Here is a 51,960-nt window from a genome sequence, read left to right on the forward strand (position 1 = left end):
AGTGGCCCAGCGCGTGAACCACGCTGGATCTAGTGATCCAGTCATCGTTGCAGTGCGCAGTAGATTGCCGCCACCTCCCAACGTCTTCACCCGAGCTTCCATCGTCTGTACGACAGATGCGTCAGCCTTTCCGCCAAGCGACGTCTGGATGCCCGATATCTGCTGCGCCTGAGACGCCTGCGCCTGCCCCTGCTCTGTCACCTGGGTCTTCAGCTGATTGAAGCCGCTGGCCGATACATCCCCCACCTGTGTTTTCAGGCTCGCCAGGTCCTGCGCAGTCGCATCCAGCGTGGTCCCCTGCTGGATCACCGTGGTCTGCAGCTGGTTGAACGCGGTTGCGTTCACGTCGCCAACCTGCGTCTTGAGGCTGGTCAAGTCCTGAGCCGTCGCCTCCAGTTTCTGGCCCTGTTGGGTGACCGTCGCGGTGAGCCCCTGGATTGCAGCGGAATTGGCATCTGCCTTGGCATTCACCCCATCAACGCCGGTCTGCAGCTGGGTGATCTGCTGCGAGGTGGTCTCTATCTTGTCCTCGGCGGTCGTGACGCGCGTCGTTAGCTGCTGCAAGGCGGTGGTGTTGACCGCAGTTCTTCCAGCCACATCGGTCACATCGCTGCGTAAAGCGGTGATCAGCCCTGCCTGCGACGTGATCGTCTCGTCATGCTGGGTAACCTTGGTGCTGAGATCCGATATCGCCTGATCGCCGCCTCGCGCGCCATCTTCTCGTTCAGCAGTGCGTCGATCCGGGCCTGGGCCTCGGCGCTGATCGCCTGCATGGCTTCGGTCACGCCCTGCTGCCGCAGCAGGGCCTCGGCGACCAAGTCCTGTGCCGCCTGCGCCAGGCCGGCGGCGCGAGCAGCCGCCTCGTCTGCGATCGCTTGGATCCGGGCACTGATCTCCGCCGCCAGCTTGGCCTGCTGTTCGGCCAGGTCCTTCGAAGTGGTGGGCGGAGCAGCGCCCACCACGGCTCCGGTGCCTGTCTTGCCGCGCACGGTCGGGGTGATCTGGAACCACCAGGTCTTGCCGCTGCCGTCGCTATAGACGTACCGCGTCTCGGTGGTGCGGTGGATCTCCGTCCACGGGCCGTCCTGGCTCTCGCTGCGCGAGATCACGTAGACCACGCCCTCCAGATCGACGGCGTCCCATTCGATCACGACGCCGTCGGCCACCGGCGTGGGGCTGACCCCGTTCGCCGGCGGCACGTCCGGTGCCTTGAAGGGCACCGGGAACCACGTGGAATAGCGCGGTGCCACCGGAGACGCGGACGGCAGAGCGCCCACGCCGATTTCCACCAGCGTGAGTTTCCTAGCTTGCATTGCTGATTACCTCGCGTTGAGTGCTTCGCGCAGCGCTGAACTGCTGGCGTTGCGTACGCCCTGGGTAGTGGTAGACACGAGCTGGCGGAGCAGCTGATTCTGCTCGGCGAGCAGAGCGTTGCTCTGCTGTACCGCGGCGGTGGTTTGCGTCTGGGCGTCGTTGTTCACGACCAGGTCGAACACGGCTCGGCTGAAGTTGTCCGGCAGCGCCTCGATGGCGTCGGCCAGCGCCCCCATGCTGGTGCCGTCCTGCTGGTTCAGGTCCCCGACCTTCATGCCATCAACCAGGCCGGTCAGCCGGGTCACCTCCTCGCGCATCAGCTGGATCACGTTGACCTCGGCTCCTTCCCTGGCTGTCTCTACGAACTGCTTGCGCCACCACAGCGCCACGCCGCCGGCGCCGACCATCAGGCCGCCAAAGGCAGTACCGATGGCCTGCCAGTCCACGTCTGCCCCGATCACGGCGCCACCGTCCCGCCGGCCCTGCGGTACACGGCCAGCAGGTCGGCAAGCTTCTGTTCGTGCTGGCCGTAGCCAGCGCCAGGCAGGCTCGCCCAGATGTTGCTGACCGCCTTGATTGCCTCCGGGATCTTGCCCGTCTGGATCAGCGGCAGCGCGCGACGCTCCCGGATCTGCTGCAGCGCGATCAAGTCCTGGCTCAGCGGCGAGAAATCCTTCAGGCCGAGCGTCTTCTTGTAGGCGTCGTAGTAGCGGCGGAGCAGCTGGTAGCGGCCGGCGGCGGTCGACTGGATCTTTAGCTTCGGAAGGTCCACCAGCACGCGCGGATGGTCGGCGTAGCCCTTGAACAACTGCCCGCCAACGATCACGTCGTAGCCACGGTCTTTGGTCGGCTGCTCGCCGTTGTCCGTACCTTCGGACCAGGCCAGCATGTCGAGGAAGGCCACGGCGTTCACGCCGCCTGCCTGTTGGGGTGCGATCTGCGCCATGGCGCCTCCGAAAAAGAAAACGCCCCGGTCAAAGTGGGGCGTGGAATTCATGGAATCTCTGCAGTTTTTTTTTGCGCTTGCGCTGCCCATGGCGCACGATGGGCACTCATTCAGAACGGACCATTGGGCATGACCGCCGACGATTTCACCGACTTCGCCGCTTACACCATCCGCCTTGCTCACATCAGTGCAATCAGCGACGTTGTTGATTGCGGACCGCAAGCTGGCAGCAGTCGCTATCAGGTCAACATCATTGTCGCCGGCGTCACGTTGTCGGAGGCCTATCCTTCTGAGAAATCCGCCCTGCAAGCTCGTTCTGAGATCTTTGACGCCCTGGAGAACTGCTAAAGCCCTCTGCAACGAAAAAGCCCCGGCTGGGCCGGGGCTTCAGGGACTGTTTTTTGACAGTTGAGAATTAGGGCAACTGCCTGTACATCCTATCAAGCACGCTGCCGATCGTGCTCGTCAAACAGGAAGGTCAATTCATCGACCAGCCGGGACAGTTGAGCCTGCTCGTCGACCGTCATCGCGCGCGCGCGGATCGTGTATAGACCTTCCTGGTTTGGATCAGAAAGCCCTTCCAAGGACATCAGGCGCTTCAGGTCGCGCAGCATGCGCACCCCCGTCTCACTGAAATCAGACGGAACCTCGAAGCGATCGAGCCCAAGATCAATTTCATGGAAAGCGTTCGCGATCGACGCTGCCTCGCCTTGAGTGTGGGGCAGCATCAAGCAGCTGCGCGCTACGGAGAACTTCTCTGCTTGGTAGGACATTCTGCCCCCTCAATTACGCGGCGATCCTGCCGCCGACAAAGTCTACCCGTATTCAACATAACTTATGCATCGCCAGATAGAGAGGTTTCAACCAGACAGAAGCTATGGGCATCCAGCAGACCAGATCGAACTTGGCCACCGCACAATGCAATTCCCAGCGTGATGCTGCTATGTCGCTTGTCCTAGCGAGAGCAACTCCACGGAGTAGGCTCCGTGCTGGAGTTTAAAGCCCAACATGACTTCATGTCGGCGCCCAAGTTTGTCACGTAGTTTAAGCACCACAGCTGAATCTGGATGCTCTTGTAATTCGATGGCTTTCACTCTGACTCGGATCGTCTGAAGAGATTTAAGATTCCCTTGCACACTCACGTCACTCACAAGACCCCGCCCAACTTGCTCGAGCAGCTCGAGATCATCACCTAAGTTCTTAATATCGGCGATCACGTCTACCATGCTTTCCCTCAGATAGCTGCTAGCGTTGCTAACGTTCACAACACTCAGCTTAGGTGCGGCCTCATCTCTTAAAGCCTGGTCACGTGCTCTCTCTTCCTGCAACCGCTCCATTTCCAGCTGTAGCTGCTGCTGGGACGCCTCAGCCATCTGCGCTTGATGTGTCACAGAATTCCTAAGCTCTTCGACCTGCAGCTTGAGCGCTTCGGTGTTTTGCCTCAGTTCGAGCCCCTGCTGGAAGTAGCCGCAAACCAACCAGAACAACGCCAAAGGGCCGAAGGCACCCGCGACGAAATCCCCTAAGGAGTTCGGCTCCATGGTCAGGAAGCACGACCACTTGGCCCATACATATGCCGCGATGAGCAGCAACCAAATCGCCGTAGCAATCGAACCCACTAAAGTTATGGCCTTTCCGTTCACCGATATCCGTCCAGTCCATTAGGCAGATGGCAAAACGGCCCACCTAGAAGGGGGCCGCTTGACGTGGAGAATGCCCCACTATGCCTAGAACTGTACCAGTTCGTTGGCAACGGTCAAGGGAAATCGCCTGGAGTTGTGCCCTGCGATCAGAAGATCGGCGGGAACTCGGCGAGCGTCTCGACCGAGAACCCCGTCGTGGGATCAACGGTGTACTGATGCTCGCCGAGGTAACGGCTGTGAGCACCCGGCCCTGCGATGATTTCTGCGCCGACCAGCGCGCGGAGGAGCACCCCGCCGCTGCCGCAGGAATTCACCCCGCTGGCGAACATCTCCGCAGCCTCTCTATCCGGCGTCCATGCGAAGCCCAGTTCGCCACGCCGCAGCCGGTCGGTATTCTCTCCCCTGTACAACTCAAGCCTCGCGCCTTCCTTGGCCTCGTAGCGCGGCAGGCTCAGCCAGAGGAACTCGGCCAGCTGGTGATCATCCCCGACCTGCTCCCGTATCCGGTGGCCGCCTTCAATCCAGTAGGTATCGAATGCTGCCTTGTCAAAATGAGGCGCCCTATCGTTCAGCGCGCGGGTGACAACGGTCCGCCATCCATTCGCGCCGGTAAGGCGCCTCATCGCTTCGAGCTGCTGATCGTCGGTCATTGGCGCCCTCCTGGGGGTGCGACGCCATTCTAAGGCCGATGCAGGTCAGGCAGCAGCAGCGGTTACCCGCAGTACCCGAAGCGCGTCCAGCCCGAGCTTCTCCCATTGGGGAGCACCACGCACCACGTCGAGGAATGCTTGGTTGAGCCCGTCCCGGAACTCAGCACCCTCGACGGAGTAGTCGAAGCGATAGCCCTCCCCGACAACGTAGCGTTCAGCCCACTGGCGGCGAAGCCGGCGCACGAGCAGCTTTGCTCGCGATTCGGCACCCACCCAAGCCCATTGGGCGGCAACCAGGCTGGGGCGGCGGCGGATGCTTCCTTCGGGGTTTCGGGTGACGCTGATTCGAACGATCCCGTCGGCGCCGCAGGCGACGCAGAGATACACCGCGTCGCGAGCGACCTGCGCCAAGGTGAGACTTCTCATGTGCGCCGCGCCTCCAAGAATGCCATGCCCTTGTCCAGCTCCTTCCGGTACTGCCACCTAGTGAACGTCCCGCCCAGTTTCTTGGCCACCACCTCCGCCCGGCTAGCTTGACTACCGCGGCCGGTGAACTCCTCCAGCACCACCAGCGCGCGCACCATGTTCTGCCGGTAGAGGTCGGACAGCGCGCGGTCGATCCATCGATACTCGTCTGGCGATCCGACCATCACCGCGGCGGTAGGCGACCGCGAGACCATCGCCCGAGTCTCAGAACAGGGGATCGGGTCTACTGCCCACTGTGCGACAGGCAGTACGAAACCATTTCGGCTCACACGGCCGGCAGCAGCCCCCATAAGCATTCGCCGGCCATGTCCATCACGAAGCAGCGGCGCCCGCTCCCGCTTCGCCCCTGGCGCGAACTGCTGCGCGCGGGCCAGAGGGTGTTCTGCCTTGCTCGGCACGTCCTCAGCATCCAAAGGGGCACAGTACCGGTGCTCTTGGTAGTGCCCCCAGTGCTTCAATTGCTCCTTCAACGATAGGGTCATTGCCGGTCTCCAACGCGCGCAGCTGCCTGCCTCTCCAACAGCTCCAACTTCGAAGCCTGCTGCCGGGCGAGCGAGGCCGACAGGCGATAAGCCCCGGCGGTGGTCGAACGCTGCCCGCGATCGCGCCACAGGAGGCGATCCAGCCTTTCCGCCTGCTGGTCGAGGGTGTCGGCGAAGTGCCTGAGTGCTTGGGATCCCGTTGGGATGAAGGTCATCGACCGATCCCCCCGTAGGACTTGCGGCCTGGGCCATAGCTTGTCCGGCGCGACAGCTGGTCGTCGTTCGCGGCCTCCGGCTTGCGCGGCAGCGGGCCGTCCCAGTTGTCGATGCGCATCTGATCGAAACGGTTCTGTAGGCTGATCCGCTCACCTGCGCGGATGTTGCGCCCCTTTGCGAAGTGCATCTCCACGACCCCCTGCAGATGGGTTTGGTGCTCGGGGGTGTCGTAGTAGTCCTCGCGGTGCAGGAGCACCACAACGTCCGCCTTCTGCTCCAGCTCCCCCGATTCTCGGAGATCGGAGAGGGTAGGACGCCGATCGGTTCGACCAGTGACACTCCGGTTCAACTGAGCCAGCGCCACCAGCGGGATCTTCCACTCCTTTGCCAGGTCCTTGCCCTTCTGCAGGATGCGACCGTACTCAAATCGGGCCATGCGAGGGTCCACGTCGAAGTCGTGGATGTGGTCGATGACCAGCAGCTGCAGGGGCGTGCGCTGATGCATGCGTCGGGCGCGGGCCTCGAACTGCCGGACGTTCAGAGAGGCGGTGTCATCGATGTACAGCGGCGCCGCCTTGAGGTCCCGAATGGTCGGTGTCAGGCGACTCTGATAGATCTCGCTGTCCTCGGCTCCGTGACCAGGACGGGTAACCCACTCGTGCGGAATCTTGCCGATGCTGGCCACATTCCGGTCGTGGCAGTCGTCCATGCTCATTTCCAGACTGAACAGGCCGACCGTGACACCCTTCAGCGCGGTGTACACCGCAACATTCAACGCAGCGATGCTCTTGCCCATGCTCGGGCGACCCGCAATCAGGTACGCAGTCGACGGCTGCAACCCGTGCGTGACCCGGTTGAACTCTGCCCAAGGGGTTTCCAAGCCGGTCAGCCCACCGCCATTGTGGTAACGGTCCTCCCAGCGCTTGTACCACCCGTACATGGTCTCTCCGGCAAGCCGAAGACCGCCGCGCTGGGCCGGCTGCAGCCCTGCAATGTCCTGCGTCAGCTCCGCCAGGAGCTCAGGAAACTCGCGGCCATCCTGCTGCCGGGCAGATTCCACTGCCTTGCGGCCAACGTCAGCCAACCGACGACGGCCCGCGTATTGCACAACGATCTCAGCGTACGCGGCCACGTTGGCAGCCGACGGCGTCGTGCTGGCCAGCTCCGTGATGTACGTGCCATCGCCGACCAGATCCAGCTTACCCCGCGATTCAAACCACTCGCCAATGGTCACGGCGTCGAACGGGCGCTGCTTCTCCGCCAGCGTCCGGATCGATTCGAAGATCAGCTGGTGATCGTGGCGGTAGAAGTCATCGGCGGAAAGTGTGTCCGACACGAGCGGCCAGGCTTCCGGAGCCAGCATCAAGCCACCCAGGACAGCCTGCTCTGCCTCAACGCTATGCGGCGGGAGATTGGGATCAAAGCGCATCAGCCCTGCTCCCCTTTGCGATTGTTGTGGTAAGTGCCTTCGATCACCTTCAGCAGGTTCTCCTCGGACTTGATCAGCCACGGCAGGGAGACCAGGAAGCTGCCGGACTTGCCCATCAGCCAATCGCTCTCCTTCATCCAAGCGAACAGGCCGCGCCACCATTCCACGGATTGCCGGCACGGCTCTTCCTTCCAGCGCGCACGTAGATGGTCCTGCCGCTTCTTACTCCACCCTCGCACCTCAGGGCAGTTCGGCAGTTCCTTGTGGTAGGCAGCGATGATTGCTTCGTGTGGGCAGCCGGTAGCCGGCCTCGCGCCGAGCAGATCCTTTTGCTCCTGCCCTCCCTCGTCGGCGTCCATGTCGCCGTCAGGCGACGTATCTGTTTCTACTTCCTGGTTAGATTCCTGTTTTGTAGTGCTGTCAGCACCCACCCTGGGTGCTGTGTGCACCCACCCGTCGGTGCTGTCAGCACCCACCACCCCCAAATGGAGGGTGTAATGGTTGGGCAAACTCACGCCCTCGCGCGTCCTACGGATGATCGTAAGAAGACCTGCGTACTCGAGACCCGAGATCGCACGCTTCACAGAATCAGCGCTCATGCCGCAATCCGTGGCGAGCTTCTTGTGGGATGGGTCGCAGCGACCCGTATCCGCATTTGTTCGGTTGGCCAGCATGATCAGGACCAGCTTCTGCTGGGCCGGCAGCTTCCACTTCACCGCCCAGGCCATCGCCTCAAAGCTCACGCCGATACCCCCGAGACTTCCGGGAAAGCAGCCAACATCAAAGTGGCGAAGGCCCCCAGGTGCTCAGTGGTGACCCAGCGCTTGCTGGACATCTGCTGGATCCACTCCAGCGCCTGCTGCGGGCCGGAGCAGTAGAAGTCATAGGTAGGCTCATCGCCCCGACGGCTGCGGTCATAGACCTCCACGGCAATGCGACCGTCAGGCAGGCGTTCCTGCAGGCGGACCAATGGCCTCGCCTGGCGCTCCCTGATCTTCTCAACGGCATCGTTCATGACCGCGCTGATGTGGCGCGGACCAGATTTCGGGTTTTCCCGAGAGGTTGCGTGTGGCATAGTGGCCTCGCTCTGAACGAAGCCTCCGCATCTGTCTGCCCGACAGCGGGGGCTTCGTTGTATCTGGACATTGGGTTGTCCCCCGAGCGCGTCACGCTCGTAGCGCCAGACACCTGCATGGCCACTTCCACATGCAGGGTGGTCGCCGTCCTTGCTCCCTCGCGCCCGATCCTTCGGGCGAGCTTTTCGTTCAGTGCCGCCGGCCGGCGGCTACTGCCTTGCCCTGCTCTTTCCAGGCTCAACTGGCTGCAACGTCACGCCGTAGGCGATCGCCCTCCCCTCGGCATCCCGGTCCCAACGCAGATCCGGTCGGAGAAGCTCGCAGCTGACACCTGTCGCGGCCTCGACCAACGGAGCCAGGTAGGGCGGGGTCAAACCACCTTGGAGGTTCAGCCAGCTCCAGACGTGTCCTTGCCGAATGGGATGCCCCAATGCGGTAATCAGATCCGCCAACGCTTTTTGGCCACCAGCCGCGGCAACCGCGGCCCTGAGATGTTCAAGGGGTTCGCTCATAGGAAGGGAGGCTACTACTTTTCCTGTGGGACCACAACTATAATTGTTTGACGATCACAACAAGGATGGTCACGCTCCCGGTATGGATACGACCCTTGCTGAGCGACTGGTCGCAGCGCGCGAGCGCTCCGGCCTGTCTCAAACCGCCCTCGCCAAGTCTGTGGGAATTTCCCAACAGGCCATTGCCCAGCTCGAATCGGGTAAAGCCAAGAAGACGGGCGCACTTGCCGAGATTGCCCGATCACTGGACGTGGACCCACTCTGGCTGGCATTAGGTGTGGGCGACATGCTGGGAACGCCTCCCCAGGGTCACCAGGCAGACGACAACGAGTACACCGACGTCACCGGCTACTCCCAGGCTGTTGGCCTGGGGGCGGCGGGTGCCGAGGCAGAGGAGTACGCCGAGACCCACAGCCTGAAGTTCAAGAAGACCAGCCTGCGGCGGCGGGGCATCTACGGGCGTAACCTGGCCATCTATTACGGCAAGGGCGACTCGATGGAACCGACCATTGAGGACGGCGACGCGATCCTGTTCGACACCTCAGACACCCGGGTCGTAGATGGCGTGCTGTACCTGATCCAGGTCCATGGCGCTGCCAACCCGGAGTACTACGTGAAGCGCGCCATGGTGCTTGATGGCACTGTATTCTTCGCAAGCGACAACCCGAAGGGTGACCACCAGTGGCAGAAGCCGCGCCGGATGGACTCCAAGCGGGAACCGATCACGGTCGTGGGGCGTGTGCATTGGATTGGCGGATGGGCTAACTAAACGGAACTTAGCGGGGGGGGGCTGTGATGGCTGTTGCGTGGGCACGTGTGGTTGAAGGCTCAGAAACAAGGGCCGATGATGGAATTTATGGAGCTTTGCGCTGCGTCATCGAAACCGACGATGGCGCCCTTCTCGCCGCCGTTCTTAAGAGGGACTCGCCTGAGCTAGTCTTCGCCGAGGCTCTATGCTCCATCCTGCTGTCCAAGTGGGGCTTGACCGTACCCCAGCCATTTCTGGTCAGAGAGTCAGGTCAGATCTCATTTGCCAGTGCGGATGTTGGATACCCAAATTTAAAAAAACGAGTCGGCCTAGGTCCGGAGTTCGAACAATCGGTCGACCAGGGAGCTGCCCTGCGACTTGCAGCCACTCTTGTTGCTTCGTTCCCAACCACCCCTTTAGCCGCCGCTATTGATGAGGCAATTGATAATCGGGATAGAAACCTCGGGAACGTCCTATGGGATGGCAACGAGGAGGCTTGGATCGATCATGCGCTTGCATTGGGCAATGGCCTTCACATGCCAGACACAAATAAGCTATGCATGCTGATGACCATCGCCGGGAAAGCAGACGAGGCTCTGCATGCGGCCATATCGCGATGGACTGCAATGAACCGTAGCGTGGTTGCCGCCGCAGCTGGTGAGATCGCTAACGTCTATGATGCGACCCACTGGCAACAGCTGATCACAGAACGCCTGGACGATTTAGGAACACGCATTACCAACCGGTTTCCCAAGCCCAATGACCTTCTGGCCGATCTCCAATGACCACGTCAACCGACAGCATCGCAGGTAGTGCTGTGCTTCACGCATGGCGGCCAATGTTCTGGGAGCCAGTGTCTGGTACTGGCGAAAGGATCTTGGTTGGTGTGCTGTATGAATTTGACGGCGTCATGGGTGTATCAAGATTCATCCGCGATGAATCGCTTGATGGGATGTTCGGCTCTCAAGCTGTAGGGGCGCGGCGGCTAATCGAACAGGCACTTGCGACCTATGCGGCACTTGCCGAGCAGCACAATGGAGATCTAGGGGCGGCCAATGGCGCTTACATGGGCATCATTCCAGGCCCTTTGCGTCAAACTTCAGCAAAGTCATTGCCGGATCTGCTCAGAACCGCCGCCCTGCTCTACTCCAGCATGGCAAGCCTTACAAAGATCGAAGATCTTGACCAGGCAGACACCCCTTTGCCTGAAGAAGTGAATCGTAGGTTCAGTACTGAGGTTCGCGATTTGGTGGTGATGCAGCGTCCAGAGTTCACCGACTTCTTCGGTCGATCAGCCCCCCTTGTTTCAGGCGGTCACAGAGTGAAATTTGGCTTTGCATCGCACCGAGCACTCATTCATTTCAGTGTGGTACACCCGCTTCGAATCAGTGCCAGCATTCGTGACGCAAGAGCCAGACTGTTTGAATTGCAGCGAGCCCGAGAGCTGACCACGATTGCCAATGCATTACTCATCGGTGCCACAAGTCGCAACGACGACGTGACCTTGGGTGATAAGCAGCGGGCCGCAGTGGCGAGTGCTCGACTGGAGATTGAGGCAGAAGCTGACGCGGCGCGGCTTCGCTTCTATCCCGTGACCTCCGCTCGTGAAGCAGCGGACAAAGTCTTAGAAGTCGCATAGCACTAGAGCCGCTTACCAACCCCGCTCCGGCGGGGTTTTTCTTTAACAGTCGCCGGCATTCCACAATTAGAATAGTGATTTCTAATCACCAACAACAATTGTTGTTGATTGAATCACAATTCTTCTTGTAGCCTAACTCCATCCTGGCAACGGCCGATCGATGGGGTGAACCAATGAAGACTCTCGCGGAAAGCTGCCGAAGCAGCTGTCCCCAGGCCCACAAGCTCCAAGCAGATGGTCGCCGCAGAACGTGCTCAACGATCGTAACTCTTGCCGCCCGTGGAAATGTCGTAGAGCGCCGGGCTGTACGGCAAGCGGAGCAAGACGGTGCTGTTGCTGGCGACCCCGCCCATCATTCCCATGCGGCAAAGCAGCGAGACGCCGCCCATTTCTCGCTCACACATGGCATCGGCGCTGTCGATGAACTCGGTCTTGTTAAGCCGAAGGATGACCAGCGTTTTGCCCTCGGGAATAGCGCCGATGGGCTGGATGACGAAGATCGTGAGCTGCGTGTAGATCACGACAGCCAGTACGACAAACACGATGAGCAGAATGCTGACGGTCTTCCTAGTCATGGCATGGGATCCCCCTATCCGTAGTCCCGGAGCGGAGCATGACATGGCTGGCGCGTGATGGGAGGCCCTCGGTGTGAACTCAGCCTTCGGCGTGCTCTCCGGCTTCCGCCTGCGCCAACTTCAGCAGCTTTTCAATCTCAATTTCGGTAGTCAGACGAAGACTTCTGATGGCCAGTTGCCTACGTCCAAGCGATGCAATTGCTTCCTGAATTTGGCCCCGCATCTTCTTCTTACTGGGTTGCGAAAGCTGAATATTCAGATCCGCGATCTGGCTATTGATCGCTTGGTTTTCTGCGTCAAGACGGGCGAGGTCATCGCGGCGCGCCGAGATGAGCTGCACCTCCAAGGACGCCGGATAGGTGCTTTCCAGCCGAAAGACCATCTCAGCGTTAACCGATCTTCCGGCCTGATCCGCCGAGTCCACCAAGCGCCTGTGGAGTTCGGCAGGTAGCCGGATCTGGGTGCGAACAAGGTCATCAGTAGCCATGCCGCAATTCTGCCACTGAACTAGTACCCAATGCTTGACACTACCGTAGTGGCATGATCTCCTATTTATGCCACTACGGTAGTGCCACAAACCGGAGTGACGATGACCAGCATCAATACCAAGAAGTCAGGCCAGGCCGACTATGTGAAGACCGCCCTGCGAATGCCGCCAGCTCTACACGAACAGCTTCATAAGGCAGCGGAACGCAACCACCGGACTTTCAACGGCGAAATCCTTGCCCGGCTCGAACGTACCTTCAACCAGGAGCCATCTCCGTGACAGAGCTCGTAACCTTGAGCGGCGACACCGCTGTGACTAGCACTCTCACCATCGCTGAGAACACCCACAACGAGCACGCCAGCGTGATTGCGCTGGTTCGGAAGTACCAGGGCGACTTACAGGACTTTGGGGAAGTCGATTTGAAATCGACTCGACCTGAGCGCGGTGGGCATCCCATCGAGTCCGCGGAGCTAAACGAGCAGCAGGCGACCCTGCTGCTGACCTACATGCGGAACAGCCCGATCGTGCGCTCTTTCAAGAAGTCCCTGGTGAGGGCCTTCTTTGAGATGGCCCAGAAGGTCAAGATGCGGTCCTCCGACCCGATGGCCGTCTTGAACGATCCCCTTGCGATGCGCGGCCTGCTTCTGACTTACACCGAGAAAGTGATCAGCTTGGAGCAGACGGTCGCGGAACAGGCGCCGCAGGTCGCTACGCTGAATCGGATAGCTGCAGCCGATGGCTCACTGTGCGTGCGAGACGCGGCCAAGGTTCTGCAGGTCCGCCCGGTAGATCTGCGGCGCTGGCTGGTGGCTCATGGTTGGGTCTACCAACGTCCGGGCCACAGCGGCTGGCTCGCCTACCAAGAACGGATCCAGCAAGGCGTCATGTGCCACAAAGTCACTACTGTTCAGCGCGAGGATGGAACCGACAAGATCGTTGAACAAGCCAGGATCACGCCAAAGGGCATCGCTCGCATTGGCGCTGAACTGGCAAAGGCAGCGGCATGAATCCTAACCACCCTTGTCAGAGCGGCGGTTACGACCCGCCACCGAGTCGATCGTCATCTAGGCTTCTTCATGTGGCCTGGATGGCTATGGGAAGTGCAGCAGCAGTATTGGTTCCGCTACGAATGATTGAGATCGCAGCCGCCCACAACCCGAATGTCGTTCTTTGCGTCGCTGCAGCGAGAGACGCAAATTCCCCGACCTTTGCATCTTCACACGCGGACCTGAACAAAGGAAACCTGAAACATGAGTAGGGAAACACCTACCCCTCGCGGTAGACCAATCGTCATGACGGTGAAGGCAGGAACGACCGTCTACATCGGTGACGGTATCCAAGTACAACTGCGAGGAGCCCATAAGAACAAGGCGGAGCTACACGTCTACGCACCGTCGACCCATTCCGTGGATCGGGCGGTTACTTTCCAGCCCGACTGGAACCTCAAAAACAGTGACGGCCCGAGCGCGGGAACGCTCGAGCCGTCTGCCAAGCCGCACCCGTAACCGTCAGATCAAGGAAGCAAACATGGCGAATAACAGTGTACCCCCGGCAGAGCCGGCCGCAGCCCCTCGCCTCGCAATCAGCGACCACTACCTGAGCTCGATGTGGAGGGACAACCCTCTTTCCGACTGCCTGACCAACCGCCTGGTGCGGGTCGACCAGAACACGAAGGCGGCGATTGCCATCCTGGACGTCATCCGCCGCGACTTCACATCCAAGCAGGATCTGCGGGATACCAGCGAGGAGGACGAGCGCGTGCTGTATGCCCCCCTCACAGAGCATGCCGTGGATTGCCTCATGCTGGGCATGGAAAGCCTCCTCTCCGAGTCGGAGGACTTGCTTACCTACCTGCGTGACAACGAGCGGGACGTCTGCCGCCAGCCGCTGAAGGAGGTCTGCCGTGTCTGACGCTCCTATCACGAAGGAAGAGCCGTTCAGCCTGATCCCTGTGCAGGACAACATCCCCCTGTTCAAGGTCTGCGCCGGGATCGACACGATCCACAGCGACCTGAAGGCCAACATCTACTTCGACTACGTCCAGCGGAAGTTGAGCAACATGGACAGCGACAGGATCACCGATGACGACTTGTTCGTCTTCGCTGATCTTCTCGAAATATGCAGGGCGCTGCGTTATGCCGGAGGTGCCCAATGAGCAACGCGGCCAATCCGGAAAAGACCAAGGAAATCTCAATCCCCGGGTCGCCACTTATGGCGGTATCCGGGCAGGACCTGGACGTCGCGCTGAGCAAGGCGAGGCTGCTCACCGACCACGTGCAGGAGTTGCTCTGGCAGGGTATGCGGCAAGCCGATGGGAAGGACGTTTCCTTCGACTACGACACAGTTGTGACCATGGATTTCCTTCTCGACATCGTGACCGGCCTGTATCGAGCCGCAGGAGCCGAAGCATGAGCATGTTCGATGACCTGGTCGATTTGGCCCACCTGGAGGCCGAGCCCGACTACCAACTCCCCGCCAAAGCAGTCAGGGATATCCGGCGCGCAATCACGTTTGGGATCTTCGCCGCTGCCGAAGGAGCAAAGATCAACCAAGCCCGTGCGTCTGCGCAGATGATGGGGCGAGAATGGCCAGAGGTCGCTCATTCCGTGGCCCCCGGAGACTCGTTCGAACAGACCATCCAGGAGATGGCAGGGGCACTGCTGTGGCTAGAGTACGCGTCGCATCTGCGCAGGCCTGCCGCGACTTCCACCATCTTGGACTCGACTAGGGAGGCGTCGTGATCGAACCGTCCACTCTCGACCCGACAATCGCGGTCCTGGCCGCGATGATCGAAGGCGAACGCTGGCTCAGCGCGGACTCCTGTGCTGTTCTCTTGGGCCTAACGACACCGGACGGGAAACCCAACCGACGCGGCTTCCTCGAAAGGCTGGCATGCCGTCCGAGCTTCCCTACCCCGCTTCAGATCGGAAACGAAAAGAAGTGGAAGAGGTCGGAACTACTGCGGTGGGCAGATGATGAACGCCGTATGGAGCTCAAATTCCCCAAGCGCAAAGGTGAGGAGACATGAGCGACGGATTTGAACGCTAGAATTCAATCAGAACCAATGGACGGAGGTCCAAATGAATGCCTCAGGCTTCAACTATAAATTCACCGGCTGTCAGGAACAGAACATCCCCGATGGGATACATGAAGTGGCCGAGCTCGACCTTGTCGGAGTTTACTTGCCAGACAACAAGGTCATTCACCTGTCGAATCCAGAATTCCAGAGTCTGATCGCGCACGGCAAAGCAGTTCGCATGTGAGCTTGGCCGGGTCGGCTCGAAAGAACTGGTCCGGAGACAATCAACAGCCGAACCTGCCTACCACTGCACATAATTTCCCCAAAGATCGCGTAGACCCTTGTGCCACAAGGGTTTACGATTCCGGCTCCGGGCACCACACGCATGCAGCACATCCCGCTTTCAGATCGCCCGCGAGTAACGTGGCTGCTCATGTGCGGCACGCAGATACGGGTCGAAGCACATTGCCAGCAACCGCAGCAACGGTCGCCCGGGTTCGCTCGCACGCACCACGCCATCGCGGTATTCGGCCAGGCCATCTTCCTGCAGCCGCTGTACCGAACGCAGGTCCTCGGCGAAGTACTGCTGGAAATCCACGCCGTGGCGCTGCCCCAGCACCGCACCGTCCACCTCGCCCTGGCACATCAGCTGCTGGATCAGCTCCGCGCGCAGCTGGTCGTCGGCACTCAGCGCGACACCGCGCCAGACCGGCAACTGCCCCTGGTCCACCGCGTCCTCCCAAGACGCCAGGTCACGTGGATTCTGGCTGTAGGTGGCGCCGATATGGCTGATCGCACTTACGCCCAGGCCGAGCAGATCGGTATCGGCGTGGGTGGTGTAACCCATGAAGTTGCGATGCAGCTGGCCGGCACGCTGCGCGCGTGACAGATCCTCTTCCGGCAATGCGAAATGATCCATGCCGATGTACTGGTAGCCAGCCGCAGAGAGCTTCTCCACCGCCAGGCCCAGCAGCGCCAGCTTGTCTTCCGGCGACGGCAACCGGCTTTCGTCGATCTGCTTCTGCGCCCGGAAAAGATGCGGCAGGTGCGCATAGCCATACACCGCCAGGCGGTCCGGGCGCAGCGCCAGCACCCGTTCGAGGGTGCGGCCGAATCCTTCCAGGCTCTGCCCGGGCAGGCCGTAGATCAGGTCGACGTTGACCGAACGCATGCCGCTGTCGCGGCAGGCGCGCAGGATGTCCAGTGTCTGCTGCACGCCCTGTATGCGGTTGATCGATTCCTGCACCTGCGGGTCGAAATCCTGCACGCCCAGGCTGGCCCGGTTGAAGCCCAGGCGCGCCAGCATGGCGACGTCACGGGTGTCGATGAAGCGTGGATCGAGTTCGATCGAGAAATCGCGCTGCGGTGAATCGCTGAAATCGAAGCGCCGGCGCAACCCTTCCACCAGTGTGGTCATCGCCTCGGCATCGAGGAAGTTCGGCGTACCACCGCCCAGATGCAGCTGGATGACCTCGCGACCGTCCTCGAACTGTGGTGCCAGCAGATCGGCCTCGGCCAGCACGCGCGACACATAGCTGTGGCCACGGCCGCGATCGCGGGTGATCACCCGGTTGCAGCCGCAGTAGAAGCACGGGCTGGAACAGAACGGCACATGCACGTACAGCGACAGCGCGCGGGCCAGCTGGTTGCTGTCGGCGATCGCCTGGCGCAGCGCCGGCGCGTCGAACCCATCATGGAAATGCGGCGCGGTCGGGTACGAGGTGTAGCGCGGGCCCGGCCGGTCGTGCCGGCGCAGAAGGTCGGGGTCGAAGGTCCAGGCCAGGCCACCAGCGGCGGGAGAGAACGTGTCCATGGCGCCAGCATCGCGCTGGGCGGCCTGCGCCGCCTTGACCCAGATCAATCCTTGGCGGGCATCCCCAGCACCGGCAGGCCGACCTGCGGCCATCGCAGCATCTGGTAGCGCTTCCAGAAGGTGTCACCGATGCGCGCAGCCACGTCGTTGGCCAGCTCCTGCATCGGCGGGTTGTTGCATTCGGCGGTGGTGATCCGGAACAGCACCAGCCAGCGGTCGAACAGATCCTTGTCCAGTTCGATGGCCATGTGCTTGGACATCGGCGAACCCTTGAAGCGCCGGGTGCCGCGCAGCATCGCCGACCAGAAGTCGACCAGCTGGGCCAGATGCACCGGCCAGTCGTGGACGTGGGCCTCGAACACCGGCCCCAATCGCTCCTCCCCGCGCACGCGGGCGTAGAAGTCGTGGACCAGGCGGGTCACTTCCTGCTCGGTGCACAGCTCGGGCGAGGCGACAGGAAGGACAGGCGGCGTTGCGTTCATCGGGGTACCCAAAGCGTGCCGGCAGTGTGCCGCAGCCGGCCGGCACCACCGTTGATCCAGATCAATGTCGGCGCAGTCCGCTGCACCTAGGCTGGCACGCTTGCAGGAAGCATGCCCTGCGGATGCCGCGCCAACCCAGGCGAGTATACGCGCCGCCCACTTTTCGATCCGGGACAGCATGAACAGACCCTCTCCCAACCGTCGCCAGCAGTTGATCCAGCAATGGGGCGCGATCCTCTGGCCCAGCTTCATCGCTGCCGGCCTGGCCAGCGTGGTGTTCTTCGCCTTCGTCGACCCGCTGCGGTTGCAGGCCATCAGTTTCCCGGGCACGCAGATCAGCCGTGAAATGGGCTACACGGCAGGCTTCTTCATGTTCTGGACGGTGACGGCGCTGTCCAGCGCGATCACCTGGTACCTGCAGCGACCGATGCCCAGCGGCGACGACGACGAGTTGCCGCTGGGATGAGTACGACCTGCACACCGAGACCACGGCACTGGCGCGGCACGCTCAGCGCCGCCTTGCTGGTGCTGTTCTACGCATTGCCATGGCTGCACTGGGACGGCCGCCAGGCCTTGCTGCTGGATATCAACGCCCGCCGCTTCGATCTGTTCGGCTGGACGCTGTGGCCGGGAGACGTCGGGGTGCTGGTCGGCCTGCTGGCGGTGCTCGCGGTGGGGCTGGCACTGCTCACCCACCTCGCCGGGCGCATCTGGTGCGGCCACGCCTGCCCGCAGACACTGTGGCGCCGTGCCTTCGACTGGATCGCCGACGGCATGGCCCGCACGCTTCCGGCACGCGTTGCGCGCGCGGCCACACAGCTGGCCTGGGGGCTGCTCTCGCTGTGGACCGGCATCACCTTCGTGGGCCTGTTCAGTCCGATCGCCGAGCTGGTGATCGCAGCGCCGCGTGCCGGCTGGAGCGGCTGGGAAACGTTCTGGGTGCTGTTCTATGCCGCCGCCACCTGGGCAAACGCCGGCTTCCTGCGCGAGCAGGTCTGCCGTTCGCTGTGCCCGTTCGCACGCATGCAGCCGCTGCTGACCGATCCACATACGCCGCGCATGCTGTACGACGCCCGCCGCGGCGAGCCACGTGGGCCTCGCCCATCCGGCCTGGGCGGCGTGCTGGGCCGCGGCCGCGGCCTGCTCGACCCGACCACTGCACAGGACTACGTGTTCCGCGCCGCGCATCCGCTGCTGGCCGGACCGATGCCGACCTTCAGCGCCGACCGTCTTGGCGACTGCACCGATTGCGCGGCCTGCATCAGCGCCTGCCCGATGCAGCTGGACATCCGCCAGGGGCCGCAGGCCGACTGCCTGGCCTGCGGCGCCTGTCTGGAGGCCTGCGCACAGCAACAGCACCGGGCCGGGTTCGGTCCGGGGCTGGTGCGCTACTGCAGTCCGCAGGCGATGGCCGGACAACCGAAGCGCTGGTGGCGCCCCCGGACCCTGGCCCTGCTGTCTTTGCTGCTGGCGCTGCTTGCCTGCGGCGCCTGGCGCCTGCTCTGAATCAACGCGGCCCGTCGGCGTGCGGTGGTACCAGCTGCGCGCGTCGGACAATGCCCAGCTGCTCGATGATCAGCGCCATTTCGTTGGTGAACTCGGTACGCTCGGTCCCCTGCGGGACGAGCCGGTCCAGCACCTGCTGGTAGGTATCCCAGAACGCCGGACCGCATCCGTGTTTGTGATAGCTGGCTTCCAGTTCGCGGCGTACCCGTTCAGCCAAGCCATGCATGCCGTATTCCATACGACCTCCGTTGGACTTGTTCTGCATCGTTGACGGTCTACCGACTCACTTGCGTGCTACTGAAAGACTCCCAGGCTTCACGCCCGGTTGATCCAAATTAGTCACAGATTTCACGACAGGTCAATTACATGCAGCGACTTTCGCGATTGAAATTATTAATCGTTCACGAAACCACATACGGGACCCCGCCCCTCCCGGATGGGGTGAAGCCGACAACGCGCCCCAGCCACCTGTCCGGCAGCCGGTAGGCGTCGACAATAGGTACTGCCAAAACGATCAGTTTTTCCTATTTTGCTAAGTGTACTTAACAGAATGCGCTTAGCACGCTAAATGCGACAAAAGGCGGCGTAATTCAGGCGGATTCGACTTCGGCGGCGCCCGTTGCGGGGAACAGGTTCGGGTAACGCTGATGCAGGATGTACTGCCGCAGAGCGGGGATCGGGAAGTCTTTCGGCCATTGCGATACTGCGGAACGGCTGATGCCGAAGAAGCGCGCCAGCTCCGCATCGGTCTGGAACCCCAGCCGCGTGCGCACCTGCCGCTTGTTCCAGAATTCGGTCATGGTCTGCCCTTTTGTTAACCAGACTTATTCTTGCGGCAAGGATTCTTCGCATTCCACGCGTTAAGCTGGCTTGCATAGATGAATACTCTCGGCCAACGACTCGCCGCCGCCATGAAGAAAGCCGGGCACCCCCGCCCGGCCGATCTGGCCCGCGCCGCCAAATCCACCACGGCAACCATCAGCAACTGGCTCAACGACCATGTCAGTGCGTCCCATGTGAAAGCCGAGCAGCTGTTCCGCATCGCCGATGCGGCCAAGCTGGACGCACGCGAGCTGCTGTATGGAGTGAACGGGCGCGGCGTCGGGGAGCCGGGTAACGCCTACATTCCCAGCCAGGCCCACCTTGACGTCTGGCAGGACGCCTACGAGCTGGTCAGTCACCTGGTGGCCGAGAATGGCCTGGAAATCGACCACCGCCGCCACGCGGCGCTGGACCTGCTCGCGTTCGAACTGCTGATGGATGGCTTCAGCCGCAGCAAGGTGGCCCGCGTGCTGACGACCTCGATGACGTGAATGCACCGCCGCTGGTAGCATGGACCGCGATGGGGATGGGGCTCCCCCGATAACCGCCTGAGAAGGCTGATGGCTCCTGCCAGGACGAACCCGGTGTTCGTCGACGGCAGGTCTTGCCTGCCCTCGGCGTTCGCCATTGACCCTGCGAACCCGCATTCGAGGCACGCCATGCAAGCATTGAACAACTATTTCCTGGTCTTCGTCGGCGGCGGCATCGGTGCCTGCCTGCGCCACGCCTGCAACCTGATCGGCGCCCGAGTGGCCGTCGGCAGCCCCTGGCCGTGGTCGACCTTCCTGATCAACATCAGTGGCGCCCTGCTGATGGGCGTGGTGGTCGAGGTCTTCGCGATGCGCAATGGTGCCTCGCCGCAGCTTCGCCTGTTGCTCGCCACCGGCATCCTTGGTGGCTACACCACGTTCTCTACCTATGCGCTGGAGATCGGCCTGCTGCTGCAGCGCGGGCAGCACGGACTGGCCGCGCTGTATGCCGGTGGCTCGGTGGCGCTGGGCCTGGCCGGCCTGTTCGGTGGCATGAAGCTGGCCCGGCTGGTGCTGGGCTGAGGCTCAGGCCGCGCCAGCACGCGCCTGTCCGCGCCATTCGCGTGGTGACTGCCCCGTGTGCGCCTTGAACGCGCGCGAGAGTGCCGCCTCGCTGCCATAGCCCACCTCGTCGGCAATCCGCTTCAGCGGCCGGCCCTGGCGCAGCGCCTGCTGTGCCAACCCGACCCGCCAGCCTTGCAGGTACTGGCCCGGGGTGGTCCCCATCGCTTCGCGGAAGCTGGCGGCGAACACGCTGCGTGACATGCCGGCCACCTCGGCCAGATCCTCCAGCGTCCACCCCTGCGCCGGGGCTTCGTGCATCGCCACCAGCGCCAGCCGCAATCGCGGGTGGCCAAGCCCAGCGAACAGACCGCCGCGCATTTCGCCACCTTCCATCAGCTGGCGCAGCACCTGGATCATCACCACCTCGAACAGGCGGTTGACCATCGCCGCGCGCCCGCAACGCTGCTCGAACGCTTCTTCGAACAACAACTCCAGCGCTGCGTTGCCGCCATACAGCCCAGCCAGCGGCAGGCAGATGAAATCCGGCAACGCGGCGCTGATCGGATTGAGCCGGCCGCCTTCGAAATGCAGGTTCGCGCAGGCCATGTCGGCGCCCTGCTGTGGGTCGGTACTGAAGCGGTGCGGCATCGGCCGCGGATACAGCAGCAGGCTGGGCACATCCACCTGTACGGTCTGCTGGGCATGACTGACCTGCAGCGGGCCACGTCGCACCAGGTGCAGCTGCCCGGCTTCATCCTCACCCTCCAGCGTGTTGATGCCGCACAGCGCACCGGCATGGAACACCGAGGCGGTGACCGCGAAGCGTTCAAGCAGAATGGCGAGACGGTCGACCATGACGGGACTCCGGGTCAAGCGAGACAAGCTCAATGTGACAGATCGTATCGGAATCGGCACTGGAAAGGACGGCACTGGCCGCATGATCTGGCGGGCGCTATACAGGCCGCACATTCCCGCGCATGGAGGCACCGATGTCACTCCGCATCGCCCTGGCCCTGTTGCCGCTGCTGCTCGCGGCCCCGCACGCGCTATCCGCCTCACCCTCGAAGATCGAACACCTGGCCTGACTGGCCGGTTGCTGGCAGCTTGATGGGCAGCCACCCGGTGCCGGCGAGCAATGGACCAGCCTGGCTGGAAACACCCTGTTCGGCAGCAGCCGCAGCCTGCGCGACGGGCGAACCGTCGGCTTCGAGTTCATGCAACTGCGCCAGCACGATGATGGGCGCCTGGTGCTGACTGCCCTGCCCTCTGGCCAGAACGCCACGGACTTCAACGCCACCCGGGTCGATGCCAACGAGGCGGTCTTCGAGAATCCTGCCAACGACTTCCCACAACGTATCCACTACCGGCGCCTCGACGACCAGCGCGCACATGCGCGCATCGAGATCGCGCAGGACAATCCGAAGCAGGCAATGGACTTTCCCATGCATCGCGTCGCCTGCGGTGCACCGACGCCCGCACCCTGACACGCAGACGCCCCGGACCGGCCGGGGCGCCTGCATGCGGTCAACGCCACACGGGCATTCACCCGGCCAGCGTGGTTTCCAGGGCCTTCAGGCCATCGCGATAGATGCCCTCGAACAGCGCGGACGCTTCTTCGTTGCTGACGCCCACCGGAGTGAACTCACCGGACCAGTCGATCCGCGAACCGTCGCCCTGCTCGACCACACGCAGGGTGGATCGATAGCCGCTGACCGGGAACGGGGCCTGCAGGATCGAGTAGGTGTAGCTGCGATCGGCCTGGTCGAAGGCTTCCAGGCGCTCGACGATGGCATCGCCATCGGGATTGGCCAGATGGCGCACGCGACCGCCTTCGCTGAGCGTGCTCTGGGGAATGTACGGAAGCCAGTCGGGCAATGAATCGAAGCCGCCGATGAGGTTCCAGACCTGGTCGGCCGGGGTCGGCACGGTGATGGATACAGAAGCAGTTGCCATGGGAATGTCTCCTTCGGGACTCAGATGTTGTCAATCGGCAGCGGGGCGTTGGCCGCGACCAGGCCCTGGGCGCGCAGCGCCTGCCAGAACCCGGCCGGGATGATTTCCTTCAGTGCGGCGTAGTCTTCGGCGATGCGCTCGGGACGGCTGGCGCCCGGGATCACCGCAGCCACTGCCGGGTTGGCCAGCGAGAACTGCAACGCGGCCGCCTTGATGCTGATGCCGTACTCGGCCGCGATGGCCTTGATGCGCTCGACCTTGGCCAGGATCTCCGGCGACGCCTTCTGGTACTCGAAGTGGCTGCCACCGGCCAGCACGCCGGAGCTGTACGGACCGCCGACCACGATGCCGGTGTTGCGCTCGGCCGCCTTGGGCATCACCCGCTGCAGCGCACGCTCGTGGTCGAGCAGCGAGTAGCGGCCTGCCAGCAGGAAGCCATCCGGACGGGCTTCGTCCAGGTCCAGGGTCAGCTCGATCGGCTCGACACGGTTGACGCCCAGGCCCCAGGCCTTGATCACGCCCTCCTCGCGCAGGCGGGTCAGCACCTTGAAGGCACCGCGGCGTGCGGTCTCGAAGTACGACAGCCACTCATCGCCATAGAAGTCCTGTGCGATGTCGTGCACCCAGACGATATCCAGGCGATCGGTCTTCAGGCGCTTGAGGCTGTCGTCGATCGAACGCAGGGTGGCATCGGCCGAGTAGTCGTTGACCAGCTTGTTGGGGCGGCCGGCGACGAACAGGCCGCCCTTCTCGCCAAGGTCGCGGGCGCTGGTGTCTTCCACTTCGTCCAGGATCAGGCGGCCGACCTTGGTGCTGAGCACGAAGTCATCGCGGTTGCGCTTGGCCAGCGCGTCGCCAAGGCGGATCTCGGCCAGGCCTGCGCCATAGAACGGGGCGGTATCGAAGTAGCGGGTGCCCTGTTCCCAGGCCGCGTCCACCGTGGCCTGGGCCTCGGCTTCCGGGATGTCACGGAACATGTTGCCCAGCGGCGCGGTACCGAAGCCGAGGGTCTTGCCAGCCAGCAGCGTGTTGATGCTCATGGATTCCCCCTTGGGGAGGTTGTTGAAGTTGAGGCACAGGCTAGGCTTGCCCGATAAGACTGTCCAAGACATAATTTAATTATCTTGAGTCCTACAAGGTCTTATGCTCGACCTCCGCCAACTGCGCTACTTCGTGGCCGTCGCCGAAGATGAACACGTCGGCCGCGCTGCCGAGCGCCTTCACATCTCCCAATCCCCGCTCAGCCGGCAGATCGCCCAGCTGGAGGAACGGCTGGAACTGCAGCTGTTCGAACGCTCGCAGCAGCGCATCCGGCTGACCGCCGATGGCCGTACCTTCCTGGCCGAGGCGCGGGCCCTGCTGACCCATGCCAACCGGCTGGAATCGCTGGCACGCCGGCTCGGCCGCGGCGACGAAGGCGGCCTGTGCATCGGCTATCTGGAGTACGCGATGCACTCCGGCGTATTGCCCACCGCCCTGCGCGAACTGCGCGGCGATCGCCCGGCGGTGCATATCGCGCTCTACAACCAGCAGTCGGACGTGCAGCTGGAAGGCCTGCGACAACGCAGCCTGGACATCGCCCTGGTCTGCGAACCACCGGCGTTCGACGATCCGGACCTGGAGGCCACGCAGGTGCTGAACGACCCAATGCTGCTGGCCGTGCCGGCAGCGCACGCACTGGCCAGCGCAGAAATCATCACGCCCGCGGATCTGGCCAGCCAGCAGTGGATCGGCGTGATGCACAGGGAAAACGCACTGCGCCACGACACCTTCATCGCCGCGTGTGCGAAAGCCGGGTTCACCCCGACCATCGCCATGGAAGCGACCGAGCCACTGGCCGCGCTTGGCCTGGTGGCCGCCGGCCTGGGCCTGACCACCGTCCAGCAGAGCCTGGATCACCAGGCGCCGGACGGCGTGGTGCTGCGCGAGCTGCCGTGGTTCAGCTACCGCACACCGCTGTGGGCGGCCTGGCACCGCATCAACCTGCGCCCCCTGGTCGAGACCTTCCGCAGGACGCTCGTGCGCACCGCCACCGAAGGCAAGCCGGCATTCGGCGACTGAGCCGACCGCGCTATGCCGGGCCTGCCTCGGTGTAGCGCATCACCATGAAACCCTCTTCTGCGGCCGGTGCAACGAAGTGGCGGGTGATCTGCTCGAATTCCTCATCGCTGGCCTGGAAGGGATGCTCGCCGCATGCATTGCGTGCACGCAGCCGCGCCTTGCAGACCTCGTCGGCGATATCGAGGAAGTGCAGTTGATGCGCGGCGCCCACTGGCGAGAACACCTCACGAGCCCACCCGCGGGTGGGGGGCGTGTTGAAGGGGAAATCGAGCACCACCGAGACGCCGGCCTGCAGCAGCGTACGCAGATGATCGGTCAGCACGCTGCGCAGCGTGGCTGCGCGCTGCAGATAATCGGCGACGGAGTGGATTTCGCCCGGGTGCAGCGTGGCCAACCAGGCATCTTCGCTGATCAATACGTGGCGAGGCTTGGCCGCCAGCTGTTGCGACAACGTCGATTTTCCTGCGCCGATCTTGCCGCACAGCAGGTGCAGGGTTGCGCCGCCATCGGCGGATGAAGGGTGTTGCATCTGCGATCTCCTCGGTGGATTCCAGTTCCCGGGAGAGCGCTGCATGCAATCCGCCTTCCCGGGCGGGTTGCAGGGCCGTGACGACCGCGCGCTACCCCGCCTTCCCGTGGGGAATGCGGATAATCAACGCGGTGACGTGCGGGACCATGTCGCCAGCGTAGAGCGCCGCCTGTTCGGCCCGCAATCCCCTGCGGCAGTGCAGCGCGCGCAACATTCCGCTGGCATCTATGCTCTGCGCCATTCCCGCATGGAATGACCACGATGCGCCCCTTGCTTCGATGTGCCCTCGCCCTTGGCCTGCTGCATGCTTCGACGGCATCGCTGGCAGCACCAACCACGGAACCACGCACGCTCAGCGGCGAGCTGCAGGGCGCCCCCTGGCGGCTGGATGTACCGGCAGACTGGAACGGCGACCTGGTGATGCTGGCCCATGGCTATGAGCCCGTGGGCGTGCCACGCACCACGCCGATGGCCGCCGGTGACAGCACCGCAGCACTGCTGGGCGCGGGCTACGCCGTCGCGCAGAGCGCGTATTCCAGCCAAGGCTGGGCGGTGGCCGAGGCGATCACCGACATGGAACACCTGCGACAGCATGCCCTGGGTGAACTCAAGCGCGTGCGACACACCTGGATGCTGGGCTTCTCGATGGGTGGTGCCGTAACCATTGGCAGCCTCGAGCGTTTCCCGCAGCACTATGCCGGTGGTGTGTCGCTGTGCGGCGCCAATCTCAGTGGCGAACAGATCGCGGCCGACCTGCTGACCACACTGGTCGCGTTCGATTATTTCTTCCCCAAAGCTGAGGGGCTGCCGGTCACCGGGTTGGCGTCGCGCGAAGCAGCCATGCTGCCCCAGAGCGAGCTTTACCAGGGCATCGTCACCGCGCTGCAACGCGACCCGGCGCATGCCGCGTTGCTGGCGCAGCGGCTGCAGGTTTCCCCCGATGAAGTGGCCGGCACGATCAGCCTGCACGCCCTGGTCCTGCACGAGCTGGCCACACGCAGCGGTGGCATGCCGGTCGGCAACAGGGGCATGGTCTACAGCGGCTTCGGCGATGACGCCGCATTCAACGCCGGGGTGCGGCGCATCGATGCTGTACCTGCCGCGCAGGCCAGGGTGCGCGCGACGCTGGCGCTGACCGGCGCACTGCAGCGCCCGCTGGTGATCCAGTTCAACCACAACGACCCGACCATCGTGCCGCACATGCAGACGGTGTATCCGCAGTTGGCCGCACACGCAGGTGCGCGGCCAGCGCCACGGGTACTGCCATCGGTGGGCGAAGGACATTGTGGCTTCTCTGAAGCACAGGTTGTCGATGCCTTGAAGACAGTGCAACGCTGAGTCCATCGCGTAGCGAAACGCGTCCGCCACGCTGGTAACGCTTACGGTGCAGGGACCCGCGCAGCATGTGCCGCCTCCCCTCGATCCGACCGCGCACCTGTTCGGCATGCCCGAAGGCGAGTGGCTGGGCTTCGACATGTCGGTGCCGTTTGGCCACCCGGGTGTCGGCCGACCAGCACAGTGCCGTTCGATGCGCGCGGTCAGATCGGCGCGCTCGGCCAGGTCTTGGCCGTGCGCCCGTGGCCGCGGCAGGCGGGGATCAGCCGCCCAGCGTGCCCATCGTGAAGGTGTAGCCCGAGCTCATCAGGAATTCGCGCATGCGCATTTCCGCGCGCCGCGGTGAGGCCAGGTTGGCCGGCGCATACAGGGCATACACCAGGCCCGATCCCTCGATATGTTCGCGGCGGACCTCGCAGCGGGCGGTTTCCGAGGCTATCACCCATCCGTCCTTCAGCCGCTCCGGCCCGATGGATTGCCCGTTCTTCAACCGAAAGGTCAGCCAACGCACATCTGCCATGATTTTGCTCATTTCCGATTCGCTCCGTGCCCGAAGCGACCCGTGATGTCCTTGCTCGCCATTGCAGCTCCCTGAGACGTGGAACTCGACCATAACGCCTTGCCATGTCGCGGGTGACTGAGACTGGCCGCGCCGCTCAGGTCGCCAGGTTGAAGAGCCGCCACAACGCCTCGCGCCCGGGTGGCGTCAGCCGTAGTTCGCGCCGGCCCTCGACGCGCCGCAGCCAATCGTTGTTCACGAAACTATCCAGCATCGCCTCACCGACCAGCCCTGCCAGGTGTGGCCGCCGTTCGGTGCAGTCCAGGCAGCCACGGCAGTAGCGCGCCGGGTTGGCCGCCACCGGCTGCTGCAGGAGCTCGCGCAACGGCAGGCCCAGTCCGGCAAGGAATGCGGCGCCTCCAGCGCTGATCTGCCAATGCCCTTCGCATGGCAGTACATGCCCCGCCTGCAGCAGGCGATCGGTGATGGCGACCGCGTGCACGCCGGCCAGGTGCCGATAGCAGGAACGCGCCTCGCGCAGTGCAGGCATGCTGCGCGTGGCCGCAGCGGTACACGAAGGGGTACGGTCGGCCACGCGCAGGATGCCTTCGAGCATCTCTGCCACCTCGCTCGATGCCAGCCGGTGGTAGCGATGACGCCCCTGCGCCACCGCCACCAGCAGGTCGCCCTCGACCAGCCTGCGCAGGTGCGTGCTCGCCGTCTGCGGCGTTACCCCGGCCACGCGCGCCAGCTCCATCGCGGTGTAGGCCCGTCCATCCATCAACTGCAGCAGCATGGCGGCACGCGCCTGGTCCCCGACCAGGGCACCGACACTGACAAGGGAACCGGAGGTGTGGACCATGCCCCATTGTGGCATGCCGTCATCTGCCAACAGTTCGATGCAGGCCGAAGCGTCAGCAGCCGACTGCGCGGCACAGTGCTCGCCCGCAACCGCGAGACCTGCCGTGAAGACCGCTTCGATCCATCGCCGCCGCATCACCCCTTCGGTCCTGTACCCAGGCACGCCCGTGCTGCTGATGACCACGTTGAATGACGACGGCAGCAGCAACATCAGCCCGCTTTCTTCGTTCTGGGCGCTGGGCAACCGGGTAGTGCTGGGTCTCGGTACGCAGGGCCAGGGCTATCGCAACCTGCAGCTGCGCAGCGAGTGCGTGCTGAACTTCCCCTCATCCGCGCAGGCCGCACAGGTCGAGGCGATCGCGCGGGCAACCGGCTGTAACCCGGTGCCGACCGCCAAGCAGGCGATGGGCTACGTGCACGTGCGCGACAAGTTCGCACTGGGCGGATTCACTGCCGTCGTGTCGACGCATGTTGCTCCGATGGCCATTGCCGAGTGCCCGCTGCAGGTGGAGGCCACCGTCATGGCGATGCATCCACCCGGCGAGGATGATGGCCAGGGCTTCGTGATCGTCGAAGGCCGCATCCGCTGCGTGCATGCGCACGAAGACATCACCGTGGACGGCACCCAGCACATCGATGTGACGCGCTGGAAACCGCTGATCTACCTGTTCCGGCACTACCTGGGCGTGAGCGCGCCGGTTGGGCGCAACTTCCGTGCGGAGACACCCATGCGCCTTCCCGCCTAGCGGGAACGACTCATGGCGTACCCGCGGGTACGTTGCTGAACTTGTCGCGCACCGAGCGCTCGCGTTCACGCCGGGTCGAGGCGCACTGTTCGCGCGCACTCGCCATCTGTGTATCCGCCGCCATCCGCTCGGCACTCAACGATTGCTGCAGGCTGGCAATCTGCGCACGGATGCCCGAGTCACGGGTTGCGCCGGCCAGGTTGTTGCTCGACGCGGCCATCTGCCGGTTCAACTCGGCGATCTGCCGACCGATCTGCTGGCTGCGCGACTCCAGCGGACCGTAGATGCGCGAGCGCTCGCCCTGCACGCAGTTGCGCTCGGCGATACCGGCGTCGGCCAGTTCGGTGTTCTGGTACACCGCCGCGCGGTTCGATGCCTCCCCCGCCGTTTCCGTGGAGGAACGGCTGGAACGCAGCTTCATGGGTTCAGCGCCGGCAGCACAGGGATTCTGGCTGTATACCGTTTCACCGGAAGCGCCCTTGCACTTGTAGACCTGGGCCGATGCCAGCGGGAAACACCCCAGCAGCATCATCGCCATCACTACCTTCCCCTTCATCCTGCACCGCTCCCTGGTTCATTGGACAACCGCCACGATACGGTGGTTTGGTGGCGACTGCACGCTGGCGCCGTTCAGACCGTTTCGCCCTGCAGATCGAGCAAGGCCGTGGTCCAGCGGCGCGCTCCCAGCGTGGCCACCATGCCGCCGCGGTAGACGAACCTGCGTACGTGGCCGTCTTCAATGAAGCAGGTCTCGTTCTGCATCGGTACATAGCCCGCAGAGGCATAGTGCCGATGATCCAGGGCGAACAGCACGGCGAAATCGATACCGTGCCGGCGCAGCTCTGCATGGGCCGCTTCGATCAACCGCGAGGCAATGCCCTGCCGGCGAACGTCGGCACGCACCACCACGCCGCCAATCAAGCCCATGCGTTCCGGCTCGCCGTCCAGCAGTACGTTGCGTTCGTACAGCGCAAGATGTGCGACAACCTGATCACCTCCCATCGCCAGGACCAGAGCGACCGGCCCCGGGATGGCGTAGCCCTCGCCCTGCATGTCCGGGAAAGCCTGGCGGAGCAGATCCACCGCCTGCTGACGGTGTTGCGGCGCTACGCGCTCCCTGCTGGATACCTGAACGTGCATTGCCCTGTCTTCCTGGAACCGGTGTCCAGCCTCATCGTGCCACGGAAACATGACCGTGCCCGCGGCAACGTTTCACTGTCAGTGCAGTGTGATCCAGTACGAGACGATATCCGTGTAGCTGCCCTCGCGCTTGACTGCCCGCGGCTCCCTGCCGAGTACGCTGAAACCCAGCGATTCATACAGCCCGCGCGCAGCAGCATTGTCCTCCAGCACCGTGAGGGTGAGCGATTCAATGCCCTCGGCGCGCGCAGATGCAAACGCAGCAAGAAGAAGCTGGCGGGCGACACCCTGGCCACGGTGGCCGGTGCCCACATGGACACTGTGCACTTCCGCCGTATGCTGTCGCGCCATCCGCATCGGGCGTACGTAGCGCAGGAAGCCCGCAAGCTTGCCGTCGATGAAAGCGCCGAAATAACGCGTGCCGGGATCAGCAAGCTGGGCGCGCATCACGCCTGCCGTCTCATTCTGCGCCTCGGCCAGCGTAGACAGGAACGCAGCGGGCGACTCGCGAAGCGCCTGCAAGCGCGCCTGCCAGAGAATGTCGGCGTCGTCAGCGCCAAGTTGCCGGATGACCATGCGACACACCCGCGAGGTTGTTGATGCACAAGTGCCCAGCCTAGCGCGGGTTCGCCTGATGCAGCGCGCATGCAAGAATGAAAACCGTCCCTCCTTCATTCACCGCCATGACTGAACTGCAGATTCCCCGCGTTGGATGCGGCGCCGTCGTCCGTGATGCCGACGGCCGCATCCTGCTGATCCAGCGCGGACGCGATCCGGAGCGCGGGCATTGGGGCCTGCCCGGCGGCAAAGTCGACTGGATGGAAACGGTGGAGGCTGCCGTGGTCCGCGAAGTCCGCGAGGAGACCGCCCTGGAAGTGCAGCTGCTGCGCCTGCTGTGCGTGGCCGATCATTTCGAGCCGGCGCTTGCTCAGCACTGGGTCGCGCCTATCTACGAGGCACGGGCACCTGCGGGTGCCGAGGCTTCCATCCAGGAGCCGGGCGTGCAGACCGGGCTGGGCTGGTTTGCCGGGGATGCTCTGCCCCAGCCGCTGACGCAGGCCACGGTGCAGGCGCTGGCCAGGCTGTAGCCCATCAGGCCACGACCAAGGCGGCACGGATGCCGCCCGGCCTTGCGGCTCACTCGATCGGAAGACCGTGCATCTTCAGGAACGAGAGTTTGTCCCAGTAGCCGCGCTGGAACGTGATCAATCCTCCGTCAACCGTGAAGAAGCCGCATCCACGCAGGCCAAGAGGGTCGCGCCATTCCAGCGCAGCGACATTGCCGGCCTCATGGATGACTTCGGGAATGCAGACCATTTCAGCAGTGCTGAATTCACGCTCGAAGGTGGCACGGATCGCATCGCGGCCCTTGATCGGGTCCTGGGTGACCTGGTGATTGATCGCGTCGGGGTGATACAGCTCCGTCAGGCCAGCAGCATCGCCTGCGTTGAAGCGCTCGATCCAGGTTTCCACGATGTGTCGGGGAGTCATCTGCATGAAGTCCGCTAAGGCCCAGACCCGATCATAGCGCTCGTACAGCACATTCCAGACCGCAGAAAAACAAAAAGCCCTGACCGGAGTCAGGGCTTTTCAATTGGAGGCCTCAAGCGGAATCGAACCGCTGTAAACGGATTTGTAATCCCAATCAAATCCTTACTCATCAATAGCCTGAGCGGAGGCGACACCCGCCCAACCGCCCCAACCGATCGAGTGCTGCCTTGATCCGCTCAACCTCCTTCGCTCTGGCCTCGGCCAGGCGTCGGGCCTGTTGCTGCTGTTCGCGGGTCGGCGGCAGACCGGGCAGTGGCGGGGGCAACTGGATCGGCGTGCTGTCGGTCAGCCGGGCGACGGCCTCACGCAGAGGCAGCTCGGGATACAGCCGGGCCGCGCACCAGCGTTCCGCATAGCGCTTCGCCTGCCGGACGTTGGCCGCGCGCCCCCTTCACCTGCCCCATCTTCTGGCCTTCCATCCACAGGCGCACCCCAAGGGAGTGACGCCGGCCGTCTCCTGACCGTTCTACCAGAGCGCCCAGCGCTCACCGGTCTGGACCCAACCAGAGGGAATGGGCGCAGTGCAGAAGCCCTGGTAACCGTGGGAAGGGAAGGTCGCATGGCCGGACGGATACGACCGGCCATCGTGTCAACGATTCGACAAGGCGCGCCCAAGTCCCCGGCCTGTAATTGAGCCAGTCGCCGATGCCGCAAAGCTCCCGCCAGCCACTATTGTGAACAAAAAATGAACTTCAGTTGCACCTTGGCCGGGGGTGGTTCCGCCCGTCGCCGTTTACAAATAGAGGTCTGTAAAGCACTTGGCACTCGGAGACACCCCAGATCGAGCGCCATCTATGTCCTCCCCCTGTACACGCACTACGTTCATCAGCAACAAAGGAGCGCTATGAGTCGACGGATCAAAGCCCTGAGCCTCGCTGTACTAGCCATGCTGGCAGGAGCGGCAGTTTGGTACGGAACAACCGCACCGAGTACACAGCCAAACAAAGCCGCCTCATCGTCAGAGCCATCCAGCGCTTTGGAGCACGCCACTCGAGGGCCCGCGATCTCCGCCTCGCGACCTGTCTCTTCAAGATCCACACCAGGGTCTGCGGCCAACAGATTAGTTCGTGTGCGGCAACTGTCCGGACGCGCGTACGCAGTGGAAGACTATGGACCAATCCCACCAGGGACAGTGCACGAAGTCATTTCAAGACTTTCACCGTTGGCATTAGCTGGTGATGCGACAGCGTCCTACGGAATATTTCAGAAGCTCAATGAGTGTAAGGACATCAATCGACGCGCGTCTCGAGGCGTCGCACTTCACGCTTCCGAGAATGTCGCGACCGCGTGCATTGAACTATCCGCTGAAGATGAACTGAGTTCCAGTAGATGGCTCTCGCTTGCAGCAGAGCAGGGGAACATTGGAGCACGACTCCTTTATGCCGCGGACTCACAATCCGCCCTTGGAGGACCAGCGGAGCTGCTTCGCAATCCAGACCGCACGAAGGAATACAAGCAGACAGCTGTCGGCTATCTGCAAGAAATGGCAAACCAAGGCAGTGCGGACGCACTCCTACAGCTTGGGAATGCCTATCACGCTGGTGTACTTGTCGACGAGGACCGAGTTACAAGCAGAGCTTACTTTGAAGCAGTTCGTCTCGCAGATCCGTCGATAGTGCCAGCTCGACAAGTTAGTACCTTGGACAAATCGCTAAGTGCAGAACAGCTGAACTTGGCACTTCGAAAGGGAAATCAACTCTATGACTCATGCTGCAGATAAGAAGTTCTTCCGCATCCCCCGCCGCAAGGCCATTCTACTTCTGATAGTCGTCGCTGCGATCGCACTCGCAGCAAGCACGTTCGCTTTCGAACGCGGCCCCTACTTCTGCACCGATTGTCACGTCGAATCACCGGTACCCGACGCAAGAACCCTAGAGGTCATTAAAGACTCGCGGGCACCAATCGACTATGTGCCATTCTTTGCGTGGGCGACTGGAACAACGTACCAGATATGCAATCCCACCCACTGCACCGTCTATCACGAGAATTTTGAATCCAATTGGGTGGGCGAAGGCCGGACCCCTCGCGAGGGTGTTATGCCCGAGCCAATCTACGAAGGCGGCGGCGTGGAGACTGGCGGAGGCGGCACCGAGAATGGGGGTGGCGGAGTTGGCGTCGGTGGCACCAACTTTGGCGGTGGATGTGTCGGCAACTGCAGTGGCAGGATAGATGTCGGCCCAGTCCAGCAAATTTGATTTACCGATGCAAAGCCCAGCTCACTCAACGAGCAGGGCTTTTCTCACAAATGCCACGCGCGCCGGTCATCCTGACCAGATTCCAGTAGGCAGCGATGATCCGGGCGTAATAGCACATACGCTTCTCCTGTAAGGAGTATTTAGATGGTGACCTCCATCACTGGAAGGTTGGGAGCCGCTTCAATCAGGCGACCACCTCGAACCCAGACGTTGTAAGGAATGGTTTGCTGCCGCTGGCCGAAAGCCCGCACCTGTACCCCGTCATACGTCGTCAGCGTGCTGCTGCCATCACTGTTGTGCGCGGTGACGGTCGCCAGCAATCGAGGATTGCTGCTGACCAGTTCGCCGAATTGATCCCGAAGGTCAGTTCGCATCGTTGTAGTGCCTTTCGAGGGCTGCGGCGTGCTCGATCACAACTGCCTGTTGATCGATCACAACATCAACGCGCAGCGACTCGCACTGCCCATGCCATCTCCCCGCAGCGCCAACCACTTCCATCAGGTCCAATGGCATGACTGGGCCGACCTCACCTGGCTTAATCGGCTTGGGGAACAGCGGCATAGTGAGGTCGACGGCGGCTTGCTCACTTCGTTCACCAAGGATGTTCCGCCCGCGCTCGGCGCCGACGGCAGCAACATGAATCAGTGGGCTGCTGACCTGCTGTGCGAAAAGCTGACCTGCCTCACCGTCCTTGCGTACTTTGCAGGTGACGCCCTTTCCCGGCAGCTCACCAGTGACCACCACCGCATCGTGCAGCGGTTCGCTACGTATCTGGAGGCTCTCGGCAAGGACGATGTACTCCTGCACAACGTGATCAGGAGGTGATTCCCGCCAAAGCTACGGGCTGACTGGATAGCTGGCCCGAACCCGCAACACCGGCTGCGCCGGGTCGGACTGCACACCACCGCGACACTTGCCCCGGCCAAGCCGCTGATGGCATCGAGAGGCGTGTTCGCGTCGCAGATTCTTCGCTGCCGCCTCGGTGTTGGCTAGCTCCTCCGGCACCACGCCGCGATCAAGCAGCACGTCCAGACGACGTACATACTCGTTCCTCGGCTTCATAGGACCTGCCGACAACGGGTGGCAAACAGATGATTTCATGGCCGAATCAGGAGATTCTGCACAAAGGCATCGAACGCCAGGCAAGCAAAAAGCCCTGACCGGAGTCAGGGCTTTTCAATTGGAGGCCTCAAGCGGAATCGAACCGCTGTAAACGGATTTGCAATCCGGTGCATAGCCACTCTGCCATGAGGCCAACGTACTGCGCGCCAGGAACTGGGCCCTGACAAGACAAAACCCCAAGATGGGGCCTGTCGGAACATGGAGCGGGAAACGAGACTCGAACTCGCGACCTCAACCTTGGCAAGGTTGCGCTCTACCAACTGAGCTATTCCCGCGTAAGCCGACATGCTACCGGAAATCCGGAAAACACACCAGCGATTTCACCTTTCTGACTGCGCGTAAAGCCTTGTGGCCCAACGTGCCCCGCCTTGCCGTGGCGGGAGAAAAACAAGGCCCCTGCCGGGGCCCTGTAGAATCTGGAGCGGGAAACGAGACTCGAACTCGCGACCTCAACCTTGGCAAGGTTGCGCTCTACCAACTGAGCTATTCCCGCAGATTCCGTTCGACCTGCGTCGAAGGAGCGCTATTGTGTCCAAATTCCTTCACGCCGTCAACAGTCTTCACATCATGCGGTCACGGACGTCCGCAGTGGGGTACGCTGCCCCGCCCGGCCCCGTTCGCCCATGCTCCTTCGCGGCACGCCTCTGTTGATCGCCCTGCTGCTGCATTTGCTGGTGGCCCTGCTGTACTGGGCGCTGATGCCGATGGGAATGAACTGGTATCGCGACCATTTCGGCTTTGCTTCACATCGTGACATCGGCCTGGGCATCGCCCAGTTCTATCTGTTCTGGATGTTCATTGGCGCCCAGCCGCTGATCGCGGTGCTGCGGCCACTGTTTGCCAAGCTGCTGGTGCTGGCGATTCCCCTGGCGTTCGCGAGTTGGACACTGATGCACAACCATCCGCTGCGCCTGCTGTACTTCACCCTCGGGCCCGGCCTGCTGGCACTGGCCGCGATCGCTATTTCCGCGTGGTATGCATCACGCAAGCGCCTGCCTGCCGCCACGGACACCGCCGATGCCTAGACGCTACGTCCGCCTGTTCTGGTTGCTGGTTGCGTTGACCTGGCTAGCGCTGATCGCCGCACTGGTCAATGCCGGCTTCACCCCAGACTACTGGCTGCTGCATCACCTGGAGGGCGCCGAACTGCCCTACCCGACCAGCACTGTCATCGTGTTCGCGTTGCTGGGCACCGTCGAACTGGTGGTGGCCGCCTTGATCGTGCGGCCGTGGAGACTGAAACGCCTGTGGCTGCGCCTGCTGATCGCCTTCGCCCTGCTGCTGGCATGGTCGGTGCCGTGGATGCTGTCAGCCATGCACCAGCCGCCGGTACACGGCATGCATCTGCTGTGGTTGCTGCTGCTGGACGTGGGACTGCTGCTGGCGCTGTGCATGGTGTCGGCGGTGAGCGCATGGCGGGTGCTCAGGCGTCGAGGGCGCGCGGATGCGCCCCCGCCGCAGCACTAGGCTTACTTCCGGAACTCCACCCGCACATGCTGGCCGAAGCGCGCCTTGGCCTCGCCATCGAACTCCAGCACGCACTCCACCACCTTGGCCACGCCACGCCCAGCGTCTTCAGGCAGGCGTGCCTGTGCGAACACCGGGCTGATGCGTACCACGCGTGCGGGCGGCAGCGTGCTGGTGTTTTCGGCGCCATCGCTGTCCGGAACGACGGTAGCGTTCATGCCGACCTGCACGGCATCGGCGTAGGCCGCGCTGAGTTCGGCACGTACCTGCAGCGGGCGCGCCGGCAGCAGGGAGATTGCCGGCTTGCCCGCCTGCACGAAAGCTCCGAGGCCAGGCACCTGGCCGACCACGGTGCCGGCTTCCGGCGCGCTCAGCGACATCTGCTGCAGTTTCAGCCTGGCGTGTTCCAGCTTGTGCTGGGCCAGGTCGACCTGCGCACCGGCCACGTCGACATCGGCGCGCACACCCGCCAGCTGCTGCTTGGCCGCATCGGCCTGCTGATTGGACGACACGCCTTCGCTGGCCCCCGTGGACAGGCGAGTAGCGTTGCGCTCCAGTTCGCGCAGCTGCGCCTGGCTGCCCTTCAGGCGGTCATTGGCCAAGGCGAGATCGGCGCTGGCCATCGCCACCTCCTGCTGCAGCAAGGCACCATCCAGCGACAGCAGCAGCTGCCCCTTCTTCACCGTGGCGCCTTCCTTCACCGGTGCGGCGGTGATCGAACCATCCACCGGCGGTGCCAGCGCGATCAGGCCACCCTCGACGTCGATGATGCCGCGCGCCACCGCGACCTTGCCGACGGCGGTTGCACCGGCCTTGCCCGAAGGCGACTGCGCAGGCGCGTCCCTGGAACAGGCGCCGAGCAGCAGTGCCGCGGACAGGGCCAGGCTGAGGGGAAGCAGGTGCGACGTCTTGGTCATGGGGCGGACTCTACAGTTTCGTTCTGGCGGCGGTCATCACGGACCATGCCGTCTTCCATGGCGATCACCCGATCGGCATGCCGGATCAGGCGCGGATCGTGGCTCACGCACAGCACGGTGGCGCCATGCGCACGTGCGTAGCGATGCAGGATGTCGATCACGCGCTGACCGTTCTCGGCGTCCAGCGCGCTGGTGGGCTCGTCGGCGAAGATCAGCGTCGGCGACTTCGCAAAGGCACGGGCAACGGCCACACGCTGCTTCTCGCCGCCGGACAGCTGCGCCGGGCGCATGTGGCTGCGGTGGCTGAGGCCCACTTCTTCCAGTGCCTTGCGCGCCAGCGGTTCGCTTTCGCGATTGCGCATGCCGCGGTAGCCCAGCGGCAGCTGCACCTGCTCCAGCGCAGTCAGTGCCGGGAACAGATTGAAGCCCTGGAACACGAAACCGACATGGTGCAGGCGGAAGCGCTCCACCTCGCTTCGGGTCATGTGCCCCACATCCTGGCCAAGTGCGTGCACGCGGCCACCATCGGGCGCGGACAGGCCGGACAGCAGCGACAACAGCGTGCTCTTCCCGCAACCCGACGGGCCCGACACCAGGGTCAGCTCGCCAGGATAGATGTCCAGCGACAGGCCGCGCAGCACCGGCACCTGCACATCGCCGGACATGAAGCCCTTTTCAAGTGCATCGGCCCGCAGGGTCGGGGCGACGGCGCGTGTGGAAGTCATCGGCCGGTCCTCAACGCAGCAGCAACGATGGATCGGAGCGGACGACACTGCGCACCGCCATGATGCTGGAGAGCATGGCCATCACCGCAACCAGCGCGACACAGCCGAGGATCACCATCGGTGTCAGCTGCACCGGAACGCGCTGGGTCTGCGCGATCAACAGCACCACGGTGCTGAAGGCCGCCGCCAGCAACATGCCCACGCCACCGATCAGCAACGCCTGCTCGAACACCACCCGTGCCAGCGCATAGCGGCCTGCACCGAGTGCATTGAGCGTGGCGTACTCGCGCACTGAGCCGGCCACCACCGACGCGAACGACTGGTTGGTGATCACCGCGCCGACGAAGCAGACGATGACGGCCATGAACAACACCGCGATGCCGGCGCCGGTATCGAACAGCCAATACTGCTGCGAGCGGCTGGCGAACTCCGGCGCGGTCCAGAACTCGACCGGCGTGGCCCGGCCCATCGACGCGGACAAGCGGTCACGCACACGATCGGCCAGGTCCGGCGAGCGCAGGCCCGCCACGAAGTAGGTACTGCCCTCATGTGGGTCGGTACCGGCGATGGCACGCGCAGTATCCAGCGAGGCCAGCACGTTGACGCCACCAAGGCCACGCAGGCCCGGTTGCGCGGCAACCACGCGCACGGCCTTGCCATTGATCCAGGCACGGTTGTTCTGCAGGTCCACGCCCAGCGTATCCAGGTCGGCGCTGTCGACGATCACCGCACCCGGTTCGCGCAGCTGTGCACGCAGGTCGGCAGGCAGGATGCGCGCGAACATCATTGCATCGTCGCGGGTGGAGATGCCGGACAGATACACCGACACGTTGCCGGTACCCTGCGCGCTGGAGCGCCATTCGCCATCCACCCACTCGTAAGGTTCGACGCGGGTGACATCCGGATCCATGCGCAGGTGGCTTTCCACATCGGCGCTGATCGCGTGGCCGTAGTTGACGCTCTGGGTGCCGGGGAAACCGGCCCAGATATCGGCCGAAGATGCCTTCACATAGATCGCGGCGGTACCGAAGATGCCCAGCACCAGCGCCGCCTGCACGATCAGCAGCACGCCGGCGAAGCACATCGCCAGCACCACCGGCAGGAACCGGCGCCACTCATAGGCCAGGGTCTTGCGGGCCAGCGCGATCATTGCGGTTCGCCCTCAGCCTCGACCGGCAGCGGTGCGCCGCCAAGGGCGCGGTACAGCGAAGCAAACGCCAGCACGCGTGCGCCCTGCGCACCGATCAGATCCGCCTGCGAAGCGAGCGCGGCACGTTGCGTGTCCAGCCCATCGAACTCGCTGGACAGGCCCAGCTGCACCTGCCGCGCCTGGCGCTTGACCTGCTGGTTGGCGGCATCGTTGGCCGCGCGCAGCGACTGGATGCTGCTGTCCTGGCGTGCAAGGCTGCCCAGCGCACCTTCCACTTCGCTCACGCCTTCCAGCACGGCCTTGCGATACCCGAGCAGCGCGGCGTCCAGTTGCTTCTCATCGGCATGGAAACGCGCACGGCGTTGGCCCCAGTCCCACAGCGGAATATCGACGTATGGACCGATCGACGGACTGGAGTCGGAATTGGAGCGCGCGTTCTGGGTGAGGTTGTAGGCATACAGAATGGAGCCGCCGAGGCTGATCCGCGGGTACATCGCGGCGCGCGCCGAGCCCTTGCTGGCGGCGGCCTGCATCACTTCCGACTCGGCCAGCAGGATCTGCGGCCGATGGCGCAGCAGATCGGCGGGGACCTGCTGCAGCGAGAACGTGCCCAGCGTCGGCGGCGTGCGATAGGCGCGCCAGGCCGGATCCGGGCCATCGCGGCCCAGCAGCAATGCCAGCGCGCGGGCCGCGTTGTCCGCGTTTTCCCGCGACTGTGCGATGGCGGCGCGGGTCGCGGCCTGGCGTGCACGCAGGCGATCAAGTTCGCCGGGCTCATCCAGGCGCAGGCGCTGGCGCACCAGGGCCAACTGTTCGCCACGGTCATCCACGGTCTGCTGCCGGCCCAGCAGGTCCTGCTGGGCCTGCGCCACGGTCAGGTCCAGATAGCTGCGCACCACGTCGGCAATCACCGCTACCTGCGCGGCATTGCGCAGCGCCTCGGCATTGCCGGCCGAGGCCTGCGCGCTCAGCTGCGCACTCTCGGCGGCGCCGAACAGGCCCAGGTCCCAGATCGCTTCAATGCCGGCATGGAAGTAGGTATCGACAGCGGCGGCGTCCTGCACCTGCTTGGCGCTGGCGGAGATTTCCGGCAGGAAACGCGAGTCGGACGTGCCAGCGACGATCCGAACGGCCTGCAGGCGCAAGGTGGCCTGCTGCAGGTCGAGATTGCCGGCGACCGCCTGATCGACCAGGCCATCCAGCGCCGGGTCGGCCAGCACCTTCCACCACTGCCTGGCGTCCACCGCCACGCCCTGGCCCTGCGGTACCTGGGTCCAGGCGCTGGGTGTGCGATCAGGCAGGTCCGGGACGGGCACCGACATGCAGCCGGCCAGGGCCAGGGTTGCCAACAACGCACCGGGGCGCAGCACTGCCTGCAGGGAGAGTCTGCGCCCGGTCCTGGGCACTGCCACTGAAGTGATACGCCTGACCACCAGCCCGCCAACGTGTAGAAGGAGCATGAAGGCTACCGTGCGATTGTGGAGCGAACATGGAGAATTGGTCCGAAAAAGGTCACAACACGCATGCGGTTCAGGCAACGATGGCGTTGGCCTTTCGCCAGCCTTTCACTGCATGCGACGCACGGAACGCTGGTGCGACATCCGGGCCATTGCGTCTTGTTGCCAACTTCCCCGAGCCCCGCCCCTGCGGTCATCCCCACGACCGATACGCCCCGCCATTCCGATTGCGACACTAACGCTGGAATCGTCCCGCCAGGCCGCCGATATCACGCCCGCCATGACGACGCCATGGCGCGACTGTAGCGCCCCGTGCCGCCAACGTCATGACAAACGAAAAACGCCCCCTTGCGGGAGCGTTCTTCTTGAATCTGGAGCGGGAAACGAGACTCGAACTCGCGACCTCAACCTTGGCAAGGTTGCGCTCTACCAACTGAGCTATTCCCGCAGATTTCGTTCGACCTGCGTCGAAGGAGCGCTATTGTGTCGATATTGCTGCACGGCGTCAACAGGAATTTTCGCCTGCATTTCGGGGAGGCGTTCAGGCCCCCAGGACCGATACCTCAGGTTCGCAGGCCACGGCGGTGGAAGTAGACCTGCTCGGCGATGCGCCGCGTGGCCGCCGTGTGCAGCAGTGCATTGAGCGGCCAGTCGGCCTGCAGATGGTCCATCGCCCAGCGCAGCAGGCGCTTGCCATGGAATGCCGGCGCCACCCGCCGCGCCACCCGTTCCGCTTCCGGCCCTTGCCCACGCAGATGGCGGGCAATCGCCTCGCCGACCGCCCAGCCGTGCCGCCACGAGGAGTGGATGCCCCCGGCGGACAGCGGCGAGACGATGCCTGCCGCGTCGCCGGTCAGGATCACGCGTTGGCCGGTGAACGGCCCATCCGGCCGGCCGCACGGGACCAAGCCGGCGCGGGTGGCCGAGGGACGCGCCGAAGGCGGAATGCCGACCACATCGCGCACGTGGTCGAGGAAGCCATCGATATCCGGCGGCCGCACCTGTTGCGGGTCATGACGCAGCGCCAATCCCACCTGCAGCCCGGTCGGATTCTGTGCGACCCAGCCGATGTAGCCCGGCGCGTAGCGCTTGCTGACAAAGCAATGCAGCGCATTGCCTTGCGCCACCTGCAGGCCGGCGAACTCGCGCTCGACGCCGTAGAGGGTGTCGCGCACCTGACCAAGGCCGGTGCGCTGGGCCACGCGTGAGCGTGCGCCATCAGCACCAACCAGATAGGCGCATCGCCCTGCCCCATCCACCTGCCAGCCATCACCACTGCGATGGGCATCGGTGAAAGACCGTTGCAGGCGCAGGTCGACACCATTCGCGCGCAGCTCGCTGGCCAGCCAGCGCATCAGGTTCGGCGTATCGGTGGTGAGGAAGTAATAGCCCGGCGCGGCCAGCAACACGTTGCGCAGGTTCGGCGCATACAGGCGCACGTTTGCGACCCGCTGCACCAGATGCTCGGGCATGCGCCCCAGCCAGGTCTGCTCCATCGCTTCCTTCACCACGATGCCGGTGGTGTGCAGGCGCTCGCCGGGGTCGGCCTTGCGTTCAAGCACGCAGACGCGCAGACCGTACTGGGCGGCAGCCAGTGCGCAGGCGGCACCGGCGAAGCTGGCGCCGACGATGACCACGTCGTGGTCGTAGGCGGAGAGAGTGTGAGGCATTGCGGCATCGCCGTGGAGCGTCGGAGATGCAGCTTCGAACTGCCGCGTGGTGAGGCGAAGGAGTGGCGGTGAAGTGAGGATGAAGCGTGGAACACGCAAACGAAAAACGCTCCCTTGCGGGAGCGTTTCTCTTGAATCTGGAGCGGGAAACGAGACTCGAACTCGCGACCTCAACCTTGGCAAGGTTGCGCTCTACCAACTGAGCTATTCCCGCTTGGGAGGCGAAATTTTACCTATTCCAAGGATGGCGTCAAGCGCTTTTTTCAGGGTCTGTGAGGCGCCTTGCACCGCCTATCCACGCATGGCGTGGATCTACTACAGCGTCTCCGCAAACTGATGGATCCGCCCCCTCCGTGGATGCGGCATTTCCAATAGATCCACGCCATGCGTGGATGGCAGCAACCGTGGGGTCAGAGCCCTTTCCTGCAGAAAGGGATCCGACCCCGGGCTCAGTTGCCCAGCTTCTTCTGCCGCGCACGCTCGCGCGCAGCGCGCTCGTCATCGCGCAGGCTCGGCCAGGCGGCGTGCAGGTACTGCAGTCCCGACCACAGGGTCAGCACCGCGGCAATCGCCAGGGTCCAGTCACCGATGTGGAACACCGGCCAGCCCATCCAGATGTCTTCCACCGGCACGTTCGGGGCCACCGAATACAGCAGGCACAGCAGCGCGACCATCTGCGCGGTGGTCTTGACCTTGCCGATCATCGCCACGCGCACCTTCGCACGCTGGCCCAGCTCGGCCATCCATTCGCGCAGCGCCGACACCGCGATCTCGCGGCCGACGATCACCGCCGCCCAGAACGCCATCCACGGCGTCGGATGGCCCTGCACGATCAGGAACAGTGCCACTGCCACCATCAGCTTGTCCGCGACCGGGTCGAGGAAGGCGCCGAAGGCCGACTCCAGCTGGTAACGGCGTGCGATCCAGCCATCGAGCCAGTCGGTGATCGCGGCCAGGCCGAAGATCGCCGCCGAAGCGAAGTTGGTCCAGGTGTAGGGCAGGTAGAACACCAGCACCAGCACCGGGATCATCACGATCCGCAACAACGTCAGCCAGGTGGGCAGGGTCAACTTCATGCTTGCGTGCTTCTCTCTCTACTCGGCCGCATCAGGCGTGGCCAACCCGTGCAGGTTAGCGTAGATACGTGCCGCGAGGGCGTCATTGATGCCTTCCACCTTGGCGATTTCCGCTTCGCCAGCGGCTTTCAGGCCCACCAGGCCGCCGAAATGCTTGAGCAGGCTGGCGCGGCGGCGCGGCCCGATACCGGGAATGTCCTCCAGCTTGCTGGTCATCCGCGCCTTCTGCCGGCGGCCGCGGTGGCCGGTGATGGCGAAGCGGTGCGCCTCGTCGCGCACCTGCTGGATGAACTGCAGCGCCGGGTTGGCCGCGCCGGGGCGCAGCTCGCGGCCGTCGGGCATCACCAGCGCTTCATGGCCGGCGCGGCGCTCCACGCCCTTGGCCACACCCACCAGCAGCACGCCTTCCACGCCCAGGTCGGCCAGTGCGGCCTGGGCCTGCGCCAGCTGCCCGGCGCCGCCGTCGATCAGCAGCACGTCCGGCAGCACGCCCTGCTCTTCCACCGCACGGCGGAAGCGGCGGTCGATGGCCTGGCGCATGGCGGCGTAGTCATCGCCCGGCTCGATGCCGCTGATGTTGAAGCGGCGATACTGCGCGCGCACCGGACCGGCAGCGTCGAACACCACGCACGAGGCCACGGTAGCCTCGCCCAGGGTGTGGCTGATATCGAAACACTCGACCCGCTTGACCGGCTCGGCCAGGCCCAGCATCTCGCGCAGTGCGTCGCTGCGCGCATGCTGCGCGTTGCGGCTGTTGAGTTCGGTGGCCAGGGTCAGCTGCGCGTTGCGGCTGGCCAGTTCCACGTAGCCGGCGCGCTCGCCGCGCACGTTCCACTTCAGCTGCACCTTGCGCTCGGCCGAGGCCGACAGCGCGGCGACCAGCAGGTCGGCATCGGGGATCTCGCGGTCCAGCAGGATCTCGCGCGGCGGCTCGAATTCGATGTAGTACTGCGAGACGAACGCGGCCAGCACTTCCTCCGGGCTTTCTTCACCATTGGTGCGCGGGAAGAACGGGCGGGTGCCGAGGTTGCGGCCATCGCGGAACGCCAGCAGCAGCACGCAGGCCTGCGAGCCCTGCATGGCCACCGCCAGCACGTCCAGGTCGGCAGCACGGCCATCCACGTACTGGCGGGTCTGCATGCTGCGCAGCGAGGAAATCAGGTCACGCAGGCGCGCGGCCTGCTCGAATTCCAGTGCCTCGCTGGCGGCCTGCATCTGCTCGCCCAGCTCGCGGGTCAGTTCGTCGCTCTTGCCTTCCAGGAACAATGCAGCGCGACGCACCGCTTCGGCGTACTCGGCAGGCGCCACCAGCTCCACGCAGGGCGCGCTGCAACGCCCGATCTGGTATTGCAGGCACGGCCGCGAGCGGTTGCGGAACACGCTGTCCTCGCAGCTGCGCAGCTTGAACAGCTTGTGCATCAGGTTCAGCGTTTCGCGCACCGCAGTGACGCCGGGATACGGCCCGAAATAGCGGCCGGGAATGGCGCGCGGGCCGCGATGCAGCGCGATGCGCGGCCAGTCCTCGCGGGTCAGCAGCACATGCGGATAGGTCTTGTCGTCGCGCAGCGAGACGTTGTAACGCGGCGACAGCGACTTGATCAGCTGGTTTTCCAGCAGCAGCGCCTCGGCTTCCGAGCGCGTCACCGTCACGTCCATGCGCACGATCTGCGAGATCATCGACATGATCCGCGCATTCTTCGGGCTGCCGTTGAAATAGCTGCCGACGCGGTTACGCAGCGCACGCGCCTTACCGACATACAGCAGGGTGTCGTCGGCCGCGTACATGCGGTACACACCGGGGGCGGTACTGAGCTGGGCCGCGAAGGCCTTGCCGTCGAAGGCCGGGGCGGGAACGTCGGTCATTCGCTGATCGGCACTTCGCTGAGCACGCCGCTTTCGGGGTCGAATCGCAGCACGGCGTGGGCATCGGTCTCGGCGATCCACACCGCACCGGCACCCACGGCCAACCCGGCCGGGCCGTGCAGGCGGCGCGGCAGCGGCTGGGTGGTCAGTTCGCCACCGCCCAGCCGCAGCGTGCGCAGGCGACCATTGCCGGTATCGGCAATCCACAGCAGCGGCGCATCCGGACTCAGCGCGATCGCCTGTGGGAACTGCAGGCTGGCCTGCGCGCGCGGGCCATCTTCGTCACCGAAACGCCAGGGGCCCTGCCCGACCAGCGTCTGCACCAGATCCCCGCGCAGCTGCAGTGCACGGATCGAGGAGCCCAGCGCATCGGCCACGTACAGCACCTGCTGCACCACGGCCAGCGCAGTCGGTTGGGCAAAGGCAGCCAGGTGGCCGCTGCCGTCACGCTCGTCGATGGCACCGCTGCCGGCGCGCCACTGCAGGCTGCGCTGACCCAGGTGGTAACTCCAGATGCGGTTGTCGCCGGCCATGGCGATGTGCAGCTGGTTATCGGCGATGGCGAGGCCGACCGGGTGGTCCAGCGAGACCTGCCGCGCCTGTGCTACCGGGCCCTCCACCGGCGCACCGGGGCGGCCATTGCCGCACAGCGTGTCGACGATGCCGGTCAGCAGGTTGATGCGGCGCACGGCATGGTTGCCGGTGTCGGCCACGTACAGCGCGTCGCGCTCCAGCACCAGCGCCTGCGGGCGATGGAACGCCGCTTCGGCGAGGTTGCCGTCCATGAAATCGGCCGTCCCCAGCCCGAACTGGCGCAGGATGCGGCCGCCGTGGCTGCATTCGAGGATGCGGTGATGGCCACTGTCGGCGATGTACAGGCGTTCGGTGCTGACCGCCAGGCCCAGTGGAAAACGCAGGGCCTGCCGCGGCTCCGGATGCAGCTCGGTACCGCCGCGCGGCGGTGCCGACGGCGCACCGTGGCACAGCGCATTCAACGCACGCTCAAGCTCTCCCGGAGCCCCCAGCCCGACCAGCCGTTGCTGCTCGCGACCCTGCGCGTCCAGCAGTACCACGGTCGGCCACGATGTGATGCCGAAGCGACGCCAGCCATCCCAGTCGGCATCGAGCAGGACCGGCATTGACAGCCCCTGGCGGCGCAGCAGTTTGAGTGCGGCGCCGGCGTCACGCTCGAAATCGAAGCGGGGTACCTGCAGGACCAGCGGCTGCAGCATGCCAGGGTGACGCGACAGCCATTGACTGAATTCGGCCAGGCGCTGCGCGCTCCAGGCAGAAGCGGCGTTGACGAACAACAGGGCCACCGGCCGACCGCGCAGTTCGGTCAGGGTACAGGGGGCGGCATTGAGCCAGGTGGCGAACTCGGGCAGGTCCGGGACGGGCTGGACGTTCATGGCCCGATTATGCCGGAGTCGGCGTCATGCAACAGTCGTGCCACTGCACGTTTTGCAGCATTGTCGACCAGCGTCCAGACCTGTTCGAAGTGATCACTGCCGCCGGTGTAGGGATCCGGGATGGCCGCCTGCCCCTCCCCGCCCGACCAGGGCAGGTACAGCGCCAGCCGCTCACGCTGGGCGGGTGCCACCAAGCGTCCCGCGTCCCGCAGGTTCGCCTCGTCGGCGCACAGGATCCAGTCGAAGCGGTCGAAATCAGCGGCGTGCAGCTGGCGCGCACGCAGGCCGCCGATGTCCACGCCGTGCCCGGCCGCGCAGGCGATCGCACGCCGGTCCGGCGGCTCGCCCACATGCCAGTCACCGGTGCCGGCCGAATCCACCTGCACGCGCCCCGCCAGTGGCGAAGCGTCCAGGCGGGCGCGGAGCGCGCCTTCGGCCATCGGCGAACGGCAGATGTTGCCGAGGCAGACGACCAGCAGCTTCATCGCGCGGCCAACGTCTGCAGCAGTGCTTCGGCGCGCTCCAGGTCCTCGGGCGTGTCGATGCCCGCCGGGAATGGTTCAGGCGAGATCGCCACGCTGATCGGGTAGCCGGACTCGAGCACGCGCAGCTGCTCCAGCGATTCGACCTGCTCCAGCCGGCCCGGGGGCATCGCCGCGAACTGCTGTAGGAAACCGGCGCGGTAGCCGTAGATGCCGATGTGGCGCAGCCAGGCATGCCCTTCCGGCAGCACCTCGCGGCTGCGCGCGAAGCCATCGCGGTGCCAGGCAATCGGCGCGCGGCTGAAGTACATCGCCTCGTTGCGCACGTTGCGCACCAGCTTGACCACGTTCGGATCGAACAGGGTTTCTGCATCCTCCACGGCGGTCGCCAGGGTCGACATCGGCGCATTGCCTTCAACCAGCGCCTGGGCCACCGCACGGATTCCCGCAGCCGGCGCGAACGGTTCATCACCCTGCAGGTTGACCACTACGGTGTCGTCGGCCCAGCCGGCGATGCGCGCGCACTCGGCCAGGCGGTCGGTACCGGAGGCATGCGAGGTGGCGGTCATGGCCACCTTCACCTCGGCCAGCCCGGACAGCGCGTCGGCGATGCGTTCATCGTCGGTAGCGACCCAGACCTCGCCAGCGCCGGCCTGCAGCGCGCGGCGCGCCACGTGCAGCACCAGCGGCTCACCACCCAGCAGGCGCAGCGGCTTGCCCGGCAGCCGCGAGGCGGCATAGCGGGCCGGAATGGCGACGACGAATTCGGTCATGGGGCAATACTCGGCAGGCTCGTTACAACGGGGATGCGGCCGGCGGCGCATGAATGCAAGCGCCGCCGCGCCGCTCAGTTCGGTCGCAGCTTGTCCAGGCGGTCGGTCAGCGCCACCCAGAACGCGGCAGGCAGCTCGGCACGCAACGGCACCGCGTAATGCCAATCGTTGCCGAACGCGCGGCATTTCACCGCATCCTTCTCGGTCATCAGCACCGGCAGCTGGCTGCCGAAGGACAGGTCCTGCGGCTGGTAGGCCTGGTGGTCGGCAAAGGCGTGCGGCACCACGCCGATGCCACGCGCGCGCAGCATGTCGAAGAAGCGCTGCGGATGGGCGATGCCGGCCACCGCATGAACACGCTGGCCCTTGAAGTACGACAACGGGCGCGCGCGGCCACCGGCCAGCGGCTGCGCACTGTCGATGTGCAGGGCCATCGGCCACTGGCCGAAACCGCAGGCCTGTGCCGCGCTTTCCTCATCGGCCTGGCCCAGGTTGACCACGCGGAAATCGCATTCGCCGGCACGGCTGACCGGCTCGCGCAGCGGTCCGGCGGGAATCATCCGGCCGTTGCCGTAGCGCCGCTGGGCATCGACTACTTCGATCTCGATGTCGCGCGCCAGCCGGTAGTGCTGCAGGCCGTCATCGCAGACGATCACATCGCAGCCGGCCTGGATCAGTGCCCTGCCTGCGGCCACGCGGTCGGCGTCCACGCGCACCGGCACGCCGGTCTTCCAGGCGATCAGCACTGGCTCGTCACCGCCCTTGGCGGTCGGCGTGTCGGCCTGCACCCACAGCGGCTTGTCAGCGTCTTCACGGCCATAGCCACGGCTGGCGACACCCGGCTTCCAGCCGGCCGCACGCAGGCGCTCGACCAGGGCGATGGTCAGCGGCGTCTTGCCGGTGCCGCCGGCGGTGATGTTGCCAACCACGATGACCGGCACCGGCAGCGCGTAGCGCTTGCGCCATCCGCGCCGGTAGGCACGGCGGCGCAGCGCGGTGACGCCGGCATACAGCGGCGCCAGCAGGCGCATCGCCCATGGAACCGGGCTGCCGTCGTACCAGTACGGCGGGGTCTGGGTACCCTTGCCAGCCATCAGTCCTGCCTTTCGCGGAACTGCATGCTGTGCAGATGCTGGTACAGGCCACCCATGGCAAGCAGCTCCTTGTGGGTACCCCGTTCAACGATGCGGCCGTGGTCCATCACCAGCACCTGATCGGCATGCTCGATGGTCGACAGACGATGCGCGATGACCAGCGTGGTGCGTTCGGGCATCAGGCGCTGCAGCGCATCCTGCACCAGTCGCTCGGACTCGTTGTCCAGCGCGGCAGTGGCTTCGTCGAGGATCAGGATCGGCGCGTCACGCAGGATCGCGCGGGCGATCGCCAGGCGCTGGCGCTGGCCGCCGGACAGCAGCGCGCCGTTCTCGCCGACCGGGGTCTGCAGCTGCTGCGGCATGCGCGCGATGAACTCCCACGCATTGGCCGCTTCGGCCGCCGCACGGATCTGTCCCTCGCTCGCTTCCATGCCATAGGCGATGTTGGCCGCGATGGTGTCATCGAACAGCATGACCTTCTGCCCGACCATCGCCACCTGCCGACGCAGGTCGGCCAACGGATAGTCATCCAGCGCGACGCCATCGAGGGTGATGACACCACCGCTGGGCTCGTAGAAGCGCGGCACCAGCCGGATCAGGCTGGTCTTGCCACTGCCGGAACGACCCACGATGGCGGTGACCGTGCCCGGCTTCGCCACGAAACTGATGTCGTCCAGGGCAATGCCGCTGTCCTCGCGGTAGCGCAGCATGACGTGGTCGAAGGCCAGCTCGCCGCGTACGCGCTGCACGCTGTTGCGGCCCTCGTCACGCTCGACCTGCATGTCGAGGATGCCGAACAGGCGCTCTGCGGCGGCCACGCCGCGCGAGATCGAGGTCTGCACGCTGGTCAGGCGGCGCAGCGAAGGAATGATGGCCATCATCGAGGTCATCAGGCCCATGAACTGGCCGGCGTTGAGGCGACCGGCCAGCGCTTCACGCGTCGACACCCAGACAATCACCGCCAGCGCCAGCGCGGCCAGGAACTGCACCACGCTGGAGGCGGCAGCACGGGTGACTTCCACCTTCATGTTCAGCGACAGCATGCGGTTGGCCAGGCGCGAGTAGCGCGAGATCTCATGCTGCTGGGTGCCGTGCACCTTCACTTCCTGCTGCGCCGCCAGCGACTGTTCGGCGGTCTGCGCCATCGAACCCATGCCATCCTGGATGCCACGGCTGATGCGGCGGTAGCGCTTGCCCACGTAGGACACGATCACGCCGATCAGCGGTACCACCACCAGCATCGCCACGGTGACCTTCACGCTCATCTGCAGCATTACCGCCAGCATGGCGATGATGGTCAGGGTGTCGGCCACCACGGTCTTGAGTGCGTCGGCACTGGCCTGGGTGACCTGTTCGGTATCGAAGTTCAGGCGGCTGACCATCACCGGCGTCGCTTCGGTATCAAAATGCGAGGACGGCAGGTGCAGGTACTTGGCCAGCACCTGTTCGCGCAGGTCGCGCACCACGCTGCGACCAGTCTTGGCCAGCGCGTAGTCGCTCACCCAGGTGGCGACGCTGCGCATCAGGAACAGGCCCAGGATGGTCAGCGGCAGGATCACCGCCATGCGCGGTTCCGGGTTGACGAAACCGCGGTTGACCAGCGGCTCCATCAACTTGGTGAAGTGGTAGCCCGCCAGGGCTTCGACCACCATGGCGATGACCGCGGCCACCATGAACACCCAATAGGCGCGGGTGTACCCCAGTAGACGTTTGTAGATCGGCCACACCGGCGCGTGATTGGAACTCATGGACGCACCTCGGGTGCTGTTGCAATGGCAATACGGCGGAAGCCGAGCTGACCCAGCGCGTCCTGCGCGGTCACCACGGCCTGGTAGGGAGTGCGTGCGTCGGCACGCAGCAGCACGGTCTGCTCGCGATCGCTGCCGGCCACGGCGGCGATGGTCTGCTTGACCGACTCTACGTCGCTGCGCAGCACTTCCTGGTCGTTGATGAAGTAACGGCCTTCGGCGTTGATCAGCACGCTGAGCGAGCGCGGCGGCTCGTTGGTCTGCTGCTGGCTGGCGGTCGGCAACTGCACCTGCAGCGTCGAACGCGCGTCGAAGGTGGTGGTGACCACGAAGAAGATGATCAGCACCAGGATGACGTCGATCAGCGGCACCAGGTCGATATGCGGCTCATCCTGGGATCGGTCGTTGCCGATACGCATCGATCAGGCCTTCGCCGTGGCGGCGCCGGACTGGCGCGCGGCCGGGGCCGGGTTCATCACCCCGGGGCGGCCGTCGAGCGTATCCAGCAGGGCGCTGGCTTCCTGCTCCATCTCCACCACGTAGCCGTGGATGCGGCCCTTGAAGTAGCGATGGAACATCAGCGCCGGAATCGCCACGATCATGCCGGTGGCGGTGCACACCAGCGCCTTGCCGATGCCGCCGGCCAGCTGGTTCACGTCGCCCACGCCGTGGTCGAGGATGCCCAGGAACATCTGGATCATGCCGATCACCGTGCCGAGCAGGCCCAGCAGCGGGCCGGCCGAGGCAATGGTGCCCAGTGCGTTCAGGAATCGCTCCATGCGGTGCACCAGGTGGCGGCCGGTGTCTTCGATGCGCTCGCGGATCTGGTCGCGCGGGCGGTTGCGGGCTTCCAGTGCGGCAGCCAGCAGCGCGCCCAGCGGCGAGTTCGCCCGCAGAGTCTGCAGGTGGGCCGGGTCGAGCTTGCCGCGAGCGGCCCAGTTGCGCACTTCCTGGCCGAGGCCGGGCGGCAGCACTTCAGTCCGCCGAAGGGACCAGAAACGCTCCAGGATGATCGCCAAAGCCAGTACGCCCAACAGCAGCAGCGGCACCATCGGCCAGCCACCGGCCTTGACCAGTTCCCACACGTTTCAACCCTCCGGCCCAACGGCCGCTTGTTCGATCGGCGATAGGATAGCAGCCGACCGCGCCCGCCCAGCGGCATCCCACCACCGGGATGCATGGATGCGCTGTTCACGCAGCTGCAGGCCTTGTGCGCCAAGCCATACGCGGATCGCCCCGGAGTCGGCCGTGGCCAGCA

The 51,960-nt window shown here is 64.3% G+C and carries 69 protein-coding genes, 5 tRNA genes, 1 pseudogene and 1 riboswitch (1 of these 76 only partly in view); of the genes and pseudogenes, 23 read left to right on the forward strand and 52 right to left on the reverse strand.

The window, feature by feature from the left end; genetic code table 11:
• The 4 genes from AC5P5S_RS08485 to AC5P5S_RS08500 all read right to left on the reverse strand — a co-directional run.
• Positions 1–606: hypothetical protein (locus tag AC5P5S_RS08485; protein ID WP_495276305.1), on the reverse strand; the 606-nt coding region annotated here is incomplete at its 3' end.
• Between the two features lie 20 nt (positions 607–626).
• Positions 627–1,289, reverse strand: coding sequence for a hypothetical protein (locus AC5P5S_RS08490; RefSeq protein WP_495276306.1), 663 nt, complete (start codon positions 1,287–1,289; stop codon positions 627–629).
• 30 nt (positions 1,290–1,319) lie between these two features.
• The gene (locus AC5P5S_RS08495) at positions 1,320–1,760 is read right to left on the reverse strand and encodes a hypothetical protein (protein ID WP_495276307.1); all 441 of its coding nucleotides are present in this window, start codon (positions 1,758–1,760) and stop codon (positions 1,320–1,322) included.
• 11 nt (positions 1,761–1,771) lie between these two features.
• Complete coding sequence (locus AC5P5S_RS08500; RefSeq protein WP_256647537.1) at positions 1,772–2,260, reverse strand: glycoside hydrolase family 24 protein; 489 nt, start codon at positions 2,258–2,260, stop codon at positions 1,772–1,774.
• 129 nt (positions 2,261–2,389) lie between these two features.
• On the opposite strand from AC5P5S_RS08500, the gene AC5P5S_RS08505 reads away from it, so the two are divergent.
• Positions 2,390–2,608, forward strand: a complete 219-nt coding sequence (locus AC5P5S_RS08505; RefSeq protein ID WP_106549650.1) for a hypothetical protein — start codon at positions 2,390–2,392, stop codon at positions 2,606–2,608.
• 92 nt (positions 2,609–2,700) lie between these two features.
• Here the strand turns inward: AC5P5S_RS08505 and AC5P5S_RS08510 are convergent, their stop codons facing one another.
• From AC5P5S_RS08510 to AC5P5S_RS08555, 10 genes are all read right to left on the reverse strand, one after another.
• Positions 2,701–3,033 (reverse strand): hypothetical protein, encoded by a 333-nt coding sequence (locus AC5P5S_RS08510; protein WP_256647512.1) that lies wholly within the window; start codon positions 3,031–3,033, stop codon positions 2,701–2,703.
• A 168-nt stretch (positions 3,034–3,201) separates the two neighbouring features.
• Complete coding sequence (locus AC5P5S_RS08515) at positions 3,202–3,903, reverse strand: hypothetical protein (RefSeq protein WP_256647511.1); 702 nt, start codon at positions 3,901–3,903, stop codon at positions 3,202–3,204.
• A 146-nt stretch (positions 3,904–4,049) separates the two neighbouring features.
• Entirely contained in the window at positions 4,050–4,553 is a 504-nt protein-coding gene (locus tag AC5P5S_RS08520) for a hypothetical protein (RefSeq protein WP_256647510.1), read from the reverse strand.
• Positions 4,554–4,598: 45 nt separating this feature from the next.
• Positions 4,599–4,979 carry a hypothetical protein gene (locus tag AC5P5S_RS08525; RefSeq protein WP_256647509.1) on the reverse strand — a complete coding sequence of 127 codons (381 nt, stop codon included), beginning with the start codon at positions 4,977–4,979 and terminating at the stop codon, positions 4,599–4,601.
• A complete protein-coding gene (locus AC5P5S_RS08530; RefSeq protein ID WP_256647508.1) occupies positions 4,976–5,521 on the reverse strand; it encodes a hypothetical protein in 546 nt (181 codons plus the stop codon). Before AC5P5S_RS08530 ends, AC5P5S_RS08525 begins: the two co-directional genes overlap by 4 nt.
• On the reverse strand, positions 5,518–5,736 hold the full coding sequence (locus tag AC5P5S_RS08535) for a hypothetical protein (protein WP_256647507.1): 219 nt from the start codon (positions 5,734–5,736) through the stop codon (positions 5,518–5,520). Before AC5P5S_RS08535 ends, AC5P5S_RS08530 begins: the two co-directional genes overlap by 4 nt.
• Positions 5,733–7,166, reverse strand: coding sequence for a replicative DNA helicase (locus AC5P5S_RS08540; protein ID WP_256647506.1), 1,434 nt, complete (start codon positions 7,164–7,166; stop codon positions 5,733–5,735). The genes AC5P5S_RS08535 and AC5P5S_RS08540 overlap by 4 nt, the downstream gene beginning before the upstream one ends.
• Positions 7,166–7,909 (reverse strand): helix-turn-helix domain-containing protein, encoded by a 744-nt coding sequence (locus tag AC5P5S_RS08545; protein ID WP_256647505.1) that lies wholly within the window; start codon positions 7,907–7,909, stop codon positions 7,166–7,168. The genes AC5P5S_RS08540 and AC5P5S_RS08545 overlap by 1 nt, the downstream gene beginning before the upstream one ends.
• Positions 7,906–8,181: a hypothetical protein gene (locus AC5P5S_RS08550; RefSeq protein ID WP_256647504.1), complete on the reverse strand. Its 276-nt coding sequence runs from the start codon at positions 8,179–8,181 to the stop codon at positions 7,906–7,908. Before AC5P5S_RS08550 ends, AC5P5S_RS08545 begins: the two co-directional genes overlap by 4 nt.
• Positions 8,182–8,451: 270 nt before the next feature.
• A complete protein-coding gene (locus AC5P5S_RS08555) occupies positions 8,452–8,754 on the reverse strand; it encodes a YdaS family helix-turn-helix protein (RefSeq protein WP_425520081.1) in 303 nt (100 codons plus the stop codon).
• 82 nt (positions 8,755–8,836) lie between these two features.
• On the opposite strand from AC5P5S_RS08555, the gene AC5P5S_RS08560 reads away from it, so the two are divergent.
• The 3 genes from AC5P5S_RS08560 to AC5P5S_RS08570 are packed head-to-tail and all read left to right on the forward strand — an operon-like array spanning position 8,837 to position 11,141.
• Positions 8,837–9,523, forward strand: coding sequence for an XRE family transcriptional regulator (locus AC5P5S_RS08560; RefSeq protein ID WP_256647503.1), 687 nt, complete (start codon positions 8,837–8,839; stop codon positions 9,521–9,523).
• A 26-nt stretch (positions 9,524–9,549) separates the two neighbouring features.
• Positions 9,550–10,287, forward strand: a complete 738-nt coding sequence (locus tag AC5P5S_RS08565; protein WP_256647502.1) for a hypothetical protein — start codon at positions 9,550–9,552, stop codon at positions 10,285–10,287.
• Positions 10,284–11,141 (forward strand): hypothetical protein, encoded by an 858-nt coding sequence (locus tag AC5P5S_RS08570; protein ID WP_256647501.1) that lies wholly within the window; start codon positions 10,284–10,286, stop codon positions 11,139–11,141. Before AC5P5S_RS08565 ends, AC5P5S_RS08570 begins: the two co-directional genes overlap by 4 nt.
• 254 nt (positions 11,142–11,395) lie before the next feature.
• Here the strand turns inward: AC5P5S_RS08570 and AC5P5S_RS08575 are convergent, their stop codons facing one another.
• Positions 11,396–11,716 carry a hypothetical protein gene (locus AC5P5S_RS08575; RefSeq protein ID WP_256647500.1) on the reverse strand — a complete coding sequence of 107 codons (321 nt, stop codon included), beginning with the start codon at positions 11,714–11,716 and terminating at the stop codon, positions 11,396–11,398.
• A gap of 79 nt (positions 11,717–11,795) precedes the next feature.
• Positions 11,796–12,203 carry an Arc family DNA-binding protein gene (locus AC5P5S_RS08580; RefSeq protein WP_256647499.1) on the reverse strand — a complete coding sequence of 136 codons (408 nt, stop codon included), beginning with the start codon at positions 12,201–12,203 and terminating at the stop codon, positions 11,796–11,798.
• Positions 12,204–12,305: 102 nt separating this feature from the next.
• Between AC5P5S_RS08580 and AC5P5S_RS08585 the strand changes: the two genes are divergently transcribed.
• From AC5P5S_RS08585 to AC5P5S_RS08615, 7 genes are all read left to right on the forward strand, one after another.
• Positions 12,306–12,482, forward strand: a complete 177-nt coding sequence (locus tag AC5P5S_RS08585; protein WP_256647498.1) for an Arc family DNA-binding protein — start codon at positions 12,306–12,308, stop codon at positions 12,480–12,482.
• Complete coding sequence (locus tag AC5P5S_RS08590; protein ID WP_256647497.1) at positions 12,479–13,210, forward strand: phage antirepressor KilAC domain-containing protein; 732 nt, start codon at positions 12,479–12,481, stop codon at positions 13,208–13,210. Before AC5P5S_RS08585 ends, AC5P5S_RS08590 begins: the two co-directional genes overlap by 4 nt.
• 520 nt (positions 13,211–13,730) lie before the next feature.
• The gene (locus tag AC5P5S_RS08595) at positions 13,731–14,114 is read left to right on the forward strand and encodes a hypothetical protein (protein WP_256647496.1); all 384 of its coding nucleotides are present in this window, start codon (positions 13,731–13,733) and stop codon (positions 14,112–14,114) included.
• Positions 14,107–14,358, forward strand: a complete 252-nt coding sequence (locus tag AC5P5S_RS08600) for a hypothetical protein (RefSeq protein ID WP_495276308.1) — start codon at positions 14,107–14,109, stop codon at positions 14,356–14,358. The genes AC5P5S_RS08595 and AC5P5S_RS08600 overlap by 8 nt, the downstream gene beginning before the upstream one ends.
• Positions 14,355–14,615, forward strand: a complete 261-nt coding sequence (locus tag AC5P5S_RS08605; protein ID WP_256647494.1) for a hypothetical protein — start codon at positions 14,355–14,357, stop codon at positions 14,613–14,615. Before AC5P5S_RS08600 ends, AC5P5S_RS08605 begins: the two co-directional genes overlap by 4 nt.
• Entirely contained in the window at positions 14,612–14,944 is a 333-nt protein-coding gene (locus AC5P5S_RS08610; protein ID WP_256647493.1) for a hypothetical protein, read from the forward strand. Before AC5P5S_RS08605 ends, AC5P5S_RS08610 begins: the two co-directional genes overlap by 4 nt.
• A 339-nt stretch (positions 14,945–15,283) precedes the next feature.
• On the forward strand, positions 15,284–15,466 hold the full coding sequence (locus tag AC5P5S_RS08615) for a hypothetical protein (protein WP_256647492.1): 183 nt from the start codon (positions 15,284–15,286) through the stop codon (positions 15,464–15,466).
• 159 nt (positions 15,467–15,625) lie between these two features.
• On the opposite strand, the gene hemN is transcribed toward AC5P5S_RS08615, so the two are convergent.
• Both hemN and AC5P5S_RS08625 read right to left on the reverse strand, forming a co-directional pair.
• The gene (gene hemN / locus AC5P5S_RS08620) at positions 15,626–17,035 is read right to left on the reverse strand and encodes an oxygen-independent coproporphyrinogen III oxidase (protein ID WP_043034401.1); all 1,410 of its coding nucleotides are present in this window, start codon (positions 17,033–17,035) and stop codon (positions 15,626–15,628) included.
• Positions 17,036–17,079: 44 nt separating this feature from the next.
• Positions 17,080–17,517 (reverse strand): group III truncated hemoglobin, encoded by a 438-nt coding sequence (locus AC5P5S_RS08625; RefSeq protein WP_150359620.1) that lies wholly within the window; start codon positions 17,515–17,517, stop codon positions 17,080–17,082.
• Positions 17,518–17,695: 178 nt separating this feature from the next.
• Here AC5P5S_RS08625 and AC5P5S_RS08630 point away from each other — a divergent pair, with 178 nt between their 5' ends.
• Positions 17,696–17,983, forward strand: coding sequence for a hypothetical protein (locus AC5P5S_RS08630; RefSeq protein WP_005408925.1), 288 nt, complete (start codon positions 17,696–17,698; stop codon positions 17,981–17,983).
• Positions 17,980–19,023 carry a 4Fe-4S dicluster domain-containing protein gene (locus AC5P5S_RS08635; RefSeq protein ID WP_088436360.1) on the forward strand — a complete coding sequence of 348 codons (1,044 nt, stop codon included), beginning with the start codon at positions 17,980–17,982 and terminating at the stop codon, positions 19,021–19,023. The genes AC5P5S_RS08630 and AC5P5S_RS08635 overlap by 4 nt, the downstream gene beginning before the upstream one ends.
• A 1-nt stretch (position 19,024) precedes the next feature.
• On the opposite strand, the gene AC5P5S_RS08640 is transcribed toward AC5P5S_RS08635, so the two are convergent.
• Together AC5P5S_RS08640 and AC5P5S_RS08645 are read right to left on the reverse strand one after the other, a co-directional pair.
• Positions 19,025–19,261: a hypothetical protein gene (locus tag AC5P5S_RS08640; RefSeq protein WP_005408923.1), complete on the reverse strand. Its 237-nt coding sequence runs from the start codon at positions 19,259–19,261 to the stop codon at positions 19,025–19,027.
• A gap of 352 nt (positions 19,262–19,613) precedes the next feature.
• Complete coding sequence (locus AC5P5S_RS08645) at positions 19,614–19,823, reverse strand: helix-turn-helix domain-containing protein (protein WP_005408922.1); 210 nt, start codon at positions 19,821–19,823, stop codon at positions 19,614–19,616.
• Positions 19,824–19,934: 111 nt separating this feature from the next.
• Here AC5P5S_RS08645 and AC5P5S_RS08650 point away from each other — a divergent pair, with 111 nt between their 5' ends.
• Together AC5P5S_RS08650 and crcB are read left to right on the forward strand one after the other, a co-directional pair.
• Positions 19,935–20,336: a transcriptional regulator gene (locus tag AC5P5S_RS08650; RefSeq protein ID WP_005408921.1), complete on the forward strand. Its 402-nt coding sequence runs from the start codon at positions 19,935–19,937 to the stop codon at positions 20,334–20,336.
• Between the two features lie 22 nt (positions 20,337–20,358).
• Positions 20,359–20,422, forward strand: a riboswitch (Fluoride riboswitch).
• Between the two features lie 82 nt (positions 20,423–20,504).
• On the forward strand, positions 20,505–20,897 hold the full coding sequence (crcB, locus tag AC5P5S_RS08655) for a fluoride efflux transporter CrcB (protein ID WP_005412844.1): 393 nt from the start codon (positions 20,505–20,507) through the stop codon (positions 20,895–20,897).
• 3 nt (positions 20,898–20,900) lie between these two features.
• Here crcB and AC5P5S_RS08660 read toward each other — a convergent pair whose 3' ends face one another.
• The gene (locus tag AC5P5S_RS08660) at positions 20,901–21,734 is read right to left on the reverse strand and encodes an AraC family transcriptional regulator (RefSeq protein ID WP_005408919.1); all 834 of its coding nucleotides are present in this window, start codon (positions 21,732–21,734) and stop codon (positions 20,901–20,903) included.
• Between the two features lie 230 nt (positions 21,735–21,964).
• On the opposite strand from AC5P5S_RS08660, the gene AC5P5S_RS08665 reads away from it, so the two are divergent.
• Positions 21,965–22,363, forward strand: coding sequence for a DUF6265 family protein (locus AC5P5S_RS08665; protein ID WP_223846488.1), 399 nt, complete (start codon positions 21,965–21,967; stop codon positions 22,361–22,363).
• A 58-nt stretch (positions 22,364–22,421) separates the two neighbouring features.
• Here the strand turns inward: AC5P5S_RS08665 and AC5P5S_RS08670 are convergent, their stop codons facing one another.
• Positions 22,422–22,832: an SRPBCC family protein gene (locus AC5P5S_RS08670; RefSeq protein WP_005408917.1), complete on the reverse strand. Its 411-nt coding sequence runs from the start codon at positions 22,830–22,832 to the stop codon at positions 22,422–22,424.
• Between the two features lie 20 nt (positions 22,833–22,852).
• Positions 22,853–23,872 (reverse strand): aldo/keto reductase, encoded by a 1,020-nt coding sequence (locus tag AC5P5S_RS08675; RefSeq protein WP_049449138.1) that lies wholly within the window; start codon positions 23,870–23,872, stop codon positions 22,853–22,855.
• 103 nt (positions 23,873–23,975) lie between these two features.
• Here AC5P5S_RS08675 and AC5P5S_RS08680 point away from each other — a divergent pair, with 103 nt between their 5' ends.
• The gene (locus tag AC5P5S_RS08680) at positions 23,976–24,893 is read left to right on the forward strand and encodes a LysR family transcriptional regulator (RefSeq protein WP_005412840.1); all 918 of its coding nucleotides are present in this window, start codon (positions 23,976–23,978) and stop codon (positions 24,891–24,893) included.
• A gap of 10 nt (positions 24,894–24,903) precedes the next feature.
• Here AC5P5S_RS08680 and AC5P5S_RS08685 read toward each other — a convergent pair whose 3' ends face one another.
• Positions 24,904–25,422 (reverse strand): P-loop nucleotide/nucleoside kinase family protein, encoded by a 519-nt coding sequence (locus AC5P5S_RS08685; RefSeq protein WP_099473637.1) that lies wholly within the window; start codon positions 25,420–25,422, stop codon positions 24,904–24,906.
• A gap of 261 nt (positions 25,423–25,683) precedes the next feature.
• Here AC5P5S_RS08685 and AC5P5S_RS08690 point away from each other — a divergent pair, with 261 nt between their 5' ends.
• Positions 25,684–26,760 (forward strand): alpha/beta hydrolase family protein, encoded by a 1,077-nt coding sequence (locus AC5P5S_RS08690; protein WP_099473635.1) that lies wholly within the window; start codon positions 25,684–25,686, stop codon positions 26,758–26,760.
• Between the two features lie 259 nt (positions 26,761–27,019).
• Here AC5P5S_RS08690 and AC5P5S_RS08695 read toward each other — a convergent pair whose 3' ends face one another.
• Both AC5P5S_RS08695 and AC5P5S_RS08700 read right to left on the reverse strand, forming a co-directional pair.
• Entirely contained in the window at positions 27,020–27,289 is a 270-nt protein-coding gene (locus AC5P5S_RS08695; protein WP_005408911.1) for a hypothetical protein, read from the reverse strand.
• 124 nt (positions 27,290–27,413) lie between these two features.
• Complete coding sequence (locus AC5P5S_RS08700; RefSeq protein WP_059033950.1) at positions 27,414–28,118, reverse strand: ArsR/SmtB family transcription factor; 705 nt, start codon at positions 28,116–28,118, stop codon at positions 27,414–27,416.
• A gap of 103 nt (positions 28,119–28,221) precedes the next feature.
• Here AC5P5S_RS08700 and AC5P5S_RS08705 point away from each other — a divergent pair, with 103 nt between their 5' ends.
• Positions 28,222–28,863 (forward strand): flavin reductase family protein, encoded by a 642-nt coding sequence (locus AC5P5S_RS08705; RefSeq protein WP_032966564.1) that lies wholly within the window; start codon positions 28,222–28,224, stop codon positions 28,861–28,863.
• Between the two features lie 10 nt (positions 28,864–28,873).
• Here the strand turns inward: AC5P5S_RS08705 and AC5P5S_RS08710 are convergent, their stop codons facing one another.
• From AC5P5S_RS08710 to AC5P5S_RS08720, 3 genes are all read right to left on the reverse strand, one after another.
• Positions 28,874–29,419 (reverse strand): DUF4124 domain-containing protein, encoded by a 546-nt coding sequence (locus AC5P5S_RS08710; RefSeq protein ID WP_024956604.1) that lies wholly within the window; start codon positions 29,417–29,419, stop codon positions 28,874–28,876.
• 74 nt (positions 29,420–29,493) lie between these two features.
• A complete protein-coding gene (locus AC5P5S_RS08715) occupies positions 29,494–30,003 on the reverse strand; it encodes a GNAT family N-acetyltransferase (protein WP_024956603.1) in 510 nt (169 codons plus the stop codon).
• 78 nt (positions 30,004–30,081) lie between these two features.
• A complete protein-coding gene (locus AC5P5S_RS08720; RefSeq protein WP_231336794.1) occupies positions 30,082–30,579 on the reverse strand; it encodes a GNAT family N-acetyltransferase in 498 nt (165 codons plus the stop codon).
• A gap of 107 nt (positions 30,580–30,686) precedes the next feature.
• Between AC5P5S_RS08720 and AC5P5S_RS08725 the strand changes: the two genes are divergently transcribed.
• On the forward strand, positions 30,687–31,091 hold the full coding sequence (locus AC5P5S_RS08725; protein ID WP_108270455.1) for an NUDIX hydrolase: 405 nt from the start codon (positions 30,687–30,689) through the stop codon (positions 31,089–31,091).
• A gap of 49 nt (positions 31,092–31,140) precedes the next feature.
• Here the strand turns inward: AC5P5S_RS08725 and AC5P5S_RS08730 are convergent, their stop codons facing one another.
• The 3 genes and pseudogenes from AC5P5S_RS08730 to AC5P5S_RS08740 form a co-directional block, all read right to left on the reverse strand.
• On the reverse strand, positions 31,141–31,494 hold the full coding sequence (locus AC5P5S_RS08730; protein WP_231336793.1) for a nuclear transport factor 2 family protein: 354 nt from the start codon (positions 31,492–31,494) through the stop codon (positions 31,141–31,143).
• A 214-nt stretch (positions 31,495–31,708) separates the two neighbouring features.
• Positions 31,709–32,068: pseudogene (locus AC5P5S_RS08735) on the reverse strand (hypothetical protein); the annotation flags it as partial.
• Positions 32,069–33,889: 1,821 nt separating this feature from the next.
• On the reverse strand, positions 33,890–34,123 hold the full coding sequence (locus tag AC5P5S_RS08740; RefSeq protein ID WP_049396383.1) for a hypothetical protein: 234 nt from the start codon (positions 34,121–34,123) through the stop codon (positions 33,890–33,892).
• Positions 34,124–34,151: 28 nt separating this feature from the next.
• On the opposite strand from AC5P5S_RS08740, the gene AC5P5S_RS08745 reads away from it, so the two are divergent.
• Positions 34,152–34,574 carry a hypothetical protein gene (locus tag AC5P5S_RS08745; RefSeq protein WP_154344331.1) on the forward strand — a complete coding sequence of 141 codons (423 nt, stop codon included), beginning with the start codon at positions 34,152–34,154 and terminating at the stop codon, positions 34,572–34,574.
• A 356-nt stretch (positions 34,575–34,930) separates the two neighbouring features.
• On the opposite strand, the gene AC5P5S_RS08750 is transcribed toward AC5P5S_RS08745, so the two are convergent.
• The 3 genes from AC5P5S_RS08750 to AC5P5S_RS08760 form a co-directional block, all read right to left on the reverse strand.
• Positions 34,931–35,004: transfer RNA gene (locus tag AC5P5S_RS08750), tRNA-Cys, on the reverse strand.
• Positions 35,005–35,070: 66 nt separating this feature from the next.
• Positions 35,071–35,146: transfer RNA gene (locus tag AC5P5S_RS08755), tRNA-Gly, on the reverse strand.
• Positions 35,147–35,288: 142 nt separating this feature from the next.
• A tRNA-Gly gene (locus AC5P5S_RS08760) sits at positions 35,289–35,364 on the reverse strand.
• Positions 35,365–35,494: 130 nt separating this feature from the next.
• Here AC5P5S_RS08760 and AC5P5S_RS08765 point away from each other — a divergent pair.
• Positions 35,495–35,896 carry a hypothetical protein gene (locus AC5P5S_RS08765; RefSeq protein ID WP_062606941.1) on the forward strand — a complete coding sequence of 134 codons (402 nt, stop codon included), beginning with the start codon at positions 35,495–35,497 and terminating at the stop codon, positions 35,894–35,896.
• A complete protein-coding gene (locus tag AC5P5S_RS08770) occupies positions 35,889–36,338 on the forward strand; it encodes a hypothetical protein (protein WP_005408902.1) in 450 nt (149 codons plus the stop codon). Before AC5P5S_RS08765 ends, AC5P5S_RS08770 begins: the two co-directional genes overlap by 8 nt.
• Before the next feature lie 2 nt (positions 36,339–36,340).
• On the opposite strand, the gene AC5P5S_RS08775 is transcribed toward AC5P5S_RS08770, so the two are convergent.
• The 17 genes from AC5P5S_RS08775 to AC5P5S_RS08855 form a co-directional block, all read right to left on the reverse strand.
• On the reverse strand, positions 36,341–37,255 hold the full coding sequence (locus AC5P5S_RS08775; RefSeq protein WP_231336792.1) for an HlyD family secretion protein: 915 nt from the start codon (positions 37,253–37,255) through the stop codon (positions 36,341–36,343).
• Positions 37,252–37,980, reverse strand: a complete 729-nt coding sequence (locus AC5P5S_RS08780; RefSeq protein WP_012479691.1) for an ABC transporter ATP-binding protein — start codon at positions 37,978–37,980, stop codon at positions 37,252–37,254. Before AC5P5S_RS08780 ends, AC5P5S_RS08775 begins: the two co-directional genes overlap by 4 nt.
• Before the next feature lie 10 nt (positions 37,981–37,990).
• Positions 37,991–39,130 (reverse strand): ABC transporter permease, encoded by a 1,140-nt coding sequence (locus AC5P5S_RS08785; RefSeq protein ID WP_033835993.1) that lies wholly within the window; start codon positions 39,128–39,130, stop codon positions 37,991–37,993.
• Positions 39,127–40,590 (reverse strand): efflux transporter outer membrane subunit, encoded by a 1,464-nt coding sequence (locus AC5P5S_RS08790; protein ID WP_231336791.1) that lies wholly within the window; start codon positions 40,588–40,590, stop codon positions 39,127–39,129. Before AC5P5S_RS08790 ends, AC5P5S_RS08785 begins: the two co-directional genes overlap by 4 nt.
• 369 nt (positions 40,591–40,959) lie before the next feature.
• Positions 40,960–41,035, reverse strand: a tRNA-Gly gene (locus AC5P5S_RS08795).
• Positions 41,036–41,150: 115 nt separating this feature from the next.
• Complete coding sequence (locus AC5P5S_RS08800) at positions 41,151–42,257, reverse strand: NAD(P)/FAD-dependent oxidoreductase (protein ID WP_049459966.1); 1,107 nt, start codon at positions 42,255–42,257, stop codon at positions 41,151–41,153.
• A 138-nt stretch (positions 42,258–42,395) separates the two neighbouring features.
• A tRNA-Gly gene (locus AC5P5S_RS08805) sits at positions 42,396–42,471 on the reverse strand.
• A gap of 235 nt (positions 42,472–42,706) precedes the next feature.
• Positions 42,707–43,333 carry a CDP-diacylglycerol--glycerol-3-phosphate 3-phosphatidyltransferase gene (gene pgsA, locus AC5P5S_RS08810; RefSeq protein WP_012510614.1) on the reverse strand — a complete coding sequence of 209 codons (627 nt, stop codon included), beginning with the start codon at positions 43,331–43,333 and terminating at the stop codon, positions 42,707–42,709.
• A gap of 18 nt (positions 43,334–43,351) precedes the next feature.
• Positions 43,352–45,196, reverse strand: a complete 1,845-nt coding sequence (gene uvrC, locus AC5P5S_RS08815) for an excinuclease ABC subunit UvrC (protein WP_495276309.1) — start codon at positions 45,194–45,196, stop codon at positions 43,352–43,354.
• Positions 45,193–46,605, reverse strand: coding sequence for a hypothetical protein (locus AC5P5S_RS08820; RefSeq protein WP_005412824.1), 1,413 nt, complete (start codon positions 46,603–46,605; stop codon positions 45,193–45,195). The genes uvrC and AC5P5S_RS08820 overlap by 4 nt, the downstream gene beginning before the upstream one ends.
• Positions 46,602–47,090 carry a low molecular weight protein-tyrosine-phosphatase gene (locus AC5P5S_RS08825; RefSeq protein ID WP_005408877.1) on the reverse strand — a complete coding sequence of 163 codons (489 nt, stop codon included), beginning with the start codon at positions 47,088–47,090 and terminating at the stop codon, positions 46,602–46,604. Before AC5P5S_RS08825 ends, AC5P5S_RS08820 begins: the two co-directional genes overlap by 4 nt.
• Positions 47,087–47,860, reverse strand: coding sequence for a 3-deoxy-manno-octulosonate cytidylyltransferase (gene kdsB / locus AC5P5S_RS08830; RefSeq protein WP_062607579.1), 774 nt, complete (start codon positions 47,858–47,860; stop codon positions 47,087–47,089). Before kdsB ends, AC5P5S_RS08825 begins: the two co-directional genes overlap by 4 nt.
• 74 nt (positions 47,861–47,934) lie before the next feature.
• Positions 47,935–48,954: a tetraacyldisaccharide 4'-kinase gene (gene lpxK, locus AC5P5S_RS08835; RefSeq protein WP_005408875.1), complete on the reverse strand. Its 1,020-nt coding sequence runs from the start codon at positions 48,952–48,954 to the stop codon at positions 47,935–47,937.
• Positions 48,954–50,702, reverse strand: a complete 1,749-nt coding sequence (gene msbA, locus AC5P5S_RS08840; RefSeq protein WP_005408874.1) for a lipid A export permease/ATP-binding protein MsbA — start codon at positions 50,700–50,702, stop codon at positions 48,954–48,956. Before msbA ends, lpxK begins: the two co-directional genes overlap by 1 nt.
• Positions 50,699–51,121 carry an ExbD/TolR family protein gene (locus AC5P5S_RS08845; protein WP_004152323.1) on the reverse strand — a complete coding sequence of 141 codons (423 nt, stop codon included), beginning with the start codon at positions 51,119–51,121 and terminating at the stop codon, positions 50,699–50,701. Before AC5P5S_RS08845 ends, msbA begins: the two co-directional genes overlap by 4 nt.
• A gap of 3 nt (positions 51,122–51,124) precedes the next feature.
• Positions 51,125–51,787 carry a MotA/TolQ/ExbB proton channel family protein gene (locus AC5P5S_RS08850; RefSeq protein WP_005412819.1) on the reverse strand — a complete coding sequence of 221 codons (663 nt, stop codon included), beginning with the start codon at positions 51,785–51,787 and terminating at the stop codon, positions 51,125–51,127.
• A gap of 3 nt (positions 51,788–51,790) precedes the next feature.
• Positions 51,791–51,960: the 3' end of a DNA internalization-related competence protein ComEC/Rec2 gene (locus tag AC5P5S_RS08855; protein ID WP_062607578.1), read on the reverse strand. 2,230 nt of this gene lie beyond the right edge of the window; 170 of the gene's 2,400 nt are visible here — the last part of the coding sequence; its start codon lies beyond the right edge, outside the window; it ends in the stop codon at positions 51,791–51,793.

The sequence above is a fragment of the Stenotrophomonas sp. YJH_SMC_54 genome, from assembly GCF_059368435.1.

Coding starts and splice junctions, on each gene's coding strand:
- AC5P5S_RS08500 (WP_256647537.1), bottom strand. CDS start 2,260: ATGGCGCAGATCGCACCCCAACAGGCAGGCGGCGTGAACGCCGTGGCC.
- AC5P5S_RS08505 (WP_106549650.1), top strand. CDS start 2,390: ATGACCGCCGACGATTTCACCGACTTCGCCGCTTACACCATCCGCCTT.
- AC5P5S_RS08510 (WP_256647512.1), bottom strand. CDS start 3,033: ATGTCCTACCAAGCAGAGAAGTTCTCCGTAGCGCGCAGCTGCTTGATG.
- AC5P5S_RS08520 (WP_256647510.1), bottom strand. CDS start 4,553: ATGACCGACGATCAGCAGCTCGAAGCGATGAGGCGCCTTACCGGCGCG.
- AC5P5S_RS08525 (WP_256647509.1), bottom strand. CDS start 4,979: ATGAGAAGTCTCACCTTGGCGCAGGTCGCTCGCGACGCGGTGTATCTC.
- AC5P5S_RS08530 (WP_256647508.1), bottom strand. CDS start 5,521: ATGACCCTATCGTTGAAGGAGCAATTGAAGCACTGGGGGCACTACCAA.
- AC5P5S_RS08535 (WP_256647507.1), bottom strand. CDS start 5,736: ATGACCTTCATCCCAACGGGATCCCAAGCACTCAGGCACTTCGCCGAC.
- AC5P5S_RS08540 (WP_256647506.1), bottom strand. CDS start 7,166: ATGCGCTTTGATCCCAATCTCCCGCCGCATAGCGTTGAGGCAGAGCAG.
- AC5P5S_RS08550 (WP_256647504.1), bottom strand. CDS start 8,181: ATGAACGATGCCGTTGAGAAGATCAGGGAGCGCCAGGCGAGGCCATTG.
- AC5P5S_RS08555 (WP_425520081.1), bottom strand. CDS start 8,754: ATGAGCGAACCCCTTGAACATCTCAGGGCCGCGGTTGCCGCGGCTGGT.
- AC5P5S_RS08560 (WP_256647503.1), top strand. CDS start 8,837: ATGGATACGACCCTTGCTGAGCGACTGGTCGCAGCGCGCGAGCGCTCC.
- AC5P5S_RS08565 (WP_256647502.1), top strand. CDS start 9,550: ATGGCTGTTGCGTGGGCACGTGTGGTTGAAGGCTCAGAAACAAGGGCC.
- AC5P5S_RS08570 (WP_256647501.1), top strand. CDS start 10,284: ATGACCACGTCAACCGACAGCATCGCAGGTAGTGCTGTGCTTCACGCA.
- AC5P5S_RS08575 (WP_256647500.1), bottom strand. CDS start 11,716: ATGACTAGGAAGACCGTCAGCATTCTGCTCATCGTGTTTGTCGTACTG.
- AC5P5S_RS08580 (WP_256647499.1), bottom strand. CDS start 12,203: ATGGCTACTGATGACCTTGTTCGCACCCAGATCCGGCTACCTGCCGAA.
- AC5P5S_RS08585 (WP_256647498.1), top strand. CDS start 12,306: ATGACCAGCATCAATACCAAGAAGTCAGGCCAGGCCGACTATGTGAAG.
- AC5P5S_RS08595 (WP_256647496.1), top strand. CDS start 13,731: ATGGCGAATAACAGTGTACCCCCGGCAGAGCCGGCCGCAGCCCCTCGC.
- AC5P5S_RS08605 (WP_256647494.1), top strand. CDS start 14,355: ATGAGCAACGCGGCCAATCCGGAAAAGACCAAGGAAATCTCAATCCCC.
- AC5P5S_RS08610 (WP_256647493.1), top strand. CDS start 14,612: ATGAGCATGTTCGATGACCTGGTCGATTTGGCCCACCTGGAGGCCGAG.
- AC5P5S_RS08615 (WP_256647492.1), top strand. CDS start 15,284: ATGAATGCCTCAGGCTTCAACTATAAATTCACCGGCTGTCAGGAACAG.
- hemN (WP_043034401.1), bottom strand. CDS start 17,035: ATGGACACGTTCTCTCCCGCCGCTGGTGGCCTGGCCTGGACCTTCGAC.
- AC5P5S_RS08625 (WP_150359620.1), bottom strand. CDS start 17,517: ATGAACGCAACGCCGCCTGTCCTTCCTGTCGCCTCGCCCGAGCTGTGC.
- AC5P5S_RS08630 (WP_005408925.1), top strand. CDS start 17,696: ATGAACAGACCCTCTCCCAACCGTCGCCAGCAGTTGATCCAGCAATGG.
- AC5P5S_RS08635 (WP_088436360.1), top strand. CDS start 17,980: ATGAGTACGACCTGCACACCGAGACCACGGCACTGGCGCGGCACGCTC.
- AC5P5S_RS08640 (WP_005408923.1), bottom strand. CDS start 19,261: ATGGAATACGGCATGCATGGCTTGGCTGAACGGGTACGCCGCGAACTG.
- AC5P5S_RS08645 (WP_005408922.1), bottom strand. CDS start 19,823: ATGACCGAATTCTGGAACAAGCGGCAGGTGCGCACGCGGCTGGGGTTC.
- AC5P5S_RS08650 (WP_005408921.1), top strand. CDS start 19,935: ATGAAGAAAGCCGGGCACCCCCGCCCGGCCGATCTGGCCCGCGCCGCC.
- crcB (WP_005412844.1), top strand. CDS start 20,505: ATGCAAGCATTGAACAACTATTTCCTGGTCTTCGTCGGCGGCGGCATC.
- AC5P5S_RS08660 (WP_005408919.1), bottom strand. CDS start 21,734: ATGGTCGACCGTCTCGCCATTCTGCTTGAACGCTTCGCGGTCACCGCC.
- AC5P5S_RS08670 (WP_005408917.1), bottom strand. CDS start 22,832: ATGGCAACTGCTTCTGTATCCATCACCGTGCCGACCCCGGCCGACCAG.
- AC5P5S_RS08675 (WP_049449138.1), bottom strand. CDS start 23,872: ATGAGCATCAACACGCTGCTGGCTGGCAAGACCCTCGGCTTCGGTACC.
- AC5P5S_RS08680 (WP_005412840.1), top strand. CDS start 23,976: ATGCTCGACCTCCGCCAACTGCGCTACTTCGTGGCCGTCGCCGAAGAT.
- AC5P5S_RS08685 (WP_099473637.1), bottom strand. CDS start 25,422: ATGCAACACCCTTCATCCGCCGATGGCGGCGCAACCCTGCACCTGCTG.
- AC5P5S_RS08690 (WP_099473635.1), top strand. CDS start 25,684: ATGCGCCCCTTGCTTCGATGTGCCCTCGCCCTTGGCCTGCTGCATGCT.
- AC5P5S_RS08695 (WP_005408911.1), bottom strand. CDS start 27,289: ATGAGCAAAATCATGGCAGATGTGCGTTGGCTGACCTTTCGGTTGAAG.
- AC5P5S_RS08700 (WP_059033950.1), bottom strand. CDS start 28,118: ATGGTCCACACCTCCGGTTCCCTTGTCAGTGTCGGTGCCCTGGTCGGG.
- AC5P5S_RS08710 (WP_024956604.1), bottom strand. CDS start 29,419: ATGAAGGGGAAGGTAGTGATGGCGATGATGCTGCTGGGGTGTTTCCCG.
- AC5P5S_RS08715 (WP_024956603.1), bottom strand. CDS start 30,003: ATGCACGTTCAGGTATCCAGCAGGGAGCGCGTAGCGCCGCAACACCGT.
- AC5P5S_RS08720 (WP_231336794.1), bottom strand. CDS start 30,579: ATGGTCATCCGGCAACTTGGCGCTGACGACGCCGACATTCTCTGGCAG.
- AC5P5S_RS08725 (WP_108270455.1), top strand. CDS start 30,687: ATGACTGAACTGCAGATTCCCCGCGTTGGATGCGGCGCCGTCGTCCGT.
- AC5P5S_RS08730 (WP_231336793.1), bottom strand. CDS start 31,494: ATGACTCCCCGACACATCGTGGAAACCTGGATCGAGCGCTTCAACGCA.
- AC5P5S_RS08740 (WP_049396383.1), bottom strand. CDS start 34,123: ATGCGAACTGACCTTCGGGATCAATTCGGCGAACTGGTCAGCAGCAAT.
- AC5P5S_RS08765 (WP_062606941.1), top strand. CDS start 35,495: ATGCTCCTTCGCGGCACGCCTCTGTTGATCGCCCTGCTGCTGCATTTG.
- AC5P5S_RS08770 (WP_005408902.1), top strand. CDS start 35,889: ATGCCTAGACGCTACGTCCGCCTGTTCTGGTTGCTGGTTGCGTTGACC.
- AC5P5S_RS08775 (WP_231336792.1), bottom strand. CDS start 37,255: ATGACCAAGACGTCGCACCTGCTTCCCCTCAGCCTGGCCCTGTCCGCG.
- AC5P5S_RS08780 (WP_012479691.1), bottom strand. CDS start 37,980: ATGACTTCCACACGCGCCGTCGCCCCGACCCTGCGGGCCGATGCACTT.
- AC5P5S_RS08785 (WP_033835993.1), bottom strand. CDS start 39,130: ATGATCGCGCTGGCCCGCAAGACCCTGGCCTATGAGTGGCGCCGGTTC.
- AC5P5S_RS08790 (WP_231336791.1), bottom strand. CDS start 40,590: ATGCTCCTTCTACACGTTGGCGGGCTGGTGGTCAGGCGTATCACTTCA.
- AC5P5S_RS08800 (WP_049459966.1), bottom strand. CDS start 42,257: ATGCCTCACACTCTCTCCGCCTACGACCACGACGTGGTCATCGTCGGC.
- pgsA (WP_012510614.1), bottom strand. CDS start 43,333: ATGAAGTTGACCCTGCCCACCTGGCTGACGTTGTTGCGGATCGTGATG.
- uvrC (WP_495276309.1), bottom strand. CDS start 45,196: ATGACCGACGTTCCCGCCCCGGCCTTCGACGGCAAGGCCTTCGCGGCC.
- AC5P5S_RS08820 (WP_005412824.1), bottom strand. CDS start 46,605: ATGAACGTCCAGCCCGTCCCGGACCTGCCCGAGTTCGCCACCTGGCTC.
- AC5P5S_RS08825 (WP_005408877.1), bottom strand. CDS start 47,090: ATGAAGCTGCTGGTCGTCTGCCTCGGCAACATCTGCCGTTCGCCGATG.
- kdsB (WP_062607579.1), bottom strand. CDS start 47,860: ATGACCGAATTCGTCGTCGCCATTCCGGCCCGCTATGCCGCCTCGCGG.
- lpxK (WP_005408875.1), bottom strand. CDS start 48,954: ATGGCTGGCAAGGGTACCCAGACCCCGCCGTACTGGTACGACGGCAGC.
- msbA (WP_005408874.1), bottom strand. CDS start 50,702: ATGAGTTCCAATCACGCGCCGGTGTGGCCGATCTACAAACGTCTACTG.
- AC5P5S_RS08845 (WP_004152323.1), bottom strand. CDS start 51,121: ATGCGTATCGGCAACGACCGATCCCAGGATGAGCCGCATATCGACCTG.